Source organism: Nitrospira sp., from assembly GCA_024998565.1.
In the GTDB taxonomy this organism is placed as follows: Bacteria; Nitrospirota; Nitrospiria; order Nitrospirales; family Nitrospiraceae; genus Nitrospira_A.
The window spans coordinates 506,073-563,743 of record JACOEM010000001.1 but is presented as its reverse complement, the minus strand read 5'-3'; the positions used below and the strand labels follow the sequence as shown (position 1 = coordinate 563,743).

53 protein-coding genes and 1 pseudogene (2 of these 54 cut by a window edge) are annotated in these 57,671 nt (G+C 59.7%); 22 read left to right on the top strand and 32 right to left on the bottom strand.

Annotated elements, in window-relative coordinates:
• Positions 1–672 carry the 3' portion of a hypothetical protein gene (locus tag H8K11_02890; protein ID MCS6262678.1) on the top strand. Its footprint begins 60 nt before the window's first position, so 672 of the gene's 732 nt are visible here — the last part of the coding sequence; its start codon lies off the left edge, out of view; its stop codon occupies positions 670–672.
• Positions 673–895: 223 nt separating this feature from the next.
• On the opposite strand, the pseudogene H8K11_02885 reads toward H8K11_02890, so the two are convergent.
• From H8K11_02885 to pyk, 25 genes and pseudogenes are all read right to left on the bottom strand, one after another.
• Positions 896–2,032: pseudogene (locus H8K11_02885) on the bottom strand (porin).
• A 218-nt stretch (positions 2,033–2,250) separates the two neighbouring features.
• On the bottom strand, positions 2,251–2,958 hold the full coding sequence (locus H8K11_02880) for a response regulator (GenBank protein ID MCS6262677.1): 708 nt from the start codon (positions 2,956–2,958) through the stop codon (positions 2,251–2,253).
• Between the two features lie 12 nt (positions 2,959–2,970).
• Entirely contained in the window at positions 2,971–5,679 is a 2,709-nt protein-coding gene (locus tag H8K11_02875; GenBank protein MCS6262676.1) for a sensor histidine kinase KdpD, read from the bottom strand.
• An 85-nt stretch (positions 5,680–5,764) separates the two neighbouring features.
• Positions 5,765–6,346 (bottom strand): potassium-transporting ATPase subunit KdpC, encoded by a 582-nt coding sequence (kdpC, locus tag H8K11_02870; protein ID MCS6262675.1) that lies wholly within the window; start codon positions 6,344–6,346, stop codon positions 5,765–5,767.
• Positions 6,347–6,356: 10 nt separating this feature from the next.
• Positions 6,357–8,468 carry a potassium-transporting ATPase subunit KdpB gene (kdpB, locus tag H8K11_02865; GenBank protein ID MCS6262674.1) on the bottom strand — a complete coding sequence of 704 codons (2,112 nt, stop codon included), beginning with the start codon at positions 8,466–8,468 and terminating at the stop codon, positions 6,357–6,359.
• A 23-nt stretch (positions 8,469–8,491) separates the two neighbouring features.
• Entirely contained in the window at positions 8,492–10,297 is a 1,806-nt protein-coding gene (gene kdpA / locus H8K11_02860; protein ID MCS6262673.1) for a potassium-transporting ATPase subunit KdpA, read from the bottom strand.
• Complete coding sequence (gene kdpF, locus H8K11_02855) at positions 10,297–10,386, bottom strand: K(+)-transporting ATPase subunit F (GenBank protein MCS6262672.1); 90 nt, start codon at positions 10,384–10,386, stop codon at positions 10,297–10,299. The genes kdpA and kdpF overlap by 1 nt, the downstream gene beginning before the upstream one ends.
• 452 nt (positions 10,387–10,838) lie before the next feature.
• The gene (nuoB, locus tag H8K11_02850) at positions 10,839–11,360 is read right to left on the bottom strand and encodes an NADH-quinone oxidoreductase subunit NuoB (GenBank protein ID MCS6262671.1); all 522 of its coding nucleotides are present in this window, start codon (positions 11,358–11,360) and stop codon (positions 10,839–10,841) included.
• 70 nt (positions 11,361–11,430) lie between these two features.
• Entirely contained in the window at positions 11,431–13,023 is a 1,593-nt protein-coding gene (locus tag H8K11_02845; GenBank protein MCS6262670.1) for an NADH-quinone oxidoreductase subunit C, read from the bottom strand.
• Between the two features lie 4 nt (positions 13,024–13,027).
• The gene (locus H8K11_02840; protein ID MCS6262669.1) at positions 13,028–14,560 is read right to left on the bottom strand and encodes a hydrogenase 4 subunit F; all 1,533 of its coding nucleotides are present in this window, start codon (positions 14,558–14,560) and stop codon (positions 13,028–13,030) included.
• A gap of 37 nt (positions 14,561–14,597) precedes the next feature.
• Positions 14,598–15,263: a hydrogenase gene (locus H8K11_02835; GenBank protein ID MCS6262668.1), complete on the bottom strand. Its 666-nt coding sequence runs from the start codon at positions 15,261–15,263 to the stop codon at positions 14,598–14,600.
• Positions 15,264–15,267: 4 nt separating this feature from the next.
• Positions 15,268–16,224, bottom strand: a complete 957-nt coding sequence (locus H8K11_02830; protein ID MCS6262667.1) for an NADH-quinone oxidoreductase subunit H — start codon at positions 16,222–16,224, stop codon at positions 15,268–15,270.
• A 64-nt stretch (positions 16,225–16,288) separates the two neighbouring features.
• Positions 16,289–18,316 carry a hydrogenase 4 subunit B gene (gene hyfB / locus H8K11_02825; GenBank protein MCS6262666.1) on the bottom strand — a complete coding sequence of 676 codons (2,028 nt, stop codon included), beginning with the start codon at positions 18,314–18,316 and terminating at the stop codon, positions 16,289–16,291.
• Between the two features lie 347 nt (positions 18,317–18,663).
• A complete protein-coding gene (locus H8K11_02820; GenBank protein MCS6262665.1) occupies positions 18,664–19,686 on the bottom strand; it encodes a DUF2278 family protein in 1,023 nt (340 codons plus the stop codon).
• A gap of 206 nt (positions 19,687–19,892) precedes the next feature.
• A complete protein-coding gene (locus H8K11_02815; protein ID MCS6262664.1) occupies positions 19,893–21,512 on the bottom strand; it encodes a hypothetical protein in 1,620 nt (539 codons plus the stop codon).
• 128 nt (positions 21,513–21,640) lie between these two features.
• Positions 21,641–24,823, bottom strand: coding sequence for a hypothetical protein (locus H8K11_02810; GenBank protein MCS6262663.1), 3,183 nt, complete (start codon positions 24,821–24,823; stop codon positions 21,641–21,643).
• A gap of 775 nt (positions 24,824–25,598) precedes the next feature.
• Entirely contained in the window at positions 25,599–26,054 is a 456-nt protein-coding gene (locus H8K11_02805) for a DUF1566 domain-containing protein (GenBank protein MCS6262662.1), read from the bottom strand.
• Between the two features lie 89 nt (positions 26,055–26,143).
• Positions 26,144–26,872, bottom strand: a complete 729-nt coding sequence (locus H8K11_02800; protein ID MCS6262661.1) for a zinc ribbon domain-containing protein — start codon at positions 26,870–26,872, stop codon at positions 26,144–26,146.
• Positions 26,873–26,875: 3 nt separating this feature from the next.
• Positions 26,876–27,835, bottom strand: a complete 960-nt coding sequence (locus H8K11_02795) for a site-2 protease family protein (GenBank protein ID MCS6262660.1) — start codon at positions 27,833–27,835, stop codon at positions 26,876–26,878.
• A 15-nt stretch (positions 27,836–27,850) separates the two neighbouring features.
• Entirely contained in the window at positions 27,851–28,687 is an 837-nt protein-coding gene (locus H8K11_02790) for an MBL fold metallo-hydrolase (protein ID MCS6262659.1), read from the bottom strand.
• A gap of 33 nt (positions 28,688–28,720) precedes the next feature.
• The gene (locus H8K11_02785) at positions 28,721–30,169 is read right to left on the bottom strand and encodes an insulinase family protein (protein MCS6262658.1); all 1,449 of its coding nucleotides are present in this window, start codon (positions 30,167–30,169) and stop codon (positions 28,721–28,723) included.
• Between the two features lie 56 nt (positions 30,170–30,225).
• Positions 30,226–31,797: an insulinase family protein gene (locus H8K11_02780; protein ID MCS6262657.1), complete on the bottom strand. Its 1,572-nt coding sequence runs from the start codon at positions 31,795–31,797 to the stop codon at positions 30,226–30,228.
• The gene (locus H8K11_02775) at positions 31,794–32,444 is read right to left on the bottom strand and encodes an HAD-IA family hydrolase (GenBank protein MCS6262656.1); all 651 of its coding nucleotides are present in this window, start codon (positions 32,442–32,444) and stop codon (positions 31,794–31,796) included. Before H8K11_02775 ends, H8K11_02780 begins: the two co-directional genes overlap by 4 nt.
• Positions 32,441–33,004 carry a hypothetical protein gene (locus H8K11_02770; protein ID MCS6262655.1) on the bottom strand — a complete coding sequence of 188 codons (564 nt, stop codon included), beginning with the start codon at positions 33,002–33,004 and terminating at the stop codon, positions 32,441–32,443. Before H8K11_02770 ends, H8K11_02775 begins: the two co-directional genes overlap by 4 nt.
• A gap of 4 nt (positions 33,005–33,008) precedes the next feature.
• Entirely contained in the window at positions 33,009–34,460 is a 1,452-nt protein-coding gene (gene pyk, locus H8K11_02765; protein MCS6262654.1) for a pyruvate kinase, read from the bottom strand.
• 209 nt (positions 34,461–34,669) lie between these two features.
• Here pyk and H8K11_02760 point away from each other — a divergent pair, with 209 nt between their 5' ends.
• The 4 genes from H8K11_02760 to H8K11_02745 all read left to right on the top strand — a co-directional run bounded on the left by H8K11_02760 (position 34,670) and on the right by H8K11_02745 (position 38,738).
• Positions 34,670–37,009 (top strand): 6-phosphofructokinase, encoded by a 2,340-nt coding sequence (locus H8K11_02760; protein ID MCS6262653.1) that lies wholly within the window; start codon positions 34,670–34,672, stop codon positions 37,007–37,009.
• A gap of 280 nt (positions 37,010–37,289) precedes the next feature.
• Positions 37,290–37,751: a hypothetical protein gene (locus H8K11_02755; GenBank protein ID MCS6262652.1), complete on the top strand. Its 462-nt coding sequence runs from the start codon at positions 37,290–37,292 to the stop codon at positions 37,749–37,751.
• 6 nt (positions 37,752–37,757) lie between these two features.
• The gene (locus tag H8K11_02750; GenBank protein MCS6262651.1) at positions 37,758–38,294 is read left to right on the top strand and encodes a barstar family protein; all 537 of its coding nucleotides are present in this window, start codon (positions 37,758–37,760) and stop codon (positions 38,292–38,294) included.
• A 36-nt stretch (positions 38,295–38,330) separates the two neighbouring features.
• Positions 38,331–38,738, top strand: a complete 408-nt coding sequence (locus tag H8K11_02745) for a DUF937 domain-containing protein (GenBank protein ID MCS6262650.1) — start codon at positions 38,331–38,333, stop codon at positions 38,736–38,738.
• 52 nt (positions 38,739–38,790) lie between these two features.
• Here the strand turns inward: H8K11_02745 and H8K11_02740 are convergent, their stop codons facing one another.
• Together H8K11_02740 and H8K11_02735 are read right to left on the bottom strand one after the other, a co-directional pair.
• The gene (locus tag H8K11_02740) at positions 38,791–39,036 is read right to left on the bottom strand and encodes a hypothetical protein (protein MCS6262649.1); all 246 of its coding nucleotides are present in this window, start codon (positions 39,034–39,036) and stop codon (positions 38,791–38,793) included.
• A 245-nt stretch (positions 39,037–39,281) separates the two neighbouring features.
• On the bottom strand, positions 39,282–39,512 hold the full coding sequence (locus H8K11_02735; protein MCS6262648.1) for a hypothetical protein: 231 nt from the start codon (positions 39,510–39,512) through the stop codon (positions 39,282–39,284).
• Positions 39,513–39,775: 263 nt separating this feature from the next.
• Here H8K11_02735 and hemL point away from each other — a divergent pair, with 263 nt between their 5' ends.
• On the top strand, positions 39,776–41,059 hold the full coding sequence (gene hemL, locus H8K11_02730; protein MCS6262647.1) for a glutamate-1-semialdehyde 2,1-aminomutase: 1,284 nt from the start codon (positions 39,776–39,778) through the stop codon (positions 41,057–41,059).
• 267 nt (positions 41,060–41,326) lie between these two features.
• Here the strand turns inward: hemL and H8K11_02725 are convergent, their stop codons facing one another.
• Positions 41,327–41,560 carry a hypothetical protein gene (locus H8K11_02725; protein MCS6262646.1) on the bottom strand — a complete coding sequence of 78 codons (234 nt, stop codon included), beginning with the start codon at positions 41,558–41,560 and terminating at the stop codon, positions 41,327–41,329.
• 244 nt (positions 41,561–41,804) lie between these two features.
• On the opposite strand from H8K11_02725, the gene H8K11_02720 reads away from it, so the two are divergent.
• The 8 genes from H8K11_02720 to H8K11_02685 all read left to right on the top strand — a co-directional run bounded on the left by H8K11_02720 (position 41,805) and on the right by H8K11_02685 (position 47,193).
• Positions 41,805–42,434, top strand: a complete 630-nt coding sequence (locus H8K11_02720; protein ID MCS6262645.1) for a thermonuclease family protein — start codon at positions 41,805–41,807, stop codon at positions 42,432–42,434.
• Positions 42,435–42,635: 201 nt separating this feature from the next.
• Positions 42,636–42,914: a BrnT family toxin gene (locus H8K11_02715; protein ID MCS6262644.1), complete on the top strand. Its 279-nt coding sequence runs from the start codon at positions 42,636–42,638 to the stop codon at positions 42,912–42,914.
• Positions 42,915–43,241, top strand: a complete 327-nt coding sequence (locus H8K11_02710; protein MCS6262643.1) for a hypothetical protein — start codon at positions 42,915–42,917, stop codon at positions 43,239–43,241. It begins immediately after the preceding gene.
• Between the two features lie 85 nt (positions 43,242–43,326).
• Positions 43,327–44,103, top strand: a complete 777-nt coding sequence (locus tag H8K11_02705) for an HNH endonuclease (GenBank protein MCS6262642.1) — start codon at positions 43,327–43,329, stop codon at positions 44,101–44,103.
• A gap of 194 nt (positions 44,104–44,297) precedes the next feature.
• Positions 44,298–44,840, top strand: a complete 543-nt coding sequence (locus H8K11_02700) for a GNAT family N-acetyltransferase (protein MCS6262641.1) — start codon at positions 44,298–44,300, stop codon at positions 44,838–44,840.
• Positions 44,841–45,056: 216 nt separating this feature from the next.
• Complete coding sequence (locus H8K11_02695) at positions 45,057–45,461, top strand: META domain-containing protein (protein MCS6262640.1); 405 nt, start codon at positions 45,057–45,059, stop codon at positions 45,459–45,461.
• A gap of 253 nt (positions 45,462–45,714) precedes the next feature.
• Positions 45,715–46,305, top strand: coding sequence for a hypothetical protein (locus H8K11_02690; protein ID MCS6262639.1), 591 nt, complete (start codon positions 45,715–45,717; stop codon positions 46,303–46,305).
• 207 nt (positions 46,306–46,512) lie between these two features.
• On the top strand, positions 46,513–47,193 hold the full coding sequence (locus tag H8K11_02685) for an N-acetylmuramoyl-L-alanine amidase (GenBank protein MCS6262638.1): 681 nt from the start codon (positions 46,513–46,515) through the stop codon (positions 47,191–47,193).
• A 126-nt stretch (positions 47,194–47,319) separates the two neighbouring features.
• Here the strand turns inward: H8K11_02685 and H8K11_02680 are convergent, their stop codons facing one another.
• Positions 47,320–47,730 carry a hypothetical protein gene (locus tag H8K11_02680; GenBank protein MCS6262637.1) on the bottom strand — a complete coding sequence of 137 codons (411 nt, stop codon included), beginning with the start codon at positions 47,728–47,730 and terminating at the stop codon, positions 47,320–47,322.
• 317 nt (positions 47,731–48,047) lie between these two features.
• Between H8K11_02680 and H8K11_02675 the strand changes: the two genes are divergently transcribed.
• Together H8K11_02675 and H8K11_02670 are read left to right on the top strand one after the other, a co-directional pair.
• Entirely contained in the window at positions 48,048–48,803 is a 756-nt protein-coding gene (locus tag H8K11_02675; protein ID MCS6262636.1) for an acetylglucosamine-6-sulfatase, read from the top strand.
• Positions 48,804–49,066: 263 nt separating this feature from the next.
• Positions 49,067–50,305 (top strand): hypothetical protein, encoded by a 1,239-nt coding sequence (locus tag H8K11_02670; protein MCS6262635.1) that lies wholly within the window; start codon positions 49,067–49,069, stop codon positions 50,303–50,305.
• Positions 50,306–50,537: 232 nt separating this feature from the next.
• On the opposite strand, the gene H8K11_02665 is transcribed toward H8K11_02670, so the two are convergent.
• The 3 genes from H8K11_02665 to H8K11_02655 form a co-directional block, all read right to left on the bottom strand.
• Positions 50,538–50,939 carry a YbgC/FadM family acyl-CoA thioesterase gene (locus H8K11_02665; GenBank protein ID MCS6262634.1) on the bottom strand — a complete coding sequence of 134 codons (402 nt, stop codon included), beginning with the start codon at positions 50,937–50,939 and terminating at the stop codon, positions 50,538–50,540.
• A gap of 88 nt (positions 50,940–51,027) precedes the next feature.
• Positions 51,028–51,381, bottom strand: a complete 354-nt coding sequence (locus tag H8K11_02660; GenBank protein MCS6262633.1) for a four helix bundle protein — start codon at positions 51,379–51,381, stop codon at positions 51,028–51,030.
• Between the two features lie 110 nt (positions 51,382–51,491).
• Positions 51,492–52,748: a TIGR02710 family CRISPR-associated protein gene (locus tag H8K11_02655; GenBank protein MCS6262632.1), complete on the bottom strand. Its 1,257-nt coding sequence runs from the start codon at positions 52,746–52,748 to the stop codon at positions 51,492–51,494.
• Between the two features lie 140 nt (positions 52,749–52,888).
• On the opposite strand from H8K11_02655, the gene H8K11_02650 reads away from it, so the two are divergent.
• The 6 genes in view from H8K11_02650 to H8K11_02625 are tightly spaced (at most 54 nt apart) and all read left to right on the top strand, a layout consistent with a single transcriptional unit that may run on beyond the window.
• The gene (locus tag H8K11_02650; protein ID MCS6262631.1) at positions 52,889–53,323 is read left to right on the top strand and encodes an NfeD family protein; all 435 of its coding nucleotides are present in this window, start codon (positions 52,889–52,891) and stop codon (positions 53,321–53,323) included.
• A 12-nt stretch (positions 53,324–53,335) separates the two neighbouring features.
• A complete protein-coding gene (locus tag H8K11_02645; GenBank protein ID MCS6262630.1) occupies positions 53,336–54,289 on the top strand; it encodes an SPFH/Band 7/PHB domain protein in 954 nt (317 codons plus the stop codon).
• A gap of 54 nt (positions 54,290–54,343) precedes the next feature.
• Positions 54,344–54,922, top strand: a complete 579-nt coding sequence (locus tag H8K11_02640) for a D-sedoheptulose 7-phosphate isomerase (GenBank protein MCS6262629.1) — start codon at positions 54,344–54,346, stop codon at positions 54,920–54,922.
• Complete coding sequence (locus H8K11_02635) at positions 54,906–55,904, top strand: hypothetical protein (protein MCS6262628.1); 999 nt, start codon at positions 54,906–54,908, stop codon at positions 55,902–55,904. Before H8K11_02640 ends, H8K11_02635 begins: the two co-directional genes overlap by 17 nt.
• Before the next feature lie 48 nt (positions 55,905–55,952).
• Positions 55,953–56,573, top strand: coding sequence for a SprT-like domain-containing protein (locus tag H8K11_02630; protein ID MCS6262627.1), 621 nt, complete (start codon positions 55,953–55,955; stop codon positions 56,571–56,573).
• Positions 56,574–56,580: 7 nt separating this feature from the next.
• On the top strand, positions 56,581–57,671 hold the 5' portion of the coding sequence (locus H8K11_02625) for a DNA polymerase IV (protein ID MCS6262626.1). It continues 103 nt past the right edge of the window; only the first 1,091 of its 1,194 coding nucleotides appear in the window; its start codon is at positions 56,581–56,583; its stop codon lies beyond the right edge, outside the window.

Below are 57,671 nucleotides of genomic sequence, written 5' to 3'. Positions count from 1 at the left end.
TGCACCGGAGCCCGCGGCCTGAACCGTCAACTCCTGCAGGAATCGTTTCACGATCATCCCGAGGTGGTCACGGACCGCGATGTCGCATCCACCATGGCTTTGCAGGCGCAGCTACCTTCGCCCTATCGCCTGGCCGTGTTTTTTAAACACGAAGATTTTCCAAACCGCCCGGCGCTGCAGCGTGTGGACTGGGTCAGCGCGGACGCCGACCGTGTGCAGCGGGCGCTCGCGCCCGTACAGGAAGAGGGCGTCCTTCAGCAGAGTTTCCTGCTGGCCAACTCCACGGTCCAAGGGACCACCTTCCGCGACGTTCGCCTGGCCGCCGCCCGCTACAACGCCGACGCGCTTCTAATCATAGACGGGGCCTCCGCCGTGGAACGCTATAACAACGGACATGCCGCCTGGTACGCCACCGGCATCGGCGCCTACTTCGCCCACGGAACCGAAAGCCACGCGCTGTTCATGATAGAAGGGACCTTGTGGGATGTCCGCACGGGCTATCTGTACGGCACCCAAACAGCGGAAGGGGAAACGACCCTCGTCGGCCCGGCGCCATCGCTTGAGGACAAGACCGCGGTGGCCGAAGCCAAGGACGTGGCACTCGAACGGTTCGGCAAAGAACTCGCCGATATGTTGCGGGAACTGAGGGAGAGGCAGAAGGCAATACAGTGAGCACCTTCCGCAGATTCTCCTTCCAGTTGTGACTGAGATGCTGCCTGCGCATCGTCGCGAGGCAGTTGAGACCGAAGCCCACCGCGGAACCTTGGCCTCTCGGGCACTCAAAATGGCTGTCGGGCGAGGCCGCAGTGAGCGAGAGGCTGAGGCGTACTCCCGGCAGTACGTCGAAGGCTTGAGGGAAGCAAGAACGAAGCCCGAAGCCATTTTCAGTGCCCGGTCACGGACTGTCGAAGGTCCAGAGAATGCCCAGCAATACCAGATGCTGATTCGGCGTCAGGCTCAGCACACCAGGCTGGACCTCCCCACGCCTGAAGAATCCCCCGCCCGCCCCGGTCGATTCGTCCCATCGATGTTCAAGCCGCAGCGTCGTGTTGGTCCACTTGTAGGGGATTCGATATTCGATCGTGGAGGTCACGGCCTTGACGAATTGCTCCGAACCGGTCCAACGGCCGTTCCGGTCCCAATAGAACTCCGGCCGGACCGCCAAAGCCCAAGGTCCAGTCACATGCCATCGCGCGACCACATTGCCTCCCATCACAAACGCCCTGGGATTTCCGGGACGATCGGCGATGTTTTCGGTCCCGATATCATAGGAAGCCGCGAATGTCAGGTTGTCCCCTTTCCATTCGACGATGTGATTCGCGTAGAAGCGCCAGAACTGCAGTGCCGTGTTGGTCTGATCCGGCCCCCCATAAACGGTCTGGGTCAGGGTAAGTTGCGGGGTCGCCTTGTAGGCCCACTGCCCCCCATAACTCGGTTGGTCGTTGGGATGCGACAGATGATAGTATCCGTTAACGATAAACCCCGCGACCGTCAGCTTGTCGGTGACCGGATATTTCGCATTGACGCCGAACATCATGTAGGGCGTGTTGTCGGCAATCCATGACCGGGTGTAGCTCACATTGTCCTTGGCATAGAGCGATTCGTAGCCGATGAGGCTATTAAAAAGCCCGGCGGTGATCGTGAGCCCCTTCCCGACCGGAGCCAGATAAGACACATTCGCACGATGGATGTGCCGAAGCGTATCGGCCCCGCCGACTTCACGCTCACCCTGTAAAAACGCAAAGCGTTCGGAGTCGTAGCCGCCTTGCACACCGAGTTCCATGCCCCAGCGCGATGATTCGGTCGCGTCTTTCCGAACATAGGCCAGGGCCATATTGGGGGTAAACTCATTGTGCCGCGCCGCCGTCGCACGATTCCGCCACAGATGGTTTTCCGGAAAATTGAAGTTGAGCACATAACTGACATCGAGATAGGCGCCGTAATGCCAGAGCCCGCTATCGGCGCTGACAGCCGGAGTATCACCGGGCGTCGAACTTGGTTCGGCGGCATAGGCCGGGGCGATCAACAACCAGAAAAACACCACCCACCTGAACCGACTCATCCCAGCCGAACATACAGGCTTCACTGCCAGACCGATATCGTTGCGCAACGGCAGAATAGGTTTCATCTCATGCTCATGATCCAACCAGGTTCGTGCCCTCAGGAAATCGACTCTACGGCATTTCGTATCAAAACAGCATTAAAACCGATCATAGAGATATAAGAGATCCGTAAAAACGGCGGGAAGACTCATTCTGCCCGGAGTCGATAGCCGACCCCCAGTTCCGTCACGAGATGACGAGGCTGAGCGGGATCGGCCTCGATCTTATTCCTCAATTGACGCATATACACACGCACATAGTGTCCCTCCTCTACATGGAGGGGCCCCCAGACTTCTTTGAGCAACTGGCGATGCGTCACGACCTTCCCGGCATACCGCACGAGCGTCGTCAGCAACTTATATTCAATCGGCGTGAGGTGGACTTCCGTCCCTGAGACAAACACTTGCCTTCGCCCTAGATCGACGGTCACGTCGCCGAACGTACATACCGGCTCGACCGCGTCACCGATCGGGCGATTGGCATGCCGCAACGCCGCGCGCATACGGGCCAGCAATTCATCTACGCCAAACGGTTTCGTGACGTAATCATCGGCGCCAAGATCGAAGGCCTGCACCTTGACCTGTTCTTGGTCTCGTGCGGAGAGTACGATGATCGGCATGTTCGACCAGGCACGAATTTTCTCGATTACCGCGGTGCCGTTCATGTCGGGAAGACCGAGATCGAGGAGGATGATGTCAGGATTTCGAGCGGAGGTTTGCGCCAACCCATCCGCGCCGGTGGTCGCCTCGTACAATCGATAACCATAAGGCGGGAGAGTCGTGCGAAGAAATCGTCGAATTTCCGCTTCATCCTCGATGAGCAGAACGGTTACCTCATGGGTCGTCGTGGATGGCATGGATGACAGATCTTAAATGGCCGCGCTGTCGTGCTCGTTCGCTTCTGGCTCGACGGTCGGTTGACTTTTTTCTGCCGGCAGCGTAAAGCGGAAACTCGATCCACCGCCGGAACGAGAGTCTACCCAAATACGCCCACCGTGGGATTCGATGATGCCCCGGCAGATCGTCAATCCCAGTCCGACGCCTCCCTCACGCTCAGGATGAAGCTGATAGAACTTCTCGAAGATCCTCCGCTCTTCTCCTTGCGGAATGCCGGGCCCTCGATCCGCAACTTCTATCATACTCACCCCATCCTTCACCGACGCCGTCACCTCGATGGGTGAGGTCGGCGGAGAATATTTCGCGGCATTCTCCAACAGATTAATCAGCACTTGTTCGATCAAAACACCATCGACGAACACCAGGGGAAGATTGTCGGGATAGGCGGTCACGATCGGATGCGTGGCGATACGCGATTTCACTCGCGCCAATGCCGTGCCCACCAGCTCTTCCAGCGCGTGCCATTCCTTGCGGAGTTGCATGACTCCCGCTTCCAATCTGGTCATATCGAGAAGATTCTTCAGCAACCGATCAAGGCGTCCGGCCTCATCACTAATGGAACGGACAAGTTCTTGCTGACTCTCGGTCGATAGTGGCTGGGTCGTGCTCAGTAAGGCGCTGCTCGCGCCTACGATCGTCGTCAAGGGCGTCCGCAGGTCATGGGAAACAGAACTCAGGACGGCATTGCGCATGCGCTCCGTTTCAGTCTGCACGTGAGCTTCTTGAGCTTCTTCCGTCAATCGTGCACGTTCGAGCGCCAGAGCCATCTGATTTGCAAAGGTTTCCAGGAGATGCAGTTGTTCCGGAGCGAGCAGTTCGGCAGGTCGCGATGATCGGACCGCAAGGACACCAACCGCCCCATGCGATCCTAACAGTGGCAGATAGAGCGAATCAGATCCGGAAAGGGTATTCGTGCCATGGCCAGCAGATTCTTTATGGTCGAAGACCCATTGGGAGATGCCGGCCTCCTTCGGGTCCAGGTCGAAATGCAGCGCTTCACCCCGATGGAGGTGCACCCGCCCCTCCCGATCTGGAAGAAACACTGCCACCTGGCAATGAAAGACGTCGTGAATATGGCGGGACGCCACCGAGGCCAGTTTGTCCACCCCGGTTTGAGTGATCAATTCCCTGCTCATGGCATAGAGTGCGGCGGTTCGCTTCTCACGAATCAAGGCCGCCTCGGCCTGCTGACTCTTGTGGGCAGCCAGTCGGCTGATCAGCAACGCCACCACGAGCATGACCGCAAATGTCAGCAGATATTGCACATCGGAAACGGCGAATGAATAGTAAGGGGGAATGAAAAAGAAATCGAAGGCCGCGACGCTCATCAATGAAGCCAGCGCCGAAGGACCTCGCCCCCATCTGGTGGCAATGACCACCACCCCGAACAGATACACCATAATCAGATTGGCCTGCCCGAAGTATGGAGCCATCACCACACTTAATGCCGTGCAGGCCATCACGACGGCAGAGGCATAGCCGTAGTTCCGTCGCTCACTCGACCGTTGAAGCAATCCGGTCACGAGAGGTCGACCGGTACCCGCTTCACCGGTCATCACATAAATATCGATGTCGCCGCTCCCGCGAACGAGGTCGTCGACCACCGAACCGAACAGCCATTCCTTCCAGCGCGAGCGCAACGGTTTGCCGACTATGAGCTTGGTGACATTGCGGCTCCGGGCATAGGCCAACAGCTGCGCACTCACGTCATCCCCGGTCAAGGTCACTGTCTCTGCGCCCATACGCTCGGCCAATCGCAGGGTGTCGACACCTTGGCTCCGCTCCTGCTCAGTCAACCGCAGATGTTTCGACGTTTCCACATAGACTGCGATCCACCTGGCATGGAGGCCCGTGGCCATCTTTCTGGCCGCGCGAACCAACATCGGCCCGCGGGATTTTAGATTCACGCAGACCAGGATGGTTTCCGCCGCCGGCCAGGTGCCGACGACCGCATGATCCCGGCGATACACTTCCATTTGTTGATCAACCCGTTCGGCCGTCCGACGCAAGGCCATCTCGCGCAACGCGATCAAGTTGCCCTTCCGAAAAAAATGCTTGAGAGCGTGCTGGGCCTGTTCCGGCAGATAGACCTTGCCGTCCTTGAGCCGCTGCAGGAGATCGTCCGGAGGAAGGTCGACCAATTCGACATCGTCCGCCTGTTCGAGAATGGAATCAGGCACGGTTTCACTCACACGGATACCGGTAATTTGAGCGACCGCGTCATTGAGGCTCTCGATGTGCTGCACGTTCACGGTCGTGTACACGTGAATCCCTGCTTGCAGGAGTTCCCTCACATCCTGCCACCGCTTAGGGTGTCTGGATCCCGGGGCATTCGTATGCGCCAGTTCATCCATTAGCAAAAGCTGCGGCCGGCGCGACAGGGCTGCATCGAGATCGAAATCACGGATCCTGGAGCCTCCATAGGCTACCTCCCGGATAGGAAGAAGCGGTAATCCCTCGATCAGAGCTTCGGTTTCGGCCCTGCCGTGCGTCTCGACCCAACCGATCATCACGTCGATGCCGTCGCGCTGTTGCTCATGCGCCGCTTGCAACATGGCATACGTTTTCCCGACCCCTGCAGTCGCGCCGAAAAACACCTTCAACTTGCCGCGCGCCTGATCGGCCTCTTCAGCCTGCACACGCCTCAGCAAGGCATCGGGGTCCGGACGCTGATTCTCCATGGCACTCCTGACAAAGGAATCTGATGATGGATGCGAGAGGACACAAGATTGGCAGAGCGAATTCTAAAAGACAGACGTAAAAGCGTCAACGAGGAGGGTCGGTCGCATCCAATGCAAGGTTCAACGCCAGCACATTGACCCGGCGTTCACCAAGCATCCCCAGCTGACGTCCTTCGGTATGCTGACTCACCAGCGTCCTGACGAATGCTTCCTCCCTTCCCCGTGCACGAGCGACCCGGCGTACTTGATACTCCGCCGCAGCGGGGCTGATATGCGGGTCAAGGCCGCTTCCCGACGCGGTCACGAGATCGACCGGGACCGGTGCATCGTTGCGGGGGTCCGCGGCTTTCAACGCAGCCACCCTCGTTTTGACCGTCTCTATCAGCGCGGGATTGGTAGGGCCCAGATTCGAACCGGATGAGGCCGCCGCACTATAGGGGAAGGGAGCGGTCGCGGAGGGGCGTCCCCAGAAATACTTGGGATCGTCGAAGGGTTGGCCGATCAGCGTAGAACCGATCGGCTTGCCGTCTTTATAGATCAGACTCCCATTGGCCTGATGGGGGAACAGCAGCTGCGCGATTGCTGTCACGGCCAGCGGATAGGCCACGCCGGTCAGGATCGTCAGAATGAAAAACATCATCAGCGCGGATCGAAGTTGAGCGACCATTGTGATCTCCTCAGACCAATCCCAGGGCGACCAGGACCAGGTCTATCAGCTTTATTCCAATGAACGGGGCAATGATCCCTCCCAGTCCGTACACCAGCACATTGCGGCGCAGCAGCAAGGAGGCTTCGATCGGCCGGAACTTGACTCCCCGAAGCGCGAGCGGAATCAGCGCGATGATGACCAGGGCGTTGAAAATCACGGCCGACAATACGGCGCTTTCCGGCGTCGCCAGTCCCATGACGTTCAACGCGCCCAGGGCCGGATAGGTGCCGGCAAACGCCGCCGGAATGATCGCAAAATACTTCGCGATATCGTTGGCGATACTGAAGGTCGTGAGCGCGCCGCGCGTCATGAGTAGCTGTTTGCCGATTTCGACGATCTCGATCAATTTGGTGGGATTGGAGTCCAGATCGACGAGATTGCCCGCTTCTTTGGCGGCCTGGGTGCCGGTATTCATGGCCACGGCCACATCCGCCTGCGCCAACGCCGGCGCGTCATTGGTGCCGTCGCCCGTCATGGCCACGAGTCGGCCTCCTGCCTGAAGATCACGGATGAGTTTCAATTTAGCTTCGGGAGTGGCCTGTGCGAGGAAATCGTCCACGCCGGCCTCTGCGGCGATCGCGGCAGCTGTTTTCTGGTTGTCGCCCGTAATCATCATCGTTTTGATGCCCATGCGGCGCAATTCGGCAAACCGTTCCTTGATGCCCCCCTTGACCACGTCTTTCAAATGGATCACCCCAAGTACCGACTTGCCTTCGGCCACGACCAGAGGAGTGCCGCCTTGCGTGGCAATCGTCTCGACCGCATTTCGCACGGCCGGCGGAAACGACCCGCCGAGTTGGGTCACGTAGTCTTCGATGGCTTCCGCCGCACCTTTCCTGATCTGTCGACCGTCGAAGTCGACGCCGCTCATTCGCGTTTGCGCCGTGAACGGCAGGAAGGTGGCCCCCATCGCATGGATGTTGCGCCCTCTGAGTCCATAGCCCTCCTTCGCCAGAATCACGATGCTACGGCCCTCAGGCGTTTCATCCGCAAGGGAGGCCAATTGGGCCGCATCGGCAACAGATCTTTCCTGCACTCCTTCGGCTGAAATAAATGCGGTGGCTTGCCGGTTCCCCAGCGTAATCGTCCCCGTTTTATCGAGGAGCAGCACATCCACATCACCGGCCGCTTCGACGGCTTTCCCCGACATGGCGATCACGTTCGCCTGGATCATGCGGTCCATACCCGCGATGCCGATCGCGGATAAGAGCGCGCCGATCGTTGTCGGTATGAGGCAGACCAGCAGGGCCACCAGGACCGTCACCGTGATGGGCACCCCCTCTCCTATGGCATGCGCGGAGTAGAGAGAAAACGGCAGCACGGTCACGGTCGCCAGCAAGAAGACGACAGTGAGAGCTGACAACAGAATAGTGAGTGCGATTTCATTCGGGGTCTTCTGGCGCCTGGCGCCCTCAACCATGGCGATCATTCGGTCGAGGAAGGTTTCACCGGCGCTGGCGGTGATCCGCACCACGAGCCAATCGGACAGCACCCGCGTGCCGCCGGTGACGGCGCTCCGGTCACCGGACTCACGAATCACCGGCGCGCTCTCGCCTGTAATCGCACTTTCGTTGACGGATGCAATCCCCTCGATCACATCTCCATCGCTGGGAATGTCATCGCCCGCCTCCACCAGCACGATGTCGCCTTTTTTGAGAAAACTGGCCGGAACGAGACAATAGATTTCGCCGGGTTTGCCGATGGCGGCGGGCACCGCCAGATAGTCTTCCCCGGAAGTCGGTTTTCCCAATCGCTTGGCAGTCAATTCTGTCCGAGCCCTCCGGAGAGAATCGGCTTGAGCCTTGCCTCTTCCTTCGGCGATCGCTTCGGAAAAGTTGGCGAAGAGCACGGTGAACCAGAGCCACAGCGAGATGGCGAGGATGAACCAGGTCGGCGCCTCCCCTCTCCCGAACAATGCCTGCAGAAACAGGAGCGACGTGAAGAGGCTCCCCACGAAGACGACGAACATGACCGGATTGCGGATCTGAATGCGAGGATCGAGTTTTCGCAGCGCCCCCAGCAGGGCTTGTCGCACAAGCGGCGGATCGAAGAGCGGTCTGGCTTTCGTCGATGTCGTCATGTGACTCCCTCCGCTCATTCGGGCTAACGGGCAACCATCAGCAAATGTTCCACCACCGGTCCCAACGCCAGGGCCGGAACGAAGGTCAGGGCACCGACCATGATCACCACCCCGACCAGCAATCCCACAAAGAGCGGCCGGTGAGTCGGAAGCGTACCCGGGCCGGCCGGCACGATCGTTTTACGCGCCAGCGATCCGGCGAGTGCCAGTGTCGGGATCGCCAACCAGAATCTGGAGACCAGCATCGCCAGAGCACCGGTCAAGTTGTAGAACGGCGTATTGGCGTTCAATCCCCCGAAGGCGCTGCCGTTGTTGTTACCCTGAGACGTATAGGCATAGAGAATTTCGCTGAAACCATGCGCGCCGGGATTGAGAATGGACGACGTGCCGGACTCCGTCACGACCGCCACTGCCGTGAACCCGAGGACGATGATGGGCATGATGAGGATCAACAGGGATGCCATCTTCATTTCATACGTTTCGATCTTTTTCCCCAGATACTCCGGGGTCCTGCCTACCATCAGGCCGGCAATGAACACCGCGATGATCGCGAAGATCAACATCCCGTAGAGGCCCGAGCCGACCCCGCCCACAATCACCTCGCCGAATTGCATCATGAACAGCGGCACCAACCCGCCAAGTGGCGTGAATGAATCGTGCATGGCATTCACCGCTCCGGTGGATGTGGCCGTCGTCACGGTGGCAAAGAGCGCCGAACGGGCGACCCCGAAACGAACTTCCTTCCCTTCCATGTTGCCGCCGGATTGCGCACTCCCAGCGGTCTGCTCGACGCCCAGCATAGTCAGGCGCGGATTTCCTGCCGACTCCGCCCAGTAGGCCCCCAGAACGAAGAGGGCCAGCACGCTCAGCATCGCAGCGAGAATCGCCCAGCCCTGCCTGGTGTCGCCGACCATTGTTCCGAACGTGTAGGTCAGAGCAGCGGCAATCACGCTTTCAGCCAGGATCAGCATGAAATCGGTCAGCGGCGTCGGGTTTTCATAGGGATGAGCGGCATTGGCATTAAAAAATCCGCCACCGTTTGTTCCGAGGTGCTTGATGGCCACTTGTGACGCAACCGGGCCGACGGCCAAGGTTTCTTCAGTCCCTGCTGTTGATTCGGTCTTGGCAGGGCCCTTCTCGGCCAACACTGGCTGTCCCATGGCATCGACGACCGGGGTTTCATAGGTCACAGGCTGCAGGAGAGCGGTGTGATGAGAAGACCCGAAGGTCTGGACCGTCCCTTGCGAGACAAGAAGCAGCGCGAGAACGGCTGACAGCGGCAGTAAAATGTACAGCGTGCTGCGGGTCAGATCGACCCAGAAATTGCCGATGGTGGCTGCCGTTTGAGCGGTTAACCCGCGAATGAGGGCAACCAGGATGGCCATGCCCGTGGCGGCAGAGACGAAGTTTTGGACCGTCAGGCCGAGCATTTGCGTGAGATAACTGAGCGTCGACTCACCGGCATAGGCCTGCCAGTTCGTATTCGTGATGAAGCTCGAAGCGGTGTTGAAGGCGAGGTCGGGAGCCACCGCCCCGAAACCAGCCGGGTTCAGCGGCAGATATCCCTGCAGTCGCTGCAACGCATAGAGCGCGACCAACCCCGTGACATTGAACAACAACATGGCCACGGCATAGGTTTTCCAATCCATCTCCTCGGTTGCACGCACGCCGCAGACACGATAGATCAGGCGTTCGAAGGGTCCCATCACCCGGTCCATTCCGCAGGCTTGGCCCGTATAGACGCGTGCCATGTACCAACCCAGCGACTTGACCAACGCTACCAGGACGAAAAAGAAGAGTCCGATTTGAGCCAACCCGTTGACAGTCATCAGAACCACTCCGCCTTCAGCAGCGCGATCATGAGGTACACCAACAACCCCAGTGACAACACTGCACCAAGCAGGTACATCGCATTCATGACCACATCCTTTAGAGTCGATCCAACGTTGAGATGAGCCAGCCGGACAGCAGAAAAAATACGGCGACGATCGCCAGATAGATGAGATCCATATACATGTTCCTTAATGGGACGTCACACTTAGTGTGGCGCGCTTCGCCCGAAACACCTATCCAGGCGGTCGCCAACCGGCCACACCTCTTCACGCCTCTTCTCTTCCACTCCATACTCAAGGTAACGCGCAGAAAGTAAAAACGGTGTAAAAATGCTAAGAAAATGGATTTCCTGAAAGGATCTTCCCGGGCAGCTGTTCACGCATTTTGGGCGGATCGCTTCAGATGACGGAAGAGTCGAAACACATCAACTCGCGAGGGCGGCGCTGAAGAAGGGATGTAGACGAACGTGTGACCGTCTATTGCGCAGGTCGAAAAGATGTGTTGGATGAACGGGAGAGGCGTGACTGTCTCCGGGCGCTACTGATCTGAATCCGCCTTATTTTTACGTAACCCTCCTAGCACCGCCAGGATCTCTGCCGGGCGCGGGGGGCAACCGGAGATACGCACATCGACGGGGATATGCCGATCCACCGGCCCCGTCACCGCATAACTTCCCTTGAACAGGCCGCAATTCACCGCACAGTCTCCCAACGCGATGACGATCTTAGGATCGGCTGTCGCCTTGTAGACATCTTTCAACGCACGCTCCATATTGACGGTCACCGGTCCCGTCACGACCAGCGCATCGGCATGACGCGGCGACGCAGCAATATGGACCCCGAACCGCTCCACGTCATAGACCGGATTGGCCAGCGCATTCATTTCCATCTCGCAGGCGTTGCAGGAACCCGTATCGACTTCGCGGATCGTCAGCGAGCGACGGAACGGCTTGGCCTTTTCGACGGCGTCCTGGCTGACCGGCTCGGACGGTGCGGCGCCGGCAGGATGGTGCCCCGTGACGACGCCGGTCTGAAGACTTTTTTTGAGAATTCGAAACATGCGGCCTCCTCGGTTAGTGACCAACAGCGATCACTTCCCGCACTACGGCGGATTGGTCAACGCTTGTTTCTCACAGATCATTCCCTGCATAGGACAAGTTGAAACTCTTATTGATCAACGGGAAGTCCGGCACGACGTTCCCGAGCGCCGCCCATTGGATCGCCGGCCAATTCACGAAGGAGGGATCACGCACTTTGCAGCGATGAATCCGCCCTGCTTCTCCTGCCATGACCATATACAGAATTTCGCCTCGCCATCCTTCGACCGCCGACAGGGCCCATGCCCCGGGCTGCGGTTGGTGCATCGGCCGGGACACGAGCCGGCCCAGCGGGAGACCGCGGCGGACCTCGCGAATGAGACGGATCGATTCATGGATCTCATCCAGCCGCACCCGCATCCTCGCGCGCACATCGCCATAGCGGTAGAGGGCGACCGTCGGCTGCAGCACGTCGTACGCGGCAAAGGGGCGGTCGCGACGTAGGTCCCGATCGATACCGGAGGCCCGGCCGACCACACCGATCACCGCATGGTCCCAGGCGATCCCCTCCGTGAGGATGCCGGTATTCTCCAGCCGTTCCGTGAGCGACGCGTTGGCGAACACAATCTTTTCAATCGCCGAGAAGTCCTGCTCCAGCGCATTCAGTTCGACCTCCACTTGCGCGAGCTGCAGGCCGGAGAGATCGAGCGACACTCCGCCGACACAATTGACCCCGCGCAGAAAACGCGAGCCAGTCAGGCGATCGTTGAGCTGCATGAGCTGTTCTTTCATCCGTCCGCAGTGGGCATGGGCCAGGGCATAGGCGGTATCATTGCAGATGGCTCCCACGTCCCCGATGTGGTTGTGCAACCGCTCCAGCTCCAGAAACAGCGTGCGCAGATATCGGGCACGGGGCGAGACCTCCACGCCCTGCAAAATCTCGACGGCCTGGCAATAGGCCAGGCTATGGCCGACGCTCGTATCGCCCGAGACCCGTTCCGACAACGGGACCGCTTCCGTCAATTGAAGCTGCTCGAACAACTTCTCAACGCCGCGATGTTTCCAGAAATGGCGCACTTCGAGCTGCATGATGGGCTCGCCGGCCACCGAAAATCGGAAATGGCCCGGCTCAATGATGCCCGCATGGATCGGGCCTACAGGCACCTCAAACACCCCCTCACCATGAATTTTCCGGAAGGCGTACTCCCCTTGCACCCGTCCTAACACCCGATCCCAGGGAAACTCTTTTTTCAGCGGGTGGGACCCTTTCGGCCAATGTTCATGTCGAACGAGCCGCCGCAGATCCGGATGGCCGACCGGAATCAGCCCGAACAGATCCCGAATCTCCCGCTCGTACCACTTTGCCGCATGGAGATGCGGTGTAATCGACGGAAATTCCCGTTCCTCTCCATGGAGATCCGTCGCGAGCAGCAGCCAGTCTTTTCGTTCCGCCAACGTGAAGAGGTAACAGAGTTCGTAGCGCGCTTCGCGAGGGCGATGATCGACCGCCCACAGCAGCGACAGCGCCCCTCGTAGATTCGGGTTCGTGTGCAGAAAATGGGCGACCGTCGGCAGATCCTGCTTCTTCATCCTGAGCAACGGCACGCCGTGAACGGCGCGCACCTCCGTAATGGCCTGCGTATAGGCCGCTTGCACCTGTTCAACCGCCGGTCGCGCGTCGATCATACGATCACCTCACCACAATCACGTTGACCGCCCTGGTCAGCAACGTCTGAATCGGCTCGGGAAGCACGAATCCAAGCCCCAACAACGCGACGATCATGATCATCAGCGGCACATGGCCGGCGGTCCACGATTCCCCCTGAGCGATACCGGCCGGAGGAGTGCCCCACACCATGGCCCCGACGCGAACCATAAACCCGCCGAACAACACCACGGCAAAAAACAGAAACAGCACGACGATGCCGAGGCTGCGCATCTCATCCGAGATCGTCATCGTCACAAATCGCCCGACATGCATCGTATCGGAGGAAAAGTCTTGCGCGGCCACCGCCGATACGACCAGTACCTCACTGACGAACGGCGAGAACGGCGGTAGCCCGACCAACGCGCACCCCGCCACGAGAATCGCCACGGCGGTAATCGGCTGCGCACGCGCCAGCCCTCGCACCCCGTCGATTTCCAGGGTATCGAATCGCCGATGGATATTGCCCGCGACGAAAAAGGCCAACGCTTTGGCCACGGCGTGATTAAGCAGGTGAAAGAGGCCCCCGAAGGTGCCGATCATCCCGCCGACGCCGAAGCCGATCATGGCCAGCCCCATATGTTCGATACTCGAATAGGCAAACAGCCGCTTGTAGTTGTGCTGAATCAGGATGAACAGGGAGGCCACGATGAACGAGAGCAGCCCGAAGGTGAGCAGCAGATTGCCGGTGAACTCCGGGGGAAGCGCCTGGTCCACCAACGCCTTGCTGCGCAACACCGTGTAGACCGCCACCGTCTCCAACACCCCGGCCAACATCGCCGCAATCGGCGCCGGCGCTTCACTGTAGGCATCGGGCAACCAGGTGTGCATGGGAACCAGACCCACCTTCGTGCCGTACCCGACGAGCATGAAAATAAACGCCAGCTTGAGCACATTGGGATCCAACTGGTTCGCCACGCCGATCAGCGCGGTGATATTGAGCGCCGAGCTCGCATCGCCAAGGACCCGCACAGAGGAGTAATAGGTGAGCACCACGCCGAAGAGCGCGAGGGCGATGCCCACCGAACAGAGGATCAGATATTTCCAGCCGGCTTCCAGAGACTCCCGCCTGCGGAAAAATGCGATCAAGAAGGTTGTTGCCAGGGTGGTCCCCTCCAGCGCCACCCACTGCACGCCCAGACTGTTCGCCACCGTCGCGGCGACCATCGCAAACAGGAACATGTGGAAGAGGAAAAAGAAGTGCCCGAGACGCTTCTGCGCGATGATGCCCCGGGCGACCCGATCGTCCATGTAGGACCACATGTAGAGGGAACAGGACAGGCCGATGGCCGTGATGATCACCAGAATAAAGTCCGAGAGCGCATCCACGTAGACAAAACCGCTCAGTGTCGTCACTGACCCTTCGGCTAACACCTGCCTCGTCAGTGCCGTCTCGGCCACGGCCAACCCCAGCATCGTGGAAAAGTTCACGACGTGCAGGACCCGGGCACGGTGGATCACCAGGCTGAGCAGACCGGCAAGGACCGGCCCTGTCAGCAGGACGATCACCGACCACATACAGCACCTGCTCGCAGGTCATGCGTCATCGACCGGCTCATTCCTTCAGCACCGTCAGCGTGCTGGTGTCCACGCTATCGAATGTATCCTGCAGCCGATGCGTGTAAATGCCGACGATCAACCCGGCCACCAACACATCGAAGAACACGCCCAATTCAACGATCAGCGGCATGCCGTACGCGGCCGCCGTGGCGCCCAGGAATAATCCGTTCTCCATGACCAGAAAGCCGACCATCTGCGTGATCGCCTTCTGGCGGGCGATCATGGTGAAAAATCCGATCAAAATAATGGCCAGCGCAATGGCCAGAGAATCGCGCGTCAGCAGGTAGCCGAGCGGAATGATGGGCTGCGCGATAAAGAAGGCGATGATCACCAACGTGCCGCAGATCAGCAGGCCCGCCGGAATGTTGACATTCATCCCCAGCTCACGGGAGACATTCAGACGCTCGATGACCTTCCGGAGAATGCGAGGCAGCACGATCACTTTGATGACGATCGTCAGGGCCGCCGCGAAATAAATGTGCTTATGTCCGGTCAGAAATGCGACGAGCGCGGCGGTCGCGGCCAGGAATGCGGACTGCAGCGCGAACAGATCCACACAGGCTGACAGCCGACGCTGCGCTACGATCGCAAAACAACAGAGCAGCAGCAGGACCGAGCAGAGATCGACGAGTTGTGAGCCCAAGTGGGTGGAAGCCGGCACCGCCTTATCCTTTCAACGTATAGAAAAACACCAGCGCGAGCAGCGACAGGATGAACGCGGCGCCCAGCATTTCCGGCACCCGGAACAATCGCAGCTTCGCGAACATCGATTCGATCACGCCGATCACGATGGCCAGCGCCGCAACTTTCCCAAGATAGACCAGCAGACCCACGGCGATGGCCGACGGCGCCGGGCTTGTGGCGATGCCCCAGGGGGCAAACACATTCACGATCAACGTCAGAAACACCAGCAACTTGATGCCGGCCGCCCATTCCATCAACGCCAGGTACCGCCCGGAATACTCGAGCAGCATGGCCTCGTGGATCATCGTCAATTCCAGGTGCGTCGCCGGATTGTCCACCGGAACACGGCCGGTTTCCGCCAGCGTCACGATGAACAGCGCGGCCAGCGCCATCAAATGCGCAGGTGGGGCCACGACGACCCCTTCCATCAATGCGGACTGATGAACGATGGTGCTCAAATTTGTGGAGCCCGCCGTCAGCGCAATGGACAGGATCGAGAGCATCATGGCCGGTTCTGCCAGCGTTGCGACAATTGCCTCGCGGCTGCTGCCCATTCCCCCGAATGCCGATCCTGCATCGAGCCCCGCCAGGATCAGAAAGAACGTCCCCAACGCCAACAGATAGACGAGCGCAATGATATTCCCGGCGAAATTGAGCGGCGTGTGAGACACGAACACCGGCATCAACAGCCCCGCTGCGACGGTCGAGGCAAACACGATGTAGGGCGCCGCGGTAAAAATCCAGGAGGTCGTCGAAGAGATGACCGGCTGCTTCCGGAACAGCTTGGCCAGATCGGCATAGGGCTGAAACAGACTCGCCCCACGGCGACACTGTAAACGGGCTTTGACTTTTCGGATCAGGCCGACGACAAACGGAGAGAGGGTCAACAACAGCGCCAGCTGAACGATGACCAGCACGATGTGGATGATCGACTGCATAGCTCCCGTCACTCAGTGATCGAACGACCAGGCACAACCGATGCGCACAGCCCGCTGCCTCGGCCTACCCCGCCCACAACAACAACAGCACCAACGTCACAAAAATGTAGGTGAGGTAGAGATGGAGACTGCCGGCCTGAATGATGCGCAGCCGGTCGGCTGTCGCCAGCATCAAGGCAACGACCGGCTGATAGAGGTATTTCTCGAAGACCGGCTCGATGTGCGACTCGAACCGTTGGTGCTTGATGAAGTACTTCGATTGCTCCAGAAACTCCTGCTCCAGCTTCACCGTCGGCTGGTAGATGGTTTCAAAGACCTGCTTGATCGGTTGCGCGAAGCCGGTTGCGGTGTATTCCATGCGAGGCGTCAGATTCAGCCCGCAGCCCCAGGTCTTGTAGTAGCGCGCGCGCAGCCCCTTCCCGCAGAGTCGAGCCATCAGCAGCCCCAACGCCCCTGCCCCGACCATAAGCATGGCCAGGACCGGCGTTGAGATGCTGGAGAATTCCACCGTCACCGGCGCCACCACCCAGCCGTCGAGCGCCAGCACCTGTGAACTGATCGCCGCGCCGGTCAATGGCGCCGTCACCCGATCCAGCAACGGAACGACCAGCATGGGCGCCAGCCCCAGCACGACGCAGAGCCCTGCCAGGAAGCCCATCCCGGCCAGCATCGACCGGGGGACTTCCTTGGCATGGCGGGCATGTGTACTGCGCGGCTGCGCCAGAAACGAGATTCCGAAGGCCTTCGCAAAACAGGCCAGCGCCAGCGCACCCGTGAGAGCCAACATCGCGGCGGCAATCGGCAACATCAACTTGAGAAAGAGGGTCGGCAGTTGGAAGCTGAGAAACAGACTCTGAAACACCAGCCACTCGCTGACGAACCCGTTGGTAGGCGGCAGCGCGGCGATGGAGACGGCGCCGACCAGGAAGAACGCCCCCGTCCACGGCATGCGCCGGAGCAAGCCGCCGTATTCCTCGAGGTGTCTCGTATGGGTGGCGAACTGCAACGCCCCGGCGCCTAGAAACAAGAGCGCCTTGAACGCCGCATGGTTGATGGTGTGGTACAGGCCCGCCAGCAATCCCAGTGCGGCCAATTCATGTAACCCATAGGTATGGAAGATCATCCCTGCACCGATCCCCAACAGAATGATGCCGATGTTTTCCACACTGTGAAAGGCGAGCAGACTCTTCAGGTCATGTTCCATCAAGGCGTACATGACACCCAGAAGCGCCGACACCGTGCCAGCGACCAACAACGTGAAGCCCCACCACCAGGGGAATTCCCCGCCCATGAAATCGAAGTAGACCCGGATCAACCCGTAGATGGCGGTCTTGATCATGACCCCCGACATCAGGGCCGAGATGTGGGAGGGGGCGGCGGGGTGCGCGTAGGGCAGCCACACATGCAGCGGGACGATACCGGCCTTCGCGCCGAAGCCGATCAAGGCCGTGAAAAACGCGATCGATCGTAATCCCTCCGGAAGCTGCTGGTCGGGGTGGCGAAACGCCTCGAAGGAGAAGGCGCCGGTTTCCTGGAAAAAGATTAAAAACGTGATGATGATAAACGCGGTGCCGACGTGCGTCATGATGAGATAGAACAACCCGGCCTCGCGGACGCCGGGCTTCTCGTGCTCCGTCACAACCAGCACATAGGACAGCAGGGACATGACTTCCCAGAGGATCAGGAAGAAGAACCCGTTATCGGCCAGAACCACCAGGGTCATGGAGAGCAAAAACCCGTTGAGAAGGGAGCCCAACAATCCCACCGAGACCCGGCCCGAAAACTCCTTGACGTAGCCGGACGCGTAGATGGACGCCGCCACCCCCACCAGCGAGATGGTCAGCACGAAGAACGCCGCCAGCGGGTCCAGACGGATTGCGAAGATCAGATGGGGAATGTTGGACGCAAGCGAGAGAGTCAGAGGAGCCGTTGAGAGGAGCCCCGCAACACCCAGCACAATACCGACGACGCCCGCGGCAGCCGCACAGCCATGGGCAAAAAGATTCTGAAGATGTGGACGTGTTGTGCAGAGGGGCAGCAGCCCCCCCAGGAGGTACCAGACGAGAAGAACGCTCAGGAGGGCGGTCATCACGACACTACCCTCGACTCACGCGCAGCATCGCGATGCTCACCACTTACTCAAGAGATACGTCAGCTCTTGCATTTGTCAAAGTACAATAGAACTCGGTCGTCTTATTTATTCATGTATCACCTTCTATCGTTCGACGCAACTTGCGCGCGATAGCCGAGCACTGCGCCACCGCTCGCAGGCACTCCGTCTGTAGGAATATGTACTGAGAACTGTGACAGCTTGTGGAGGGAAAAAATAAGGGGTCTGACCCCTTTTATTCCCCTACACTCTGACCCCGCCTTGATTCTTCAGGCTTGTCACAGCTGCGAATCCACGATTACAGCAGAAGCGTTCATGAATAATGCGCGCTAGAACACGATGGTCCATCCTTCTTTTTTCGCTTGCTGGGCGGTATAGGAGACGCCATCCACCTTCAAACCCTTGTCGTTCAACAGGGTAATGATCCCGCCCTTGTTTCCCAGCTGGACGTCCTGGGGCAACGTGACCATGAGCGTGGCTCCTGAGTGGATGACACCGGAAAGGATGTGGGTCTTCTTCAGTCGATCGGCGATCTTCCACCCTGCGAGATCAATCGAAGCCGGCGATGCGTTGAGCAACGTAACGGTTTCCTGTTCAGGCGCGGGACCGACGGGATTCACCAGCGCGCCGACAATTCGGACGAGATGATCCGGCTCGGTAGGACTCGGCTGCGGCCCAGGTCCTGGGTTCGGCACGTCAGGACTCGTGTGGCCGGTGTTGTCATCGGTATGCCACGCTTGTGACTGAAACGCGAGAAAGACCGCCACCCATTGGCGAGAAGCGGGAAACTCAAACATCAAGGCCCCATCTTGCCAGACTCCGTCATCGCCGGTATGGGGCGGAACATTCCCCTGATTCATGTGAATGTCGTGAATGCCGTTGCCTGGAGTGAAGCCAAATACTTTGTCGGGGACACCTTGCTCCGGGCCCCATCGTTCGCCAAACGCATAGATCAGTGCATCCGGCTCCTGGATCGCGCGGGCAACATAGTGCTCTATCTGGTCGCTCAAATCGTTATTTGGACCAGGCAGATTGGGAGGGAGGAGCCGCATATCCAACCGATTGAAGAGATTGCCGCGAATAAAATCGAGCGCTGGCCCACCGGGCTGACTTTGCAACAGGGTGAATCCGACGGCCAACCCCTGCAGAGATGCCGCAATCGAGTGCTGGAAATCGTCGTCGACCAAAAACAACAGTTCTGACGGGCTGAGCTGGGATTTCACATTCACCGCAATCCGATATTGGACTGCTCCTGCCTCTATATGAACTTGGTAGTGTGGAGACCTGGGCTCGGTTTCTCTCTTGGCGCCAATGGCTTTGCCTTTAAGTACTCCGTAGCGTTGTAACGGCATCCGTCACCTCCGTTATCGTGTCGTCCTGCAATTCGATGATCAATGGGTAAGCTGAATCAAAGGGGCCTGACCCCCTATTCTTGGCCCCGCGGATCAGCGGCGTCCGCGGAGCAAACGAAGTTTGTGCAGCGGAGGTCCGCTGCAACTGGTTGTTGGGCTCCGCCACTCTGTCCGTATACCGCCGAGCGGGCCAGCCGCCGATTCCACTACCAGTTCGCCGGCTTCAAGTCCGGCCCGACGATGTGGCCGTGCTGCGCCGGGCCGTCGTGGTTCACGTCGTGTGTGAAGTGCCCGCCGTACCAGATCACGACGTCGTGGTTGCTGATCGCTTCGCCGTTGACCCAGCGGTCGATGTCGGCTTCGTACGGCGGGCCGATCGCGACCACGCCGTCGTCGATCTCGTTGCCGTGATAACGTAGCACCCAGACGTCGCCGCGACCGAACGGCCAGTCAGGCGAAGCGGTGGCCACGCCGTCCTCGGTGTTTGGCACTATCTCGTAGGCCTCGCCGGTGCGCGTATTCTCCACCCGCCACCTTCTCTTGCGCGCGAAATCGCGCGGGCGGCGGATCTCGAAGCGCTTGTCGTGCCACTTGCTGGAACCGAAAAGCGGCGGATCGTTGAACTCGCGCACGCGGTTGTTGCCGGGGGTGCGGATGTCGAAATCAAAGCGCCAGTAGACATGATGGTGATGCACGTTGCACACGCACGGATGCTCGACCGCGGCGAACGCGAAACGAGGGCGAATCGTGCCGTTCGCGTGCAGCCGCCACTGGCTGATGTAGCGGTACCAGCCGGCCTCCATCTCGCTGACGAACACGACCTCGTTGGCAAGCACATAGATGCCGACGCCGAGGAAGTTGCCGGTGTCTGATCCGGTGTCGATGATGGTCAGCGCCGGCGCCGGGCAGAAGCGGAAGCCCTGCGCGACGTCGGTACCGGTCGCTTGAATCATGCCCTCCTGATACTGCCAGTCGCGATACGGTCCGCAGGCATCGCCATTGTACTTGACGTTCAGAATCGGCACGTGAGCCCGATACAGGACCCGCTTGCCCTTGTAGTCGACGTAGCGCAGCTCGATGCCGGAGCCGTTGGTGCCGCTCGAGGCCGCCGGCCGCACGGCGAGAAAGCGCCACAGCGTCTGCCCGCCTTGGGTGACCGTCACCCACACCTGCCCGGCAGTGCCCTTCGCGGCCGTGGCTTGGCTGGCGTCGCGCGGCACGCCGCACAAGCCGCGGTTTCGCGGTCGGACGTTCGGCGGCAGGCGTTCTTCGAAGCGGATCACGCGTCGCCGTGCAAGATCAACGGCGACGATCTCGTGCTGTGCGTCGCCGCCCCGTGGTAGCAGCCCCACCGCGATGCGGCGCTCGATGCAGCCGTCCGGCAGTTCGTTCAATGCGAGCGCGGGAATCGGCTGATACGGTTCTAGCTGCCGCGCATCGATCGCGGCGGCAAGCGTGACGTCGCGGCGGACGATCCTCACCGCCGCCGCGTACTCCGCGTCCGACGGATGAGGCGGCAGCGCTGATTCAGCGATGTTCACGCGCCGCGGATCGCGCAGACTGCCGTCGACTAGGATCGCGCGGTGGTTCGTGTCGTCGTAGAGCGTGGCGCGAAAGCGGCTCGGCGGCCGCGGATTAACCCCTTTATCTTCGTCGTCCTCGAGCATCTCGACGTACAGCAGTCGCGCCTTGCCGTGGCCGATGAACTTGCGCACGCTTGCCAGTGTCAACGCGCGTTCGCCGGTTGCCATCAGCTCTTCGCGGGTCGGGCCAAGCGGCTTGACCGTCACCTTGAGGCCAGTCGCCGACTTCTCTTTCTCACGCATCGTTTATCTCCTTTCTCATTGCACGACGCCCAACAGCCCCGCGGCTCACCGGCAGGCGCGGAGCAACCGGAGGTTGTGCAGCGGCTGTCCGGTGCAGCCGCTGATTCGGCAAACTTGCACAACCCATCTCAATCGCAACAGTCGTCGTCTCCCTTCATCTCGACATCAATCGCAATCTTTCGGACGCGGACGCACTTGACCTTGTCACCGGACAGATCCAAGCACTCAAGGAGTTGTCTGGCTTTGTCACGGCACTGTGCTTTCTTTTCCTCAGGCGTCCGGTCATTGAACGGCATCTCGAGGTCAGGATCGATTCTGTACGTCATGCCGCCGATGATTGCACCGTCGGCGGTCGCAGTTACGACAATGTCCCGCTCGGCCGCGGCTGCGACATCAGCCTTAGTAAATGGCGTACCCGCATGGACATTCAAAGTAACGAGTCGTTGCTCGTGGGCTTTCAGACGGACACCGCTCTCTGGTAACTCCTGCAGGCTGATCCGCCATCCTCGCTGTGCCAGCAGTGGTGGAAGAACGATCGAACCGGCAATTGTCGCGGATGTGCGCCCAGGATTGCCTACCCAGAAACCTTTGCCGTGGAGTCCTGCCATGAGACCCTGTAGTCCGCCTCCACCCGGAGCGAGCACAACGTTTCGCTGGCCGACGTTGTTGTCATTCGGCACAAGGCGCCAGTCCTCGACAACTTCGCCTGCCGTGAAGTTGTCGACGTTGCTCGGATCGCCTGTCGCCGAAACGATCATCAGCATGCAGTCATGGCCCCAGGCGTTCGTCACGGGCGTCCACTCGAATGGACCAACCTTCTTCTCTTCGGTGCCGTTGGGCTGCAACGTTCCCGCCGAGAGCTGCGCGGTCGTCATGGGTTGCAGATCGTTGGGCCAGAGCACGCCCGCCAAGGGTTTGCAGTGGTAGCCCTTGACGATGACGTTGTTCGCGATCGACGTGCCGCGGTTCTTGATTGTTACGTAGGCGTAGTTGATCGCGGGCATCCCGCCCGAATCCAGCAACGCCGGCTCTTCGTGGCCGTCCAGCCCGTCGGCGTTCCGACGGTTCCAGATCGTCGTGGTTGCCCAATGGACGGGCTGGTACTGGTACTCGCCCGCTCGTCCATCGTCGATGTAGACATCGATGCTGGGCGGATTGCCGCTGTTGAGATTCTGTTTCTCAAAAGCCCATGTGAGCACCTTTTTGTAGGCGCCTCCGAATACTCCCTCCGAGGTCCAGTTTCCAGCGTCCGCGGCGATCAACGCGCTGAGAAAACCTGCGGGCGTATTGGCGGTACCACCGGCGCCGAGGCTAGCCGGGGTCATGCTGCCGACAGCCCGCAACATCAGATAGACCATGCAGCGCGCGGCGAATTCGCGTCGGGCCACACTGCTCGAGTCGCCACCGATGGACCGGTAAGCACGGAACATCGTTGTTGAGAGGATCTGTTCGCTGAGGTAGCCGCCAAGATCGGCCGTCCCACCCCATGCCCAGTTACCGATGGTTGCGGTGCCGGTGGCGCCAGTCCCTCCGCCGCCCGTGATCGTCACGGCCGGCGCAGAGGTATAGCCTGTGCCGTGGTAGGTAACACCCAAACCGCCGACCGCCCCACCCGAAAGGACCGCGAGCGCCTTCGCACCCGAACCACCGCCCCCGCTGATGGTTACCGTAGGCACGCTCGTGTAACCTGAGCCTCCGCTGGTCAGGCTCACGGAAATCACTCCAGAATCGTTGTGGGCCCGGTCTGAGCGTCTTTCGAAGAAAGTGACGAACGGAGCAAGCACAAAGCGGTCAATCGTTGGCGAGTCGTGCCATTTGGACACAAAGTCGTTGAGAATCATGGCGAAGCTGTCGCCGGCGCTGTGCGCGAAAGTGAAGTTGGGGCCTCCAACGTGGTCGTAGAGGATCCCGTGGCCGCCTAGTTCGTGAAGAACCACGCGCCAGTCGGTCGCAATGCCGATCGGATTGGCGGTGTCACCGGCATCCGCAAGTGCATAGCAGGTGTGATCGATGCCGTCGCCGTCGCCGATACAGTGCCCATTTACGTTGTTACCCAGGCCGCGGTGGTCGACTTCAACCGGGAACGCCGTACCGTCGAAGTAAGCCCCAGCACCAGTCAAGGAGAATCCAAGATCGGCCACCAGCCGAAAGAATCGGTCGGTGTGGTAGTACGCGTTCACCGCCGCAAATTCGTTGGTTCGAGCATCCCATATGTCGAAATCACTACCCGCAGGCCTTGTCGGTGCCACGACCGTCGGGGTCTTGATCTCGGCTAGCGTCGCCCAGGTGCCCTGAAGTGATTGAGTAGACGGCATCCCCGTTGGCGGGTTGAGGTTGGCAAGTGGTTCATCATCTCGATGCGGGTTTAGGACGGCGTTACTCTTGTCCGCCGTATTGGTCGCCGTGCCGGTGCTCGTGATCGGATCGTAAGTGAACACCAGCCCATTGACCCCCGAGGCCAAGGCCCGCAAGGAGAGGATCGTGTTGCTCTCGACCTCAACCAGCATTCGCCAGTTCATCCGCTCGCCCTCATAAGGCAGACGGAAGACGAGCTCGGCGACAAGGTACCAGCCTCCGTCCCGGATTGACTTGGATACATGCAGCAGCGGCAGCGTCGGCGGCGTGCCGCAAAGGGGCTGATGGAACGGGTGCGGGTCGTCATGCGTCCGTTTCGCGGCGTCGTAACGGTAGATGAAGAACCGGCCGCGAATCAGCCGCGGTGTGGCCTCCTCGTCCTTGAGCGCCTTTGAGGCCTTGGCGGCCTTGCCGAGAATCTCGGGCAACAGGTCCGAACTCGCGACGGCGGCTGCCTCAACTCGCCTGGCTTTAGGCTGTGAAGGTGGGGAGTCGATCTTCTCGCCGGTCGCAAACAGCCGGCGGTAGCGCTCAATCGCCTCAGCCGACGGCATCTTGGCGTCGATACCCTGTTGACTGGTGTCAGTAGCTGCAACAACGCGAGTTGGCGCCTGCTTGATCGTGACGCTGACGCCCGCTGCCCAGACCGGGGTGTTGAGGTAGGTTTGGTAGTAAGCATAGGTAGTCGAATCAAACGAGACTTTTTGTTCGCTGAAACGATACTCGATACCCCTTTCCTGAGGATCAAGGTACGAAACGGCTTGTTCGAGGCTCTGCAGCTGTTCGCGCACTATGTTGAGCTTCCCGGCGATGTCGCGCACGTATGTCGCTGCAGCCGCTCGGCCGCGGAGGTGCTCGATCTCGCGATATTCGTCGAGGTGATTGATTCCTCGAATGCGGCCAGCAGCGTCGAGCGTGACAGTGGCCTTGATGGAAGGGTCGTAGGTTGTTTTCATGGTATCTCTTTTCGTTGGAAGTAATGGGTGTGCTCGGTCACCTAACAATGTTTAGGCAGACCTGCATAAGAGCCGGATCTGCCAATTTCTGTCCGTCTAACACGCCATCGGTTCTTCTGAAACATACACGACAAACCCTGCCATTTTAGCCAGCTGCAATTCTTGTGGTAGTTATCACGACATCTTATGCGGACCCGCATAACACCACCTCGTTGAGGAAGCTCACAATCCGTCCAGCGGACTGCGAACACCCCCGGCCCACGGTTGAGGATCGCCAAGTCTTCAGAGTTTCCCAACCTCTACGGGAGAAACGAATGAAGGGGTCGGGAACCTTTTCATGGGATCGCGTAGGCTAGCGCGTATCTCGTTACATTCAACCCATCGATCTTCGAAGAGTCCACACCGATCCATCTACCCTGCGGCACCGGACACAATTGCAGTTGCGCGATCTGAACGCTTCACACATCAGTGAGACAGCAAGGCATATGCCGGAACGATTACTTAGAAGTCTTCCTTGCCCTATTCAGGCGATACGAATGGATGTATTATTTCTGGCAAGGGAACTCAGGCAAGGAAACGGTATCCAAAAGGATAGGAGTGGTATCGAAAGAGATACGTCATATGGGCTGCCGACCGACGTTGTAGACGAACAAGCGTGAAAGACTGTGAGAGAGTTACAGGGGTCTGACCCCTTATTCTTGGTCACCGTCTGCAGGAAAATGTGTTGGATCACTCTCGGAGAGTGGAAATGGACAGGAGCGAAATCGTAACGAGGTTACTTGCGCACGTCTCCCAGCACACACCAGAGACGGCGCATGCCGGATTTCTGATCGGTCACGGCCTGGCCGGAGAAGAAACTTTGCTGCCAGGCCACGATGTCGTCCTTGGGATGGGGTGTGGCCGTCCAGTAGATGCCGGAGCGGATATTGCGAAATGGATGACCTGCGGGCAACGAAGGATCTTGCTGGTCGGGATCGACCAGCGTTTTGATTTCGTCGATGCTCGGAGCGCGCCAACCCTGCCGCCCACCGACGGTTTTTGTGGCGCATCGGGCCACTGAGCGATCCCAAACGTCAAACAAGTAATCCGGTTCCCGCTCCCATACCAGCCCGCTCGCCGAATCTTTCACCGCTTCGCCGTCCAGCATCACAACGAACCGCGAGGCGGCCTCGTCGGCATGGACCTGACCGGCCATGAGACCGACGCCAAGCAAGATCGGGACAGCAGCCATGCGGCAAAGCGACGCCACCGTACACATAGTCCGGCAGTGTGCCCGATGTGCCGGGTCTTTTCAAGGAGTGCGCGATGAGTCGAGCGGGGCTACCAGTCCAGTCGTCGGGACTGTCGATGCAGCAGTAGCGCGCCCCAGGCCAGCGCAAGCAGCATCAACACCGTCCCGATGCCGTACGACAGCTTGGCCAGACTATGGTCATACGGCAACCAGCCGAGCATGGTGAGGAGATTGTTCCAGTCATGCGCATCGACCTCTTTGCCGGTGAACCCGCCGAGCAACAGGAGATCCATCGCGCGCGCATCGTTGATGTAGGGCGCGACGTCCATGAAGTTCTCGGCCGTCCACCAGAGGGCGACGGATCCGCCGAAGGGATCGCGGGTCTTGAGAAGAAAGGTGCCCAGGCAGACCAGCGGCATGAGGATCTGTCCGAGACTCCCGCCGAGGATCGTCATGAAGCGCCCGAAGGGCATGAAGAGCAGATGACCCGCTTCATGGAACGGCAGATTCACCAGATGTAAAAACGATTCGCCCGTATAGTTCGTCTCAAGCGGCGTGGTCATGAAGCGCCAGCCCCACAGGGCCAGTAGCACAAACACCAGCACCCGCCCAGCGAAATAGAACGGATTGACCGACTCCTCCGTCGTCAGCAACCACTCTTCGGCGAAGCTCAGCGCCGCTGATCGTCGAACAGTTCGATGTGGATGAGCAGCCGCCTGAGGCCGTGGCGTGTTGGCAAGCTTCGCAAAAATAATCCCGCAACGAACGCATTCAACCCGGTCGTCGTCCTGTGCCCAGCCGCATTTTGGACAATGCATCGGTTACCGCAAGATGAACGGCTCCCAGGAGAAGGTGAGGACGAAAATCACGAGGGCGAGCCAACCGACCAGCACACGGACTCCTCCCAGCTCACGATGAGGATTCCGGACCGGTGGATGCGCCAGGCCCATCATGCCGGCAAGCCCCACCCATACGAACCACCCCTTCCAGCCCAGCCAGCCGAAGACCATGAGGATCGGCACGAGGGCGACCGCCACACTGCGTTGCCGCTCTCCCAACAACGCATAGGCGACATGCCCCCCGTCAAGCTGGCCGATCGGAAGCAGGTTGAGTGACGTAATGAAGAGCCCGAACCAGGCAGCAAACCCGACCGGATGGAGCACCACGTCCGCGGTAGGAGAGAGCGGACCGATTACCACCCACGACGCAAACTGAAGGAGAAGCGGCTCGCCAAGGTGCATCCCATAACTAGTTTGAATCGGCACCACCGTCGAAAGCCGGAGGCCGATCACGAGGGCAACCACCGCGACGACAAACCCGGCGATCGGCCCGGCAACCCCGATATCGAACAGGGCCCGGCGATCCGTCAGCGGCGCCCGCATACGGATGATGGCGCCGAACGTGCCGACGAAATGCGGTAGTCCCGGCACGAACAGCGGCAGCGACGTCGGCACACCGTGGATGCGCGACAACACATAATGACCGAGTTCGTGCGTCACCAGAATGCCCAGCAGAGTGGCGGCAAATGGAACACCCCGCCATAACGAGCCGGGATCATCGACCAGAAAATTCCACGGGCCGACGAGCGGATTGGTGTTGGTTTGGTAGGCCCCAGCCCAAAGGACGGTAAAGACGGTGAGCAGAAACAGCAGGCCCGGGAGTAGAAACGCGGAGAAACCCGCACGTTCCTCCTCAACCCATTCGTCCTCCTCGCTGTCGCCTAACGAGGAAGAGAGCAGTTCACCCGAAGACCGCTTCTGATCCGACTCGTCGCGGTTCATCCCAGGCCTCTGGCTTTACGTCGCGAACGGATTGTGGAGTAACTCTTCACGAACCGTAGTAGCCGGTCCATGTCCCGGAAAAAGCCTTGTGTCGGGAGCCAGCGTCAACACCTGCTTGCGGACCGATTCCAGATGGGTCTCATAGAGCCCGGCTGGATTGGAGCGACCGATGGAGCCGGCAAACAGCGTATCCCCCACAAAACAGATCGGGGCACCGGCCTGTTCGACCCGGTAACAGACTCCGCCCGGTGTATGACCCGGCGTGGGCATGAACCGCACAGTCAGCCCGCCGACCTGAAGCGTCTCGCCTCCCTGCGGCACATGCAACACCTGCGGCGATGGCCGCCAGCTCAAGAGATCGAGATCCTCAGGGCCAAGGTAGACCGGCACCGGGTATGCCTTGAGGATTGCCTCAATGCCCTCGGCATGATCGGAGTGACCGTGCGTCAGACAGATGGCCCGCAGGCGCAGATTCCGCCCGGCGAGAACGGACAGCATCCCGCCGGCGTTGTACGCGGTATCGACCAGCACGGCTTCGCCTCGATCATGGACGACATAGCCCTTCACCTCATACCCGCCGATCGACCCGAACACGGTCTCAACATGTGGCAGAGACGAAGGGAACGCCTCAGGGGTCCAACCATCCACCACCTGTGCCAGCGGTTCCGCCCTCAGCCCGAGCGCCTTGGCAACAGCCTGGACCTGTTCGCGACTCCGTGGCGATTGCCCCCGTTCCAGCTCACTCACTTCGACTTCAGACAAGCCACTCACACGCGCCACATCGGCCATCGACCGCTGCTGTCCATTGCGAGCCTTCTTCAGAATATCGCTGAGTTCGTCTTCAAGAGGCATAGGAGTCTCCGGCCTAAGAACCAGCAAACACGTTCAACTCTCCGGTACCAGCGTAATTTCCTTCACTTCACCGAAGCTCGCCAGCACTTTCGACAGGGCCTCACCGGACCCGACGGCCAGAATCCGCAGCCGCTCGGGATTAAAATGGGCCTTCGCCGCCCGCTGGATATCCTCTTTCGTCAGCTTCATCACCTTGTCGCGGATCTGCTGCAGCCAATCTTTCGGCAACCCGTCATATTCAAGATCCATCAGCCGCCCCACAATGCTCGACGCGCTGGTGAACGAGAAGACGAACGAGTTCACATAGGCTTCCTTCGCTTCTTCCAATTCGGTGTCGGTCACCGGTTCATTGCGCATCCGCTCCATGTTGGCCACGAACCGATTCACCACTTCCTGAGTCGAAGACAGCTTGGTTTCGGCGCGCATCAGCCAGACACCTTCGTCGTACACACTGGCCCGTAGGCCGCTGCCGACGGAATAGGCCAGGCCGCGCTTCGTGCGCACGTCGTTGAAGAGCCGGCTGCGGAACGAACTACCGCCCAGGATGTCGTTGGCGATCGCGACCGCCACGTAATCGGGGTCGGTTTCCTTGATGGTCAGATGTCCCACCCGCAGGTGCGTTTGCGACGTGTCCTTGTTCACGAATCGTACGAGACCGGTCTTGGCATCGGTCTCGGACACCGCGGGAATCGTGACGGCGGGCACGTTGCCCTTGGCCCAATCGCCGAAGGCCTCGCGCAACAGGGCCAACATGTCGGCCTTCTCGAAGTCGCCGGTCACGCCGAGGATGATGCCGTTGGGATGAACGGTCCGTTGATGAAACGCCACCAGATCTTCACGGGTGATCGCATCGATCGAACGAACGGAGGTTTCACGGGCACTCGGATGGGTCGGGCCGTAGAGCAGCTTGGCAAACTCCCGCCCGACGATCGAGCCGGGACTGTCCTGCCGCCGCCTGATGCCTTCCAACGCCTGCAATTTCGCTAACTCCACCCGGCCCTGCTCGAACGCCGGCCGACGCAACAGATCGGCGAAGATCTGCAACCCACGCTTCAGATCTTTCTTCAGCACATCGAGAGACGCCGAACCGGATTCTTTCGCAAATCCGATGGACATCGAAGCGGCCAATTGTTCGAGCTCTTCATCGACCTCATCGGGCGACATTCCGGTCGAGCCGCCCGTGCGCATCACCGCCCCGGTCATACCGGCCAGTCCAACCTTGTCCGCCGGATCCAGCCAGCTCCCGGTTCTCAGCGTGACATTGATCGTCACCAGCGGGAGTTCGTGATCTTCGAGCAGATAGACCACCATGCCGTTTTCCAGCACCACACGCTCCGCATCCGGCGGATTAAATTCCACCGTCGGGAACCGCATCGTGCGAGGATCATTCGACGTCAGGTCCGCCGTCATTCCTACCGTCGCCTGCAGGACGATCATGAAGACCATCGCCAGGACCGACACCCATCCTCTGTCTGTTCTCATTCGACGTCCTCCGCCATCTTCACGTTTCACGAGAGACGCTTCACGAATCACGCAGGTCATCGGGCCACCTCACCCGCAGCCGCCATTTTCTTGTCTTGCGCCTTCTTGACCAGGACACCGACCGTCCGGTTCGGCTTCGTCAAATACTGGGCAGCCACCCGCTGTACATCGGCAGGGGTCACCGCCGCGATCCGGTCGCGCGCGTTCAGCACATACCGCCAGGTACCGGCCACAGTCTGATAAAAGGCCAACTGTGAGGCGAGGCCGCTGTTCGAACGCAGGGATCGCACCAGATCCGCATCGAGTCCATTGAGCACCCGCTCGAACTCCTTGGCCGAGATCGGCTCGGTCTTCAGCCGATCGAGTTCCTCGTAAATCGCCGTTTCCACTTCCGCCACGCTGTGGGGCGCGAGCGGGGTCGCCGCAATCACGAAGAGGTTCGGGGCGCGGACGCCGGGATAATTCGTATCGGACAACACCGAAGCCGCCAACCGTTTGTCGCGTACGAGCGTACTGTACAACCGGGAGGTCACGCCTTCCGTCAGCACTTCGTCGATCACATCGAAGACGAAATCATCGGGATGGCCGATGGTGGGCTTGTGGTAGCCGATCGCCAGGGCGGGCTCGGCATCGAATTCGATTTCGACGCGCCGCTCACCGCGTTGCGGCGGCTCCTCCGTCACCAGGGACGGAATGGGAGGCGCGGCCGGAATTTTTCCGAAGGTCTGCTCGATCAACGCAATGACTTCTTTCGGATTGATGTCCCCGACAATCGCCACCGTTGCATTGTTCGGCCCGTAATACGTCTTGAAAAACGCCTCTGTCGCCGCCGGCGTGAGGGACAGGATGTCCGAACCCCAGCCGATGGTCGGTACCCCGTATTGATGCGCCTGGAACGCCGTGGAAGTGAACGTTTCATAGAGCAGGCCGTTCGGGCTGTCGTCGGTGCGGAGCCGCCGCTCCTCCATCACCACGCCCCGCTCCTTATAAAATTCGCGCAAGACGGGATGCGCCATGCGGTCCGACTCCAGCGCCGCCCAGAGCGGCAGCCGGTTGGCCGGCAAACTGATGACGTAGCGGGTGATGTCTTTGCCGGTCGACGCATTGAGACCGACGCCGCCGTGACGCTGATAGAGCAACGCCATTTCATTGCCCACCACATATTCGCCCGCCTTCTCCTGCAGTTCTTTGAAGCGGCGCTGTAGCTGCTGGACCGTCTCGGAGGGAACCGGCGATTTGCCTTCCGCCTGCGCGCGGGCCGCTTCTTCACGTTCACGCCGGTCAAGCTCGGTGCCGACCATGGCCAAATCGTCCAGGACGGCTTGTTCCCGCTCGTAATCCCGCGTGCCGACCGTCCGGGTGCCCTTGAACGCCATATGTTCGTACAGATGCGCCAGGCCGGTCTGGCCGACCTGCTCATTCACACCGCCGACTCCGAACGTCATGTTGACGCTGACAATCGGGGCCTGGTGCCGTTCTACCATCAAGACGGTCATCCCGTTGGCAAGCTTGTGCTCGATGACCCGGTCAGCCAGGCTCGGGGACCCGGCCTGACCCGGCGCGGCTGCCGCAAGCACTCCGGCCAGGATAAGCGCACCCATTGTTCTCGCCCCTGTGATGCTCATCATATGAAAAGCTCCATCAGTTCCTCCGGTCGTTCAATAAACCAATCGGGCTCACAGGCGGCCATCTTCTGACGGTTGCCCATGCCATACCCCACCGCACAGACCCGGATGCCTGCATTGTGACCGCCGTTGATGTCGTTGGTGCTGTCGCCGACCAGCACCGTACGGTCCTTCTCGACTCCGAGTTGTTCCATCACATGCACCAGCATACCGGGCTCGGGCTTGAGACCGAACCCGTTGTCGCCGCCGACCACATAGACAAAGTGTTGCGGGCCGAGGCCCTTCAAAATCACGTTGGTATATTCGATCGCCTTATTAGTCGCCACGGCCTTGGGCTTGGCGGAGAAATGGGTGAGGACCTGGTCGATCCCCGGATAAAACGAGGTGCGATCCAGGCAATGTTCCAGATAATGTCCGCGAAAGACCCGGAGCGCTTCATCGAACAAGTCCTTGTTGCCTTCGCCGACTGCCAGCCGCAAGAGCTTCTTCACGCCGTCGCCGACGAATCCGAAAATTTCCTCCTGCGGGCGCTCCGGCACACCAAGATCGCGCAACGTCAAATTGACGCTGTCGGCGATATCCCATTTCGACTCGATCAACGTGCCGTCGAGGTCGAAAATCAGCAAATCGATTTCAGCCTTCTTCGTCATTCTCGTGCCTTTCGCAACTCGGCCTGCAAGGCCGCCAACGACTCATGGCGCACTCCGTCCTTCTCTTCCAGCATGGCCTGCCGGACCACATTCAGCATCCGCTTCTGGCCGACATGGGGCGGGAGAATCGGCTCCATGATTTTCCATCGTGCCCCCTGCACCTTCACGCGGACACGCACCTGCTCCGTGCCCGGTTCCGGCACGAAGCCGGCCGTATCCAAGTACATGACCCCCAACACATGAAACTCCACCGGAACCAATACCTCCAACCTGTTCACAATCTCCCACTGGCGAAAATCATCCGGCACCGAAAAGCCGTTTATGACGATGACTTTGCCCCAGGCCGGCTCTTCCTTCCAATCCACGAGGCCCGCCACCGCCTCGAAGGAACCGGCATCGAGCCGCACCCCTTTGTTGTCGAGAGCAAAGTATTTCTCCACCACCTTCGCCGGAGAATGGGACACCGCATTGGTTTGAGCCAAGCCCTGAGTCACAGAGACCGGCAGCAGAAGCACCGCCGCGATGAACGTGACGAACAGGCTGCGCCGTGGACTGTTCATACGACTACGCCACCTCATGCAATTTCATCAGATTCGTCCCGCCCGGTTGCCCGATTCTGGTGCCGGACAAAATGACGATACGTTGCCCGCTCCGTGCCAGTCCCTCAGCCTTCAAGCGCCGCTCAGCCTCGTTGACCCGCTCATCGGTCGTCGGAATCTGCGGCACGGTGTGGGGAAGCACTCCCCAATACAACGCCATCTGCCGGCGGACCTTCTCGAACGGCGTCAACGCGATGATCGGCGCAACCGGACGTTGCTTGGAAACCAGCCGGGCCGTGGTCCCCCGTTCACTGAAGGCGACGATCGCACTCGCACCGATCGTCGCGGCCGCCGAGTAGGCCGAGAGCGAGATGGCTTCTGGAATAGAGTCCTGCCCCTGCTCGCCCTGCGAACGACGAACAAAACAGGGCCCCGTTTCGACTTCGGCCGCCCGTATGATCCGATCCATCACCTGCACGACTTCCACCGGGTAGTGGCCGACGGCCGTTTCCGCGGAGAGCATCACGGCATCGGTGCCATCGAACACGGCATTGGCCACATCCGAGGCTTCCGCCCTGGTCGGCCGCAGATGTTGCGTCATGGACTCGAGCATCTGCGTCGCGGTAATCACCAGCCGTCGCCGGCGATTCGCCGTCGCGATGATGCGCTTCTGCAGCACCGGCACGGCTTCCGGGCCGAGCTCAACGCCCAAATCTCCGCGCGCCACCATGACCCCGTCGGCGTGAACGAGAATGGCCTCCAGGTCCGTGACGGCCTCCTGCCGCTCGATCTTGGCGATCACCGGCACGTCGCCGCCACATTCGGCAATCAATTGCTTGGCGGCCATGATGTCCTGCGCTCCACGGACAAAGGATAACGCGATATAGTCCACGCCCTGCGCCACGCCGAAACGCAAATCTTCCCGGTCTTTCTCCGTCAGGGTCGGAGCGCTCACGACCGTGCCGGGCAGATTCATGCCCTTGTGGGACGTCACGCGACCACCGGCGACGACGGTACATTCTACCGCGCCATCCACAATACGATCCGCCGTCAATTCCACCAAGCCGTCATCGATGAGTATTTTGGCCCCGGGCCGAATGTCCCTGGTCAGCGCCTGATAGGTGACAGGGATATCCTGCACCGGACCCGCGGCGAGCACCGTCCTGGCACCGATCTGCCCGCCGGATCGCAAGGACATCGTCCTCAGCCGAACTCGCTGACCAACGCTGAGCTCCAGCGTGCCGTCGATTTCGCCGACGCGAATGCGCGGCCCTTGCAGGTCCTGAATGATCGCAATGGCCACCCCGTGGCGCTCGGCCGTGTCGCGAATCGTCTTGATCGCCCGCCCATGCGAGTCGTGCGTGCCGTGGGAGAAGTTCAAACGGGCTGCATCCATACCGCTTCGAATGAGCTGCTCGAGCACAACAGCGGCATCGCTCGCCGGACCGATGGTGCAGACGATTTTCGCTTTTCGCATGGCGCTGTGCTTCTGTCTTGACAAGATCGGCCCGGCACACCATCTTGTACGTGAACGGTGAGGCTCGAATGCATCCGTGATTCGGTCGGCAACGGGTCATTCTAACAAACCCGTCACCATGCCGCAAAAGAACATCCACTTACTTTTCAGAGATCCACCATGGTCAGCCTCATTAAAATTCACTTACGAACCGGCACGCGAGGCCACGCATGAGCGCTTCGGACAGCCAGTCAACCGATCAGTTGGACTTTGTCACGCTGCAAGGCTTGCTGGCCTACGGTGAGGCCCTCGCGCAACGCTCATCGAGCGACAGGTTCGTGCTGCCGCTTCCCCCGCCGCCTGCTGCCGACCGGCTCTCCCGCGCCGAAGAGGCGACCGGCCGGATCAGAACCTTCATCCAGCATGCGCAGGCCGGTCTGCCCAACGCCGAGGCCTATCGCACGGCACGCCAGGCCGTCATAACCGACGCGTGCGGAGGCGACCCGCTGGTCTTCTTCGCCGCATGGAACCTGCTTCTCGCACGCGGCGAACTCGCCCCATTGTATCGCGCGCCGATCGGCGCCACGCAGAAGCCAGCGCATCGCCGTCCGGTCGCCATCGTGCCGCGCACTCAATTGACCCCACAGTTGGCCGAGGGCCGTATTGTCCTGGATCTGGGCGATGACCGGTTCTGGCTTCTTCCCCGCGACCTCGGCGACCGCACGCTCTTTCTCACGATGCGCCATGGCGTCTCGGAGGTCGAGAGCAAGACGCATCGAGTGGGCCGGCGGCTGGCCAATGTCCTGGATGCCGAACGCGGGATACCCAGGGCGGACGCCGTCGGCGCGGCACTGGCGCGCATGGTGGGCGTGGTCGGACAACAATTAGGTTACCTGCAGTTGCGCAACTATCTGGATCCGCGCACGTTCCTTCACCTCATCAGCCATAGTCCGAACACGGAACAACTCTGCCGGCGTATCACCACAGCGTTGATTCCCGAGCGTGCAGATGCCGTCCATCCCCATGTCGAGGCCACGTTGGAGTCGCAGGATTTCGGCTGGGTCACCGGCATGGAAAAACAGGCGGAGCTCGACACGGCCGCGCAGGCCTTCGGCGTCGATGCCAAGACCGCCAAGCGGCTCATCAAGCACCCGTTTTATAGTTACCCGGGCGGGCATTCGTTCTTCGACCTCTATATCGATGTGATCGACGGCCTGCACCGGCTGGGCCGTGCCCATCCCGGAGAAGTGCTCTGCCTCTATACCCACAGTTCGACCCTGCGCGCGCTGCGTATCTATCTGGACCCGCGTCCGTTCCGCGAAGCGTTTTCCGAATTCGGCGAATACAAGGAGGGACAGGACAATGTCGTCCTCCTCACGCTGGAGAACGGCAAACTCTCCGGCTACTCCACGGCCGTCGGCCTGATTGAAAGTGAACGGGTCGCCCGAGAAGCCTGGGTGACGGTCGAGCGGGAGCGGAGCCAGCGCATCACACTCAAGCCTCAACGCATCAAGCGCCTCCTGGCACTCGTGTCGGGCGGGGATTTCGGCGGCGGCGGGGCAGCGTTGAAAGAATTACGCGTGACCGGAAACCGCTTCGGCCTGGAGGTCTTTTTCGTCCGGCACGGTTTCCTCGGATTGGCGAATAACTGGATCGATCCCGTCACGGAAGAAGACACACGCGGCATGGGCAGCCATGCCAGCAGCCCCATCGGCAGCAGCCGTTTCGAAGATTTCAAAGACGAAGAGGTCCAACGCGCCGCCATGCGGTCTCTTGCGCCCTATCTCGCAGACTCGGCACTCGTGGTGCTGGGAGGCGACGGCAGCCTGCGGGGCGCCCGGGCGATTCACGAGACCTACGGGGTACAGGTCGTCGGCATTCCCGGCACCATCGACAATAACATCGCCGGCACCACTTCCCTGGGGTTTCATTCGGCCATCGCGCTGGCAAATCAATCCATTGAATCCCTCAAGGCGACCAGCGCCGCCATGGGCAGCATCTTTTTCGTGGAGGTCATGGGCGCCGGGTCCGGTCACCTGGCCCTGGCCTGCGCCTACCAGGCCCGAGCAGAGGGAATCCTCGTAAACGAGCACCCCGACCCCGATGCCTACATTGAAGAGATCGTCCTGGGCACCTTGAAACGTACCCTGGGTGTGCCCAACAAGAGCCACATCTTTGTCGTGGCGGAGCGAACTCCCCACCGGCACCACCGGGAGGGCGGAGTCCATGGGCTGGTCGACTATGTGGCCAACACCATCGCTACCTGGCCGCAACGTCGGGAGAAGTCCGGCCACTACGCATTGGCCACGGCCACGAAGGCGACGATCCTGGGGCATACGCTCAGGGGCGCCCCCCCGACACCGGAAGATAAAATGATCGCGCAGCATCTCGCCTATGAAACCGTCCGCCGGCTGGTCGAACAACCGGACACGATCGTCGGCTGTATGGTGGCGTACCACGATTCCAACCGGCTGGAAACGATTCCCCTCCATGCCGTCGCGCCTAAACCGTTTGACTGGGAGTTATTTACCCGCATGCACGGGACGGAGTTGGCCCCCGACAGGGTCTAGCCCGGATGATTCATGAAAGCCGTTGCGAGACGGGCGAGACCGAAGCCCGCCGGGGCTTCTCGCGGGGCGCACGGCGCGATGAATAAATCGCGCCACGTCTGTGCGCGCCGGCGAGTTGGTGAGCCGGCCGGTTCTTGATACCGCCATCCATAGCAGTCCGGCGAGGAGGCCGAACGAGAACAGCCCCGCCGGACGAGAGGATCGGACGGCGTAGCACGTTGACCCCTCCCATGTGACATGTTAGGGTCGTTCCTGTTGATGCCACCGGTTGCGAATCATGATGTTCATTCGACGCATCACACGGCTTCTTCTCTGGCTCTGCGCCACAGTCGCTCTCTCTCTGGGCGTCTCCTTCGCGGCAGCACCGGGCCAGACACTCCTCGATGCGCCGAGCCCGATCCTCTCACCGGTTCCTGATCAGACGCCGCAGGCGCAGAACGGGTCGGTGCGCGCCGGACCCCGGACCACCACGCGCAGCGACCAAACATCCATCCCACTCTCCGCGCGAGAGACGCTGAGCGCCATTGAGACGCGACACGGCGAGCCGCCGCCGGGATACATCGGTGGACGCACCTTTCAGAATCGTGAACGCGTACTGCCGCGCGGGCGCTATCGCGAGTACGATGTGCACCCCAAGGTGCCGGGAAGGAATCGAGGCGCTGAACGGATCGTCATCGATCAACGCACCGGCAAGGCCTATTACACCGCCGACCACTACCGGACATTTGTTCCGATGAATTGAGGAGACATGTCGCTCATTGCCCTCCAATCGATCAAGAAGCCCTGGGCGCATCTCCTGGTGCATGCCGAAGGAGAGGCGCTCGATAAAATTCTCTCCGTCCCCGCACACTTCGTCACCAAAACCATCGCCGGCAAGAAATGTAAAACGAAAGCAGGCCTGCTGGATGAATTCAGCCGGGTCTTCTCGTTTCCGGACTACTTCGGCCACAACTGGGATGCCCTCGAAGAATGTCTGGCCGACTTGGACTGGCTTCCCGCCAAGGGTTACCTCGTGGTGGTGACCGATGCGGATCAAGTGCTCACGAAGCCCGACGAAGAAGACGACTTTGAAACCTTCGTTGAGATCTTGAGCGAAGCCGGTGAAGCCTGGAGCCTGAAAGAATCCGACGACGCGACGGGGGACGGCCTGCCGTTTCACGCCGTGCTGGCCGTCTCCGATCGCCATAAACGGAGCCGCCACAATTGGTTCGCGCCGCCGTTGGCCATGGAACGCAAACCACCGAAGTCCGGACCGGCCAAGGGCGCAAAAAAACCCGCGCGGTAGACAATCGACCCAATCCATTTACGCCAGGAGGTTACGATGGGACTTCTCGATCAACTCGGACAGGCGGCAGCCGGCATGATGGGGGGCGGCGATAAGAGCCCCCTGATGCAAGCCGTGCTCGGACTCCTCGGACAGAATAGTTCCGTCGGCGGGCTGAGTGGACTCGTGCAGGCGTTTCAGAAGAACGGCCTGGGAGATATCGTGAATTCCTGGGTCAGTACGGGAAAGAACCTGCCGATTTCTGCGGAACAGATCCAGCAGGGCTTAGGCGGCGACCTTCTGAAGCAACTGGCGTCTCAGGCGGGCTTGAGCTCGGAAGCAACCGGGGGCCAGCTGGCCAACCTGCTTCCCGAGCTCATCGATAAGCTGACGCCGGACGGCAAGATGCCGGACAGCACATTGATTGAACAGGGATTAAATCTCTTGCGAGGAAAACTCGGGTAGGACTCGATTCCCGGCACTCATTCCAGAGTGCCGGGTGACCTTCGGTTCAGGGCTAGCAAAGGGACCACAGCCGCCCCATCGCCCGTTGTGCCCACCGCGTCAGTCCCCAGGAGAGGTCGTGCATGCGTGAAAGCATCCAGACTCTCGGTGTGACGATTTTCCCCACACTCGCGCTGAGCGAGGTGAAATGGTCCCCACAGAGCCCATGCGTTTCACTGGGATCCTCCAACGGGAATTTCTCCCGCAGAAACGCCGGCTTCCCGTCTCGTACACACCAGGCACAAAGCACTTTCACCACGTCACTCCATTCGTTGCGATGCGGCCATCCACGTTGGGGGCGCAAGAGTCGCACCAGCGGGGATCGGCCAACAAGTGTTCAATGTTTTCAGTAGGATCGTTCGCGGAAACCGATCAGGCTTAGTCCCTTGAGGCCGTCAACATGGTGGCATTCCGGCAGTAATTGACATTTTTTGTCGTTCCGGGCGGGAAAGTTTCAAGGCCGGTGTCAATGCACAGGCAAGCCCCGGGCAACCTCCGATGAATTCAGTCATAGCAGGCCACAGCGGTCAACGCACTTCGACGGATGACAACAGACTCATGGCGCGGCAGCGAGCCTTCATCATATCCGGGAACCAGCGGGTCCCGGCCGACGGCCATTTGCTCCAGGTGGTCGGAGCAGATTCCGTGGGTCTCGCGCAGATCGGCCAACGGAGCCTTTTCCCGGACCAACCCTGATCGGCCTTCACTCTGACACCAGGAACAGATCACTTTCATCGTATTCTCCTACACAGTGGTACCCAATACTCAGCAAGACCTGCGCCATATGGGCGGCGGTCTCTAACTCATTGTTTCTTTGTGCTAACATTGCCCTAGACCGCTACGAATCCTCGCGAGTGTATCTATTCGGATAACCGACTGTATCGAATCGGAGAGGAGTTGGAGCACCGTGGCAACTCTCGAAGACTGTCCACAATTGACCGTTTTTATTTTCCCGTGGTAGGTTGGCGCCCCAACTCACGGCTCGATGAAAGAGGCCCATGAAAACACAACGATCGGAACAACTCTTCGCTGACGCGCAACTCATCATTCCCGGCGGGGTGAACAGCCCGGTTCGGGCTTTTCGCTCTGTGGGCGGGCAGCCTCGTTTCATCGCACGCGCCAAAGGCTCACGACTCTACGACGTCGATGGGAACAGCTACATCGACTACGTCCTGTCCTGGGGACCCATGATCCTCGGCCATGCGCCGACCACCGTCACCAAGGCGATTCAACAGGCCGCCGGAAATGGTACCAGCTATGGCGCGCCGACTGAGTTGGAGATTCAACTGGCCACGATGATTCGCGAGGCCCTGCCGTCCATGGAGTTGGTGCGTCTGGTGAGTTCAGGCACCGAAGCGGTCATGAGCGCCATTCGCGTCGCTCGCGCCTACACAAAACGCGACGGCATCCTGAAATTCGAAGGGTGTTATCACGGCCACAGCGACTACCTACTGGCCAAGGCAGGGTCAGGCCTCACGACACTCGGTATTCCCGACTGCCCCGGTGTGCCGGAAGACTTCACCAAGCACACGTTGACCGCGCCCTATAACGACCTGGCCACCACGGAAAAGCTGATCAAGAAACATTACCGCCAGCTCGCCTGCGTCATTGTCGAGCCGATCGCCGGGAACATGGGCGTGATTCCGCCCTCGCCGGAATTCCTGCACGGACTCCGCAAACTGACCGATGCCCACGGCATGTTGCTGGTGTTCGACGAGGTCATCTCGGGATTCCGCGTGCAATACGGCGGCGCGCAAACGCTGTACGACATCAAGCCTGATCTGACGATCCTGGGGAAAATTATCGGTGGAGGACTTCCGGTAGGCGCCTACGGCGGCGCGAAGGACATCATGAAGATGATTGCCCCGTCCGGACCGGTTTATCAGGCAGGCACGTTGTCAGGAAATCCGCTGGCCGTCACGGCCGGCATCGAAACGCTGAAGCGCCTCAAGAAACCCGGCACCTACGAACAGCTCGAACAACGGTCGGTGGCCCTGTCTGAGGGATTGGGAAATGCCGCACGAAAAGCTGGGATTGCTCTCACGCAAACCCGCGTCAGTTCGATGATGTGCGCGTTCTTCACCCAGGGGCCGGTCACGGATTGGGCGTCAGCCAAGAAAGCCGACACGAAGGCCTACGCGAAGTTCTTTCACCAGATGCTGGACTCCGGAATCTACCTGGCCCCGTCACAGTTCGAGGCCGCGTTCATGTCGGTGGCCCATACGCCCAAAGACATCGACCGCACGATCAGCGCCGCCCAAGCCGCGTTCAAGAACCTCTGACCAGGCATGGAGCGCCGGGCGTTGCCCGGCGCTCGTGAAGCGTCGTTCGCGAATCCTGCATTTCGTATCGAAACCGATACGAAATGCATCCATTCAGATACAGATCGCGATTCATTCCCATCGAATTCACCGCACGACGTCAGGATGCTCAAAACGGTTTCCCCAGCAAGGCCGCAGCGAACAAGGCCCCGAGGCGTACGCTTGCGATACCGTTGAGGGGCCGAGCGATGCGAGAACGATGCTGGGGACCGTTTTCAGCATCCTGAGCTATTCGTCGTCGTCCTCGTCATCCATCTCCAACGCTTCCTGCCGCTTCTGTTCTTCCATCGCGTTGTGCAGGAGCATGCGGACAAACATCGAATAGAGCGAGCCTTTTTCCAACGTCCCGCCGGGAGGAATCGCAATCTTGCCTTCCTTGATCATGCGATCCATCCAAGCCTTCTGATCCGGAGCGATCAAGATCGGCACCTCGACCAGCCCCACTTTTCCAAACATATCCATGAGCGGCTCTCCTGTAGTAGTTCGTGCGGCCTTACCGATTAAGAGCACATAGCGTATGGCTTATGGTACGAGCTGAGGGAACCCCATAGTCCCAACTATTCGCTGTTGGCCATTAGCCATACGCTCTTCAACGGAAGGCATTTGAGCACGCGGTTTTTCGGCTTGTCAACCGCAGCCATCAATGATCGGCGCATGGCACAGAGCGTGCTTCGTCCGACCCCGAACATTCGGAGGACGTCTTTCTATGCTGCACAGAAACGAACGTGTTTCCCGCCTGCTCAGCCGGTTCACGCTGCTATTCTTAGTCGCCTCACCCGCCCCGCCAGGCGTCGCTGCCGTGGAAGAAAGCCGTTCCACGCTGCACACCTATACGCCTGCCGCCGCCAACGACCCCGGGCCATTCCACTGCCACGATTGTTGGGGGCTGAAACCGGAGGACCGTCAACCGCTACCTCAACATCAGACACCACGGTATCGGCGTGGGCACCATGAACGGGGACCGCGCCCGCATAAGAATCCCTTCGCAAAGAAGTCTCGCTTTCACAGCAAGGGACTCCGTTCCCTTCCCCGTCACACGCTGTCGGTGGGAAGTTTCGAGCGGACGGTGGAGCCCTGGCAAGTCCGCACCATCGATGGCGATACGATTCGCTACGGAACAGATCGCATCCGCATTCGCGGGTACAACGCGCCAGAATTGTCGGAAGCAGGCGGGCGAGAAGCTGCCCTTCGGCTGGAGCAACTGATGCAAGAAGGAATCATCAACATCGTCCCCCACGGCCGCGATGTCTACGGTCGCACCTTGGCCGATGTCTTCGTCAACGGGCAGAACGTGGCCGAGGTGATGACGGGGGAGGGGTTCGGAAGGAGGGGGTAATGGAAGCGTGAAGCGCTGAAATACGACATCCGAAACTCGTCAACCGTCAATGGTCATGTGTGAACAAGCCACCTTCTCATCACTTCGAATCTGCAGGCATCAAGCTGTAATGAACCAGAGGCCTAACCAATAGTTAGGCAGCCCTATGATCGAGGGTCTCACGATGATGACAGAAGGCACACATTCGGATAGACTGCACGCATGAAACCATTTCGATGGAACCACGAGAAGAATGAACAGCTGAAAGCTGAACGGAATATATCCTTCGAGGAAATCGTGCTTGCCATTGAAGCCGACGGATTGCTCGACATCATAGTGCACTCCAACCCAGGCAAATATCCTCAGCAACGAATGTTTGTGGTAACGATCGAGCAATATGCCTACTTGGTTCCATTTGTAGAAGAGACTGAGTACTACTTCCTTAAAACGGTGATTCCGAATAGAAAAGCGACCCGTGATTACTTGAAAGGTGGTGTGTAAATGAAACCGCGCAGACAATCATATGAAGAACGAATTTCTGAAGACTATGAGAAAGGCCACTTTAAGTCCATGGCCCCATCGAAGGCTGAGCTGAAACACTTCAAAGAAGCGGCCCGGGCTACCTTCATCAAGAACCGGAGGGTCAATGTGCGATTGTCCTCCCCCGACCTGATGGATATTCAAACCCGTGCGGCCGAGGAAGGCGTGCCTTACCAAACACTTATTGCCAGTGTGTTACACAAGTTCGTGACAGGTCGGTTCACAGAAAAATCATCACGTCTAACAACTCGTTCAAGCGAGCGCGCAAAGCGGCAGCGCACCGCGTAGCTCTGCGTTACGCGGCGAGGAGAACAAAAGGGACCTGACCCATTATTCTGACCAGCCCAACGGTTAGGCCCCAAAGGAGAGCGCCATGGAGTTCGTCAAGATCTACAGCACGGCGGTCCAAAATGCTGCGCGAACGCTAGACAAACGAGTTGCCATCGCCCCTCTCCTGGCAAGAATCAAATCTGACAGCGTCAAAGCCTCCCTCGCACTCATTCAAAACCACGGGGAGGTCAACTTCTGGGATTTCGGTGTTCGCGCCACGCCGCAGCTCTCGCCCGATGACTCAGTAAAAATCATCTGCGGCACAACCTGCTATTCTGGCCGCGTCATTCGCATAATCAATGATCCCTCCGGAGAGCTCGGCGACCAGCTTGGCTGGACCAGACAGTTCAAAGCGCCCTGGAAAAATGTCTGTGCCTTATCCATCAACTCATCCACTCCCATCAGCACGGCTGGGATCAAGACAATTACCGATAACGCTCAGCAAACCGCAGATAGCTTTTACGCACCACTGCAACCAATCCGAAAACCAGAAGCATTAATTGAAGGCAGCATCATCGAGCTGACCCTATCAACCTATGAGAGGGACCCTGCTGCCCGCAAGGCGTGCCTCAATCATTACGACACGCGATGCCAAGCATGTGATTTAGACTTTGGCGAGACATATGGCGATCTCGGGCAGGGCTTTATCCATGTGCATCACATCACACCACTGTCCAAACTTCGCGAAGCGCATGTTGTTGATCCAATTAAAGACCTTATTCCTGTTTGTCCAAACTGCCATGCAATGTTGCACATCAATCAAGGTGAACCCTTGTCTGTAGAGCAGCTTCGCGACATATTGGTCCGCAATAGGACCTAATAATTCATTCATGCCGACGCCACTTCGCTGCGCAGCATAATTCAGGCGTTCTGCAATCAAGAAACGCGATTAGTGCGCCAGCGACAGTGTCATGCCGGGCGATCACACATATCTTTGAAGTGCTGTCTCTTAACGCTCGTTCGCTTCGCCTAGTCTACACTCGTATGGTCTAATTTAATCGTGAGCGCTTCGCCATGCTCTCCTCCAATGAACTTCCCACTCCCCGCCTGCTACTCCGACAGTGGCAACCATCCGACCTTGAGCCATTCGCTCTGATGAGTTCCGACGCCGATGTCATGCGCTATTATCCGGCGCCTTGGTCCAGGGAGCAGAGCGACGTGTTTGCCCAGCGGGTGATGCGATTGATCGACGAACGAGGGTGGGGTTTCTGGGCGATTGAAGAACGGGCCTCGCGGCAATTTATCGGCTTCGTCGGCTTACATATCCCATCCCACGAACTGCCGTTCTCTCCCTGCGTGGAAGTGGGATGGCGCCTAGCCAAACCATACTGGGGTCTGGGCTATGCCACGGAGGCTGCGCAATCAGCCATCTCGTTCGGCTTTCAACAACTTCATCTGAAAGAACTCGTGGCATTCACCGCCATCACCAACCTGAAATCGCGGGCTGTGATGGAGCGCCTCGGCATGCAGTTCGACTCCGAGTTCGACCATCCTCAGGTGCCCGTCGAATCCAGGCTGCGTCGACATGTGCTGTATCGTCTTCGCTCGCCGGGATAAGCGTGCCATTCTCGTGGGTTTCGAGTATTGCCGTTCATCTGCTTTGAATTGATCTCACCCAGTCGCATGATCCAGACTCTTGCCTTGGTTCTGACAATTGACTGGAATTCATCGTAGAATTCGCCGCGAGTCTCAACCGGATATGTCATTATGAAATGCCGACAGGAGGACCAACCATTGCGAATGCCCTTGCTTCATCTTTACTTCACGATGTGCATGGCATTGATGTTGACGGCCTGCATCACCTCCCCTTCGCCGGAAGAAATGAACAAGCGCGCCGAAAACAATCGATGGGAGCTGTCGCATTGGGGTAATCGTTCGGTTCCCTATGGCGACGACGGAGCACCCGTGATCCTCTCGTTTAAGGATGGGAGAGTGTCGGGCCATGCGGGGTGCAATCGTTACAGTGCGGCCATTGTCTTCGGACCCCACAGGGGCGAGCTGAAGGTCTCCCACGGCATCACCACTCGCATGGCCTGCGAGCCCCGGCACATGGAGTTTGAAACATCGTTTATCCGGGCGTTTGAAGCCTCGACCCGGTACCGCCTGGACGGCGAAAGCTTGTCGTTTGAGAGCGACATCGCTCCGCCGTTGGAGTTTTACCGCCGTCCCCTGGACTGATCAGAAACTTTCGACCTCTCTTGCCGATCCGGACCCGAATCGATTCACTCTCTCACCTCTTTTTTCCGACGCCGTATCCCTTTCGATACGACAGGGTATCGCTTCTGATACCGATCCGCATACCCCGCACAGCTCTTTCCACTTTGCGGCTTCGCTCACCCCGCTCAGAATCGGCATCCCTCAATGCGGCGCTTTCTCATCACACCCCGGCATCGGTTTTGCTCATTAAGAGTAGCGACTGGAGCTTCACATCATGGCACCTGTGACAGTCAACGCTCTCCTCACTCCTGGCTTCCCCGTCGCAGTTCTGTTCGGCGGCAACCATCTCCCGTCTCCTGCGACCGGGCGCACTGCCGCGATCCGTCAGCCGATCGGTAGGACGCAAGACACACCCGAGCCGATGAACCGGCGCTGGTCCCGATATACAACAATCGCCGTTGCGGAATACCGGAACTGGCTCACGTTCGTAGGCCACTGGGCAGAGGAGAAGCACCTGACCCTCGACTTACTATTTCCGTTCGCACATGGAGGAGCACTCGCAGGCAGTCTCTGGTGGGTCTGGACGACGTTGGGGCACCCGTTCCACCCCGCATGGATCGCAGCGCCACTTGCGATGATACTGACGGCCGACTGGACGGAACACCTCATTCAACTGGTGCAGCTCCGCCATTACCTCCCCTCGACTGAGGGTCGTATTCAGAGCCTGTGGGTCCCGATTTCCAACTGTGCGACGATCATCAAGCTGTGGCTCACCTTCGGCTTCTACGTCAGCCTGGCCGGACTCGTGGTCAGAATGATACTCACGCTCTCAGATCGTCAGTTGGTGACCGACACCTCCGAATGATGAAGCCGCGACACGTGATCGGACTCCTTACAGTTCGCTCCGTTTATGCTATACGCATGGCAAAGCCGTCTCGTGAAGAGATCCGCGGCACATGAACGGAGGAGTCAGTCCCATTTGCTCTCGCTCGTCACCTCCTCGCGCTGAAGCTGCGCAAGGGCTGAGTCTCGGTGGCAGGCGACGCAAGGACCGTCCAACGGAGGAACCACCATGCCCAATCCCGCCACCTATCAATTCAACCTGCCGCAACGAGGGCGCCCGTCGGATGTGATGCTCAACGAAGTCTGGTATCCCGGCATTCAAGCCTATTGGGAAACCAGCACGTCGAGCCGCATCTTTGACGCCATCTTAGGCATCAAAGCGCTGGTTATTCATGCGACCGCCGGTTCGAGTTCGGCCGGTGCCATCTCGGTGATGAAGGAAGGCAAGGCGTCGTTTCACTGGTTGCTGCCGGATGAAGATGAACCGCAGCATGGGGAACTGGTCTGGGCCTGTGCCCCGGAGGCCAGGGCTGCCTGGCACGTGAGGAATTCCTGTTCGCACCCGAACATCAACGACGGTGCCGACAAGGCCAACCACTGGTCGCTCGGGATCGAGGTAGTCAACCGTCAGGCAGGCAGCGATCGATTTTCCGATTGGCAGATCGAAGCCACCGCGCAGATCGTGCGCTATTGCTGGGCCAAATACCCCAACCTGAAACATGTCGTCTCGCACGCAAAGCTGGACCCGACGCGGCGTAGCGATCCAGGCACGGCCTTTCCTTGGGCGCGCCTCAAGACACTCGTCCTTACGCCGGATGCAGAAGATGGGGTTCCGTCCGTCGCGTTGGACGCGCAACCGGCCTCCTCCATAAAATCGACAACCGGCCACGAGGGCTGTTGCCACGGATGACAGGCATTCGAACCCATGTGGTCCGAATCCAGGCTCGCAATCGTGACGACACATTCGGCAGATACCGGAGCGCGGCCGCGGTTGCCGCATGGCACCGGGCCACGCATCCTTCCGGCTCATTCCGGCCTACTGCGTCACACCCGGGATCTGCCCGTACGGCGTATAACAGACGCAGGGCAACCCACCGTCCACGGGCTGTGCCAAACGGCAGGTCCCGACTTGCGTCGCGCAGGTCGCTGCTTGTCTCGGGCCGCCTCGAAATGAACGCGCCTGTTCTGAATGTGTCGCAGCGACCGGTGTCGCCGGATTTCCTCCCTGGCGCGTTTTCACCAGTTCACTCCGCACCGCCTCCGACATGACCTGTACCGCTTCATCATGAATCTTATACGTGACGCAAAGGCGATTGATTTCGTCCACCCCGAAACCCTTTTCCTTCATGCCGATCATGTCCTGGCTGCTGCAGGTGTGCTGGGCGACACAGCCGGTGAAGAGTACCAGGATACCGATGGAGCCCAACATGGTGTACAGGCGTTTCATGGTTGATCCTCCTTTCGGAGCGTTCCTCGCGGGATGATTTCCGCGATCGGCTTCATCCGCTCACTTTCATTGTCTTCCCTTCATTCAGAGGAGCAAGGAACAGGCCAAGAGCGCATATTTGTACGTATTCCATCGAAGTCGTTGAAACAAGGTCATTCGAATCTCGCGGCTGGACACGCCCCTGTATCCCATCCGATATACCTGCGAATCGGCCTTCGCCATGCCACCCTCCATGTTACTCCGACTCAACCTCTTTTCGGCTCGCAGATCCCCTTGACGCTGCCTAGACGAATCATCGAAAGTTGTATCACTACTTCGTGAGAACCCCGATGAACCAACGGTGCCTCCCTGCTCTATGCTGTCTTGCCTTGTGGCTTGGGTCCGTTCTGTCGCTCCTGGATTCCACGCTCACCGCCGCAGACCACATCAAAGCGGCGATGCCCACCCCTCAAACTCAATCCTGGTGGTCTGCGCGGCATGCGCGCGCCGTGGCCCGCATTCAGCAAGGACCTGTCGATCTGTTGTTCATCGGAGATTCCATCACGCAGGGCTGGGAGGAGGATGGGCGCCGGGTCTGGGATACCTTTTACGGGCGCCGTCGGGCGGTGAACCTGGGATTTAACAGCGATCAGACCGACAACGTCCTTTGGCGGCTCCAACATGGCGAAATCGACGGCATCACTCCCAAACTGGCGATCGTGATGATCGGAACGAATAACGCGACCAGGCGCGAGGATCCCCCTGAAGAGACCGCGGCCGGAATCCAGGCGATTCTGGCTACGTTACGCGCTCGCTTGCCGCAAACCAAAATCTTGTTATTGGCGGTGTTTCCCAGAGGCCAGTCCGCCAACGACCAACTACGTCGCGTGAATCAGGCCGTCAACGAACGATTGCGGCCCTTCGCCGACCAGCGCCACGTGTTTTTCCTCGACCTGGGCCCGCGTTTTCTCGACAAGGCAGGACGACTCTCCGAGGATGTCATGCCGGACGCCTTGCACCCCAATGAACGCGGGTACCGCCTATGGGCCGAAGGCATGGAAGACCTGGTTAAGAGCCTCCTGGAGGAATCCTGAGGGTGCCGCTCTAACGGGGCTGCGAACTATCCCGTCCCTCACGTCTCTCTAGTCGCAAGAGCGCTGTTTCTCCCGGCAGATCTGCGACCGGCGTCGACCCACCCATGCAAAACTTTACGCTTTGCTTGGCAAGTCGGATCTCTTCCTCAATACTAAGTCACGGCATCGGTCGCTCACTGACCGGGCCCGAAACTCTTTCCCTCCCGCTTCCGCCCCAGGGCGGTCATGACTTGGATGAACATCGCAACAATCGGAGTCTCTGCATGAAGTCTCGTCTGACCGCAGCCCTGATCGGCGTGACGCTCACACTGGCCGGGTTACTGGCCCTTGAAGGGGTATCGCGAGCCCTGCTCACGGCACAAGCCGATCTGACCCCGGAGCAGCCGGACTGGTATCGATACACGCCGGAGTTGGGTTGGGAACGTCGCCCGCACTTCAAGGGGCTCGTTGCCGGAGAACTGCACCGACATGATCCGGCGCGATACCTGCGTGAATTCGATGCGCAGGGCTTCTTCGCCGTCGATACGGCACAGATCGGTGAGAAGACCCGTACGCGTATCCTTGCGATCGGCGACTCCAATACCTTCGGCTGGGGTGTGCCGACCCGTAATGCGTACCCGGAAGTGCTGGACGATCTGCGCCCGGATGCCGACGTGATCAACCTGGGCGTAAGCGGGTACAGTTCTTTCCAGGGCTATACGGCACTGCTCACATATTTCGACCGCGTCCGCCCGGATGTCGTCATCGCCTCGTTCAGTTTCAACGATCGTCGAGTGGTGCCCTCGGAAGCGGCCACCGACAGCCACGAAAAATTCGAGCGGGAGGCACTGCTGCATCGGATGGACTTCAGAGAGAAGATCTATCTGTACCGAGGCCTCCAGCACCTGCTGATCAGATTACACCTCATGAAACGAAGCGGCGACGGCAGCACGACCGTTGACGCAAGAACAGCGCCGACCCGGGTCTCGCCAGAGCAGTATCGGCAGAATCTTGAGCGCATCGCACGATTCTGCCAGGAACGGCACGTGCCGCTGGTCTTCGTTGCATTTCAGGATAATCCGGCTCACTCCGAACATCTGCGGGCAGGCATCGCCCACCTGAATGCCGGACGGCAGGCACAGGCCGAAGCGGAACTGCGGATTGCCGTGAACATGGACAACTGGTTCTCCGATCTCGCCAGGAAATACCTCGCCGTAGTCCTGGAGCAACGCGGGGCGATAGAAGAAGCGACGATGACGGCGAGCCTCACCCTTCCGGCCTGGAAACTGACGCACGGCGGGAAACCGCTCCGCCTCGACAGCGAGTATAACGACATCGTGAGAGCGGTCGCCCGCCGGCATGGCGCGATCGTGGTCGAAGCCGGTCAGGTCCTCGCCCAGGACGCGAGTCTCTACCTCGACCTCGCCCATCCGGATGAACGCGGCCACCGCATCGTGGCGACGCTGGTGAATACTGCCCTCGACAGTCTGCTCCACCCGCCCCAAGTCGCAGCCCAGCCTTGAGTCAATGGCCCCGGTTGATGGACGCAACGTCCGAACGGCGGTGAGAACTCACACTCGTTGAGAATAGCGCTGCCCCGACGGCGGACACATGCCGTTGCGGGAGGAGAGGCGCGGAGGGCTTACGGTTTCTTCTTGTTCTTGTCGGAAGGATTGTCGGAAAAGAGCAACCAGGCGAGGACGACGAAACCGATCGCCACACCAGTCACTGCCAGCCATGTGCCGAGTTTGTCCATTAGCTCCTCGTCTCTGGAGGTCCTTGTAACGCAGCCAAGGTGGGTTTGTCGAGTCGCTTTACTTTCAAGTTGTCATCCACCGTCACCAGCTTGGCCGAGCCTTCGACCACCACTCGCCCGCTCCTCCGTTCCCGCAGGACATGCGCAAAGGTGAACGAGGCCTGGCTGACCGACGCCAGTGTCGTCTCGATCACCAATGTCTCACCATAACGCCCCGGCGATCGATAGTCGAGCTCGGCGTGCACGACCATAAACTGGGTCCCGCCGTCCCGTAACTCGGCAACCGACAGGCCCCGCTCTTCGAGATACTGCGTCCTCGCCCGCTCGAAATACTTGAGGTAGTTGGCATAGTACACCACCCCTCCGCAGTCGGTGTCCTCGTAGTAGATTCTAATTTCCATGGGAGCGAATGGCGTAGACAAGAGCTTATGGTATGTGGCCGGAATAACCGGTGCGAATGGCAAATGCCCTATCGCACAAACGCTCTCCTCACTCCAGTGCGTTCCGGAATGCATTGATGCTCTTTGCCAGCTTCTGACCTTCATCGTACAAGGCCTTGTGTTCAAGGTCGGCAATATATGCCTGCTCCGCAGCGAGACAGGACGCAGCCACGACTTCGACCGTCGAACCTAGGGCAATTTCCAGATGATAGTCAAAAGCCTTTTTAGAGCTTTTGGCCGAACCTTCGGCAATATTGAGGCAAATACTATTCACGGCTCTGTTCATCTGAGATCTCAATCCATAGTCCTCGTGACGAGGGAATTTCGCCGTCGCCAAATATACTTTCGAAGCGTAATTTTTTGCCTTCTTCCATATATTGAGCGTTTCAAACCTGAATGACACTTCTTGCGCTCAACCTTTCAACTTCGGTCAGCGACCGTTCAGCGTAGTCATCCGTTCCCTGAACGGTCCCAATATCCCCCCTTAACCATAGGCTATACGCCATATGCTCTTTAGAGGTTCAGATTCGGGAACTTCGGCAGCGAGGACTCGTTCACGCCCGTGAGTTTCATGACCACATCGGACAGTTGCTGCACCCGCTCGGATTTGATGGCCTCAAACCCGTGGCCCAACACCGCATGGTTGGCGGCGTCGAGCAGCGGCTTCATCTTGGGCCAATCGCGAAGAAAGGCCTGCCCCATCTGATCGCCAAGACCGGCCAATACCCGGAACTGACTCTGCAACGGCAGCTTGTACTTCCCGTCCACATCATCGAGGTAACAGGTGCGGCAGGTGTCCCGCATCGATTCGGGCAATTGCTCCGGCTGCACATCCCAGGACTTGATCTTGTACTGTTTGAACAGTTGCCGCTGGGCGCAGGCTTCCATCGCGCGCACGAGCGCCACCATGGCCCGTTCATAGTCATGGTCCACGTGGGCGCGACGATGGGCATGCGCGAGCAGATCGAGCACTACCCCTTCCTTCACGTCGGCGGGATCCAGTACCAGCTTTTCCAAGAATCCATTATTGGCCTTGATGAACGGCAGGAGCGCCTTTAACCCGGGCGGCCCTCCCCAGAGCGAGGCCATGTCGAGCGCCTTCAACGAGGTCTTCAGTTTGTCCCACGCCTGGCGGTAGTGAAACTGCTCCCACAACCCGTACCCCAACGCCAATTCGCCCAAGGCACGATAGAGGGGCTTTTGTCCCCCGCTCACGCGAGCTTCCAGGGTATGAAACAGCGTGGCGGCGGCTCTGAATGAACCATGATTAAAGGCGTCGCTGGCTTCACGGCGCACCACGACCGCCGACTCATCCCAGGGATTGCCCTGCAACCAATACTTGGTCAACCCGCCGATCGCGATCGCCTCCCCCTCTTCGCGGCCCTCCGCATCGACCAGACTGATCACCCGTGACGTCCAGGGTTGGCTCACCGTCGCCAGCGCCGCGGCCATGGCAGGGGTGGCGCCGGTCAAATCGACGACCACTTCGCCCACCTGCACAGCCCAGTTTCGAAAGAGGTCGTGGATAGATCGTGACAGGGCCTGATGACAGGCGATGACGTCGGCCGGATCAGGCGTCACCACCCAATCCCAACGTTTCGGCATCTGCTGCACCAGCGGTTGCACCGCCTCTTCGACCTGCGTCTTCGCCGATTCCGGCACGAAAAAGCAGAGCAATTCCGGCTGCAGCCGGTTGATCACATAGGCGGCGAGCGACGGCGCATCGGTAAAGGCCAGAATGAGCGCTTTGACAGGAGTATCCGCAGGCATGACCGCGGACTATACCACTGCACTCCGGCTGCTTCAACGAACGACGGTTTCCTCACAATCCTTGACGGTCCCGGGAAAGACGCATAGACTTCCGCGTGAATCACGAGACAACCCGCGCCCGTGACGTCTGAGGAGGTGCGATGACCTGGTGGCTCTGGGCCTTCCTGGGACTGTTTCTGCTCGGCAGCGAAGTCGTCACGCCCGGCGGGTTCTATATGTTGTTCTTCGGCATCGGGGCGCTGGTCGTCGGCGCGCTGGTCGGCCTGGGCGTGATTCAGAGTGAATGGGTGTCCTGGCTCCTCTTTTCGGTCTTCTCCGTTGCCTCCCTCGTCATCCTTCGTCCTCCGCTCCGCCGCCTCATGACGGCCGACCGGGGCAACGGCTCATCGGTCGATACCATGGGCGGCGAAACCGCCATCGTCCTGGACGACCTTCCTCCCGGCGCCACGGGCAAAGCGGAATGCCGGGGCAGCACCTGGAATGCGCACAACGCCGGCGACAAGCCGCTGCTCAAAGGACAACGCAGCCGCGTCGAGCGTGTCGACGGCATCACCCTGTGGATCAAACCAGAATGAGGTCGCACCATCATGGAGGATAGCGGAATGCCAGGCGGACTTTGGGTTGTTATTTTCCTTGCAGGCCTCGTCCTGCTCGTCATCTCGAAAACCGCGCGTGTCGTGCCGCAACAGAGCGCTTACGTCGTGGAGCGGCTGGGCCGGTACTCACGGACACTCGGCGCGGGGTTCCACATCCTGTGGCCGTTCCTCGACAGTGTGCAGTACAAACACTCGCTGAAAGAAACCGCCATCGATATTCCCGAACAGATCTGCATCACGCGCGACAACGTGCAGGTCGGCGTCGACGGCATTCTCTATTCCAAGGTGCTGGATCCGCAGCGAGCCTCCTACGGCATCAGCGACTATCGCTTTGCGATCACGCAGCTGGCTCAGACCGCCCTCCGGAGCGAGATCGGCAAAATCGAACTCGACCGCACCTTCGAAGAGCGCACCAATATCAACAGCCAGGTTGTGAATGAGCTGGACAAGGCAACGGAACCCTGGGGCGTGAAGGTGCTGCGGTACGAGATCAAGAACATCACGCCGCCGAAAGACGTGCTGGCCGCGATGGAAAAGCAAATGCGGGCCGAACGGGAAAAACGCGCGGTGATTCTGACCTCCGAGGGCGAACGCGACGCCGCCATCAACCAGGCGGAAGGCGAGAAGCAGCAGGTCATCAAGGCCTCCGAGGCGAAGAAACAGCAGCAGATCAACGAGGCCGAGGGCGCAGCCTCCGCGATTATGGCCATCGCCAGCGCCACGGCAGACGGACTCCGCAAAGTCGCCGAATCCACGCAAATTCCGGGCGGCTACGAAGCCGTGCAGCTGCGCGTCGCCGAGCAGTACATCACCAAGTTCGGGGAACTGGCCAAAGCCAGCAACACCCTCGTGCTCCCCGCCAACGTCTCGGATGTCGGCTCGATGCTGACGCTGGCGATGAATATGATCACGAAACGGTCTTCGCCCACATCTCCGGGAAAGTAAGAGACGTCTGCGGTCGTTTGACAGTGACTCGGGGCTTCCCTACAATTCCGGACCATGAAAGAATTTGCCATCAAGGCCTTCGACGACAGCGCCGAGATCAAGCGGCGCTTCGCGCGGGACCATGCCGACCGAATCGTGCAGGTCGCGCAACTCATCGGCGGCGCGTTTCAGGCCGGACATAAAGTCTTGCTCTTCGGCAACGGCGGCAGCTCCACCGATGCCGCGCACATAGCCGCCGAGTTTGTCGGCCGCTATAAGCGCGAACGTGCCCCGTTTCCGGCCATTGCCCTCGCCACGGACATTGCCGCCATCACCTGCATCGCCAACGACTACGGCTTCGAGGAGCTGTTCGCCCGTCAAGTTCGCGCACACGGGCAGCGTGGAGATGTGGCGATCGCGATCAGCACCAGCGGCAACTCCCCCAACGTGTTGAAAGGGGTCGAGGCGGCCAAAGCCCTGGGCCTCACCACGATCGCCTGGACCGGCGGAACCGGCGGCAAACTGGCAGGCATGGTGGACTACGCCTTCGTCGTGCCTTCCACGCTGACCGCCCGCATTCAGGAAAGTCACATCACGCTGGGCCATGTGCTCTGCGAACTCATTGAGGATCACGTTCTTGCCAACCCGGCGTAAGCGCCCCACTGCAGCATCAACGCCCCCCGCGATCATCCGGCCGATCGATGCGTCGCGCCTGAAGACCTATCCGCTCCAGCGCCGACACAGCAAGGTGCAGGTCTCCAACTTTGCCAAGGTCTGGACGAAGGGTCGCTCGTTCGCGCGGTTTCTGGACTCACTCCCCGATATCCTGGCGGTCAAAACGTTGCGCGAAGTGGCGCAGGCCATTGCCAAAGCCCATCGCAACGGCCGGCCGGTGATCGTTGGCATGGGCGCCCACGTCGTGAAGGTCGGGCTCGGCCCGCTCCTCGTGGACCTGATGGAACGCGGCATCGTCACCGCTCTCGCCATGAACGGAGCGGTCATCATCCATGACTTCGAACTCGCGTTTATGGGGCACACGTCCGAAGAAGTGGACGCGGAGATCGACTCCGGCCGATTCGGCATGGCGGAAGAAACCGGCCGCATGCTGAATGAAGCCATCACCCTGGGCATGAAAGAAGGTCAGGGGCTTGGCGAATCGCTCGGCAGTTATATTCATCGACGGAAACAACTGTTCCCACATCGCGCCACCAGCCTGCTGGCCACCGGATTCCGGCTGGGCCTTCCCGTCACCGTGCACGTGGCCGTCGGAACCGACATCATTCACATGCATCCGTCCGCAGACGGCGCCGCGATCGGGGCGGGTTCGCTGCTCGATTTTCGCCGCCTGGCCGCAGTTGTCTCCGAAATGGAAGGCGGGGTCTATCTCAATCTGGGGTCAGCCGTGATCCTGCCGGAGGTCTTCCTGAAAGCCGTCTCGCTCGGACGCAACCTTGGTCATCCGTTGACGAACATCACCACGGTCAATATGGACTTCCTCTCGCACTATCGCCCCATGACCAATGTCGTGCGCAGACCCACCCAGAAGGGCGGCAAGGGATACGCATTGACCGGCCACCACGAGATCATGGTGCCATTGCTGGCCGCCGCGGTCATTGAAGAGTTGTCCGGCCGCTGATTCCGGCCTTTCAGCTTTCACTCGGCTGTTCAACATTACGATCATGTTGTGAGTACCATGTCCCCCTCTGCGGAACCGCTGCTCACAATCTGGACCGATCTCAACCGCCGCTACTTTCAGGGCGGCTTACCTCCGATTCCCATTGAATGGAGCCGCCGACTGACCTCCTCAGCCGGGATGTTCGTCTGCCGGATCGGGCCACGACAGCCGCTTGCGCGCACTCTCGAAGAACCGGCCAGACGGCGTTGTATCAGACTGTCGGCGGTGCTACTTCAATCCAATTACCCGGAGCCGAGCCACGAAACCGTCATGACCCTGGCGCACGAAATGATTCACCAATGGCAGTACGATATCTTGAAGCGTCGCCCGAATCATGGTGCCGATTTTCGTCGCATGATGGGCCAGATGAATCGCGACGGCCTGGGCATCACGATCTATCACTCGCTGGGAAAAGAAGTGGCTGCCTTGGCCAAATATGCCTGGCGTTGCCAGCACTGCGGCTGCCTCTATCAACGACAACGCCGGACCATCCAACCGAGACGCCACTTCTGCGGCGCCTGCCGGGGGCCGCTCCGCGAGCTTCCTGCCGTGGCACCCGTCACCACCACGGAACCGGCCCACACATCTGCCGCAGGTCCTCAGCTCGGCTTTCCCTTCACCCCCGTGTAGGACATCGATGTCCGGACGATGGCCCCGACAAATTCTCTTCGGCGACATCGACGCCATGTTTGCCTCTGCCGCGGTTCTCGCAGATCCATCGCTGAAAGGGAAACCGGTTGCCGTGGGCGGCCCTCCGCCACGCGGCATTGTGGCAGCGGCGAGTTATGAGGTGCGTCGCTTCGGGGTGCGATCGGCGATGCCGACCATTCAGGCCATGCGACTCTGCCCTCAGCTCGTTCTCGTACCGCCGGACCGTCCGTTGTACCAGCGTCTGCACCGCCAGCTTCAGGACATCACCGACCGGTTTTTCCCGGAGACCGAATGGACCAGTATCGATGAGTTTTATGCAGATACGACCCGATTGCAAACGCGGCATCCCGATCCCCGCGAGTTGGGGCAAGCGCTCAAAATCGACATCACCCGCGTCACGGGCCTGACCTGCACCATTGCCCTGGCGTCCGGCAAGACCGTCGCCAAGATCGCGGCCGATGCGCATAAACCCGACGGACTCGCCGTGATTGAACCGGGCTCGGAAGCGGCGTTCCTCGCCCCGCTGCCGATTCGCTCCTTGCCGGGCATGGGTCCCAAATCCACCGAAGCGATCGAGCGTCTGGGCATTCATACGGTCGGCGATCTGCTCGAGCCTCGATTCGAACAATCTCTCGTCCGCCTGCTTGGCTCGCGGCTGGCGGCGTTTCAATCACTCGCTCGCGGCCATGACTCCGATCCCGTGGTGGCCGATCGCGAGGCCAAGAGTATGAGCCATGAAACCACCTTCGACGAAGACACGAACGATCCGGCCCTGCTGGAACCAATCATTCATGGCTTCCTTGAAACGTTGACGCACGATCTCAGGCTGGAGGGACTCGCCGCCGGGTCATTCACCGTGAAGCTGAAAGATTCGCACTTTCGCATCACCACGCGGCAACGAAAATTCTCCTCACCGGCGAACTACGATCCGGACATGTGGCCGGACATCTGCGCTGCCCTTCACGAGTTGCTGCAGCCGCGATCGCGTTATCGTCTTGTCGGTTTGGGACTGTCGGACCTCGTCCCGGCTCCTGAACCCCTGTTCGACCGGCGACAGCGCGACGCGGTCGCCATACT

What these genes read in the sequence shown, in the direction of transcription:
- H8K11_02880 (MCS6262677.1), bottom strand. Translation starts at nt 2,958, where the DNA reads ATGCCATCCACGACGACCCATGAGGTAACCGTTCTGCTCATCGAGGAT.
- H8K11_02875 (MCS6262676.1), bottom strand. Translation starts at nt 5,679, where the DNA reads ATGGAGAATCAGCGTCCGGACCCCGATGCCTTGCTGAGGCGTGTGCAG.
- kdpC (MCS6262675.1), bottom strand. Translation starts at nt 6,346, where the DNA reads ATGGTCGCTCAACTTCGATCCGCGCTGATGATGTTTTTCATTCTGACG.
- kdpB (MCS6262674.1), bottom strand. Translation starts at nt 8,468, where the DNA reads ATGACGACATCGACGAAAGCCAGACCGCTCTTCGATCCGCCGCTTGTG.
- kdpA (MCS6262673.1), bottom strand. Translation starts at nt 10,297, where the DNA reads ATGACTGTCAACGGGTTGGCTCAAATCGGACTCTTCTTTTTCGTCCTG.
- kdpF (MCS6262672.1), bottom strand. Translation starts at nt 10,386, where the DNA reads ATGAATGCGATGTACCTGCTTGGTGCAGTGTTGTCACTGGGGTTGTTG.
- nuoB (MCS6262671.1), bottom strand. Translation starts at nt 11,360, where the DNA reads ATGTTTCGAATTCTCAAAAAAAGTCTTCAGACCGGCGTCGTCACGGGG.
- H8K11_02845 (MCS6262670.1), bottom strand. Translation starts at nt 13,023, where the DNA reads ATGATCGACGCGCGACCGGCGGTTGAACAGGTGCAAGCGGCCTATACG.
- H8K11_02840 (MCS6262669.1), bottom strand. Translation starts at nt 14,560, where the DNA reads ATGTGGTCGGTGATCGTCCTGCTGACAGGGCCGGTCCTTGCCGGTCTG.
- H8K11_02830 (MCS6262667.1), bottom strand. Translation starts at nt 16,224, where the DNA reads ATGCAGTCGATCATCCACATCGTGCTGGTCATCGTTCAGCTGGCGCTG.
- H8K11_02820 (MCS6262665.1), bottom strand. Translation starts at nt 19,686, where the DNA reads ATGCCGTTACAACGCTACGGAGTACTTAAAGGCAAAGCCATTGGCGCC.
- H8K11_02815 (MCS6262664.1), bottom strand. Translation starts at nt 21,512, where the DNA reads ATGCGTGAGAAAGAGAAGTCGGCGACTGGCCTCAAGGTGACGGTCAAG.
- H8K11_02810 (MCS6262663.1), bottom strand. Translation starts at nt 24,823, where the DNA reads ATGAAAACAACCTACGACCCTTCCATCAAGGCCACTGTCACGCTCGAC.
- H8K11_02805 (MCS6262662.1), bottom strand. Translation starts at nt 26,054, where the DNA reads ATGGCTGCTGTCCCGATCTTGCTTGGCGTCGGTCTCATGGCCGGTCAG.
- H8K11_02800 (MCS6262661.1), bottom strand. Translation starts at nt 26,872, where the DNA reads ATGCATTGTCCAAAATGCGGCTGGGCACAGGACGACGACCGGGTTGAA.
- H8K11_02795 (MCS6262660.1), bottom strand. Translation starts at nt 27,835, where the DNA reads ATGAACCGCGACGAGTCGGATCAGAAGCGGTCTTCGGGTGAACTGCTC.
- H8K11_02790 (MCS6262659.1), bottom strand. Translation starts at nt 28,687, where the DNA reads ATGCCTCTTGAAGACGAACTCAGCGATATTCTGAAGAAGGCTCGCAAT.
- H8K11_02785 (MCS6262658.1), bottom strand. Translation starts at nt 30,169, where the DNA reads ATGAGAACAGACAGAGGATGGGTGTCGGTCCTGGCGATGGTCTTCATG.
- H8K11_02780 (MCS6262657.1), bottom strand. Translation starts at nt 31,797, where the DNA reads ATGATGAGCATCACAGGGGCGAGAACAATGGGTGCGCTTATCCTGGCC.
- H8K11_02775 (MCS6262656.1), bottom strand. Translation starts at nt 32,444, where the DNA reads ATGACGAAGAAGGCTGAAATCGATTTGCTGATTTTCGACCTCGACGGC.
- H8K11_02770 (MCS6262655.1), bottom strand. Translation starts at nt 33,004, where the DNA reads ATGAACAGTCCACGGCGCAGCCTGTTCGTCACGTTCATCGCGGCGGTG.
- pyk (MCS6262654.1), bottom strand. Translation starts at nt 34,460, where the DNA reads ATGCGAAAAGCGAAAATCGTCTGCACCATCGGTCCGGCGAGCGATGCC.
- H8K11_02760 (MCS6262653.1), top strand. Translation starts at nt 34,670, where the DNA reads ATGAGCGCTTCGGACAGCCAGTCAACCGATCAGTTGGACTTTGTCACG.
- H8K11_02755 (MCS6262652.1), top strand. Translation starts at nt 37,290, where the DNA reads ATGTTCATTCGACGCATCACACGGCTTCTTCTCTGGCTCTGCGCCACA.
- H8K11_02750 (MCS6262651.1), top strand. Translation starts at nt 37,758, where the DNA reads ATGTCGCTCATTGCCCTCCAATCGATCAAGAAGCCCTGGGCGCATCTC.
- H8K11_02745 (MCS6262650.1), top strand. Translation starts at nt 38,331, where the DNA reads ATGGGACTTCTCGATCAACTCGGACAGGCGGCAGCCGGCATGATGGGG.
- H8K11_02735 (MCS6262648.1), bottom strand. Translation starts at nt 39,512, where the DNA reads ATGAAAGTGATCTGTTCCTGGTGTCAGAGTGAAGGCCGATCAGGGTTG.
- hemL (MCS6262647.1), top strand. Translation starts at nt 39,776, where the DNA reads ATGAAAACACAACGATCGGAACAACTCTTCGCTGACGCGCAACTCATC.
- H8K11_02725 (MCS6262646.1), bottom strand. Translation starts at nt 41,560, where the DNA reads ATGGATATGTTTGGAAAAGTGGGGCTGGTCGAGGTGCCGATCTTGATC.
- H8K11_02720 (MCS6262645.1), top strand. Translation starts at nt 41,805, where the DNA reads ATGCTGCACAGAAACGAACGTGTTTCCCGCCTGCTCAGCCGGTTCACG.
- H8K11_02715 (MCS6262644.1), top strand. Translation starts at nt 42,636, where the DNA reads ATGAAACCATTTCGATGGAACCACGAGAAGAATGAACAGCTGAAAGCT.
- H8K11_02710 (MCS6262643.1), top strand. Translation starts at nt 42,915, where the DNA reads ATGAAACCGCGCAGACAATCATATGAAGAACGAATTTCTGAAGACTAT.
- H8K11_02705 (MCS6262642.1), top strand. Translation starts at nt 43,327, where the DNA reads ATGGAGTTCGTCAAGATCTACAGCACGGCGGTCCAAAATGCTGCGCGA.
- H8K11_02700 (MCS6262641.1), top strand. Translation starts at nt 44,298, where the DNA reads ATGCTCTCCTCCAATGAACTTCCCACTCCCCGCCTGCTACTCCGACAG.
- H8K11_02695 (MCS6262640.1), top strand. Translation starts at nt 45,057, where the DNA reads ATGGCATTGATGTTGACGGCCTGCATCACCTCCCCTTCGCCGGAAGAA.
- H8K11_02690 (MCS6262639.1), top strand. Translation starts at nt 45,715, where the DNA reads ATGGCACCTGTGACAGTCAACGCTCTCCTCACTCCTGGCTTCCCCGTC.
- H8K11_02685 (MCS6262638.1), top strand. Translation starts at nt 46,513, where the DNA reads ATGCCCAATCCCGCCACCTATCAATTCAACCTGCCGCAACGAGGGCGC.
- H8K11_02680 (MCS6262637.1), bottom strand. Translation starts at nt 47,730, where the DNA reads ATGAAACGCCTGTACACCATGTTGGGCTCCATCGGTATCCTGGTACTC.
- H8K11_02670 (MCS6262635.1), top strand. Translation starts at nt 49,067, where the DNA reads ATGAAGTCTCGTCTGACCGCAGCCCTGATCGGCGTGACGCTCACACTG.
- H8K11_02665 (MCS6262634.1), bottom strand. Translation starts at nt 50,939, where the DNA reads ATGGAAATTAGAATCTACTACGAGGACACCGACTGCGGAGGGGTGGTG.
- H8K11_02655 (MCS6262632.1), bottom strand. Translation starts at nt 52,748, where the DNA reads ATGCCTGCGGATACTCCTGTCAAAGCGCTCATTCTGGCCTTTACCGAT.
- H8K11_02650 (MCS6262631.1), top strand. Translation starts at nt 52,889, where the DNA reads ATGACCTGGTGGCTCTGGGCCTTCCTGGGACTGTTTCTGCTCGGCAGC.
- H8K11_02645 (MCS6262630.1), top strand. Translation starts at nt 53,336, where the DNA reads ATGGAGGATAGCGGAATGCCAGGCGGACTTTGGGTTGTTATTTTCCTT.
- H8K11_02640 (MCS6262629.1), top strand. Translation starts at nt 54,344, where the DNA reads ATGAAAGAATTTGCCATCAAGGCCTTCGACGACAGCGCCGAGATCAAG.